Annotated in this window: 48 protein-coding genes and 1 riboswitch; of the genes, 17 read left to right on the top strand and 31 right to left on the bottom strand. The window is 72.8% G+C overall.

The annotated features are described in order from the left end of the window. Positions 1-142 precede the first annotated feature (142 nt). Positions 143-595, bottom strand: coding sequence for a DUF4442 domain-containing protein (locus AC068A_RS29990; protein ID WP_478589394.1), 453 nt, complete (start codon positions 593-595; stop codon positions 143-145). A 96-nt stretch (positions 596-691) separates the two neighbouring features. On the opposite strand from AC068A_RS29990, the gene AC068A_RS29985 reads away from it, so the two are divergent. Both AC068A_RS29985 and AC068A_RS29980 read left to right on the top strand, forming a co-directional pair. Next, entirely contained in the window at positions 692-1,723 is a 1,032-nt protein-coding gene (locus AC068A_RS29985) for a DUF8017 domain-containing protein (RefSeq protein WP_478589393.1), read from the top strand. Between the two features lie 97 nt (positions 1,724-1,820). Further along, positions 1,821-3,149 (top strand): MFS transporter, encoded by a 1,329-nt coding sequence (locus AC068A_RS29980; protein ID WP_478589392.1) that lies wholly within the window; start codon positions 1,821-1,823, stop codon positions 3,147-3,149. Positions 3,150-3,198: 49 nt separating this feature from the next. Here the strand turns inward: AC068A_RS29980 and AC068A_RS29975 are convergent, their stop codons facing one another. From AC068A_RS29975 to tuf, 3 genes are all read right to left on the bottom strand, one after another. Next, positions 3,199-4,047: a spermidine synthase gene (locus AC068A_RS29975; protein ID WP_478589391.1), complete on the bottom strand. Its 849-nt coding sequence runs from the start codon at positions 4,045-4,047 to the stop codon at positions 3,199-3,201. Between the two features lie 114 nt (positions 4,048-4,161). Then, positions 4,162-5,013 (bottom strand): patatin-like phospholipase family protein, encoded by an 852-nt coding sequence (locus tag AC068A_RS29970; RefSeq protein ID WP_478589399.1) that lies wholly within the window; start codon positions 5,011-5,013, stop codon positions 4,162-4,164. 81 nt (positions 5,014-5,094) lie between these two features. Further along, on the bottom strand, positions 5,095-6,276 hold the full coding sequence (tuf, locus tag AC068A_RS29965; RefSeq protein ID WP_478589390.1) for an elongation factor Tu: 1,182 nt from the start codon (positions 6,274-6,276) through the stop codon (positions 5,095-5,097). A 434-nt stretch (positions 6,277-6,710) separates the two neighbouring features. Between tuf and AC068A_RS29960 the strand changes: the two genes are divergently transcribed. The 5 genes from AC068A_RS29960 (at position 6,711) to lnt (ending at position 10,919) form a co-directional block, all read left to right on the top strand. Further along, complete coding sequence (locus AC068A_RS29960) at positions 6,711-7,436, top strand: TVP38/TMEM64 family protein (protein WP_478589389.1); 726 nt, start codon at positions 6,711-6,713, stop codon at positions 7,434-7,436. Between the two features lie 48 nt (positions 7,437-7,484). Beyond that, positions 7,485-8,357 (top strand): undecaprenyl-diphosphate phosphatase, encoded by an 873-nt coding sequence (locus tag AC068A_RS29955; protein WP_478589388.1) that lies wholly within the window; start codon positions 7,485-7,487, stop codon positions 8,355-8,357. Positions 8,358-8,485: 128 nt separating this feature from the next. Continuing rightward, positions 8,486-8,662: a hypothetical protein gene (locus tag AC068A_RS29950; protein ID WP_478589387.1), complete on the top strand. Its 177-nt coding sequence runs from the start codon at positions 8,486-8,488 to the stop codon at positions 8,660-8,662. 69 nt (positions 8,663-8,731) lie between these two features. After that, on the top strand, positions 8,732-9,214 hold the full coding sequence (locus AC068A_RS29945; protein WP_478589386.1) for a nuclear transport factor 2 family protein: 483 nt from the start codon (positions 8,732-8,734) through the stop codon (positions 9,212-9,214). Positions 9,215-9,257: 43 nt separating this feature from the next. Further along, positions 9,258-10,919: an apolipoprotein N-acyltransferase gene (gene lnt / locus AC068A_RS29940; protein ID WP_478589385.1), complete on the top strand. Its 1,662-nt coding sequence runs from the start codon at positions 9,258-9,260 to the stop codon at positions 10,917-10,919. Here the strand turns inward: lnt and AC068A_RS29935 are convergent. Further along, entirely contained in the window at positions 10,843-11,748 is a 906-nt protein-coding gene (locus tag AC068A_RS29935; RefSeq protein WP_478589384.1) for a Gfo/Idh/MocA family protein, read from the bottom strand. The two genes, lnt and AC068A_RS29935, sit on opposite strands and share 77 nt — an antisense overlap. Before the next feature lie 84 nt (positions 11,749-11,832). Between AC068A_RS29935 and AC068A_RS29930 the strand changes: the two genes are divergently transcribed. Continuing rightward, positions 11,833-12,357 (top strand): DinB family protein, encoded by a 525-nt coding sequence (locus AC068A_RS29930; protein WP_478589383.1) that lies wholly within the window; start codon positions 11,833-11,835, stop codon positions 12,355-12,357. A 106-nt stretch (positions 12,358-12,463) separates the two neighbouring features. Further along, a complete protein-coding gene (locus AC068A_RS29925; RefSeq protein WP_478589382.1) occupies positions 12,464-13,021 on the top strand; it encodes a hypothetical protein in 558 nt (185 codons plus the stop codon). Positions 13,022-13,165: 144 nt separating this feature from the next. On the opposite strand, the gene AC068A_RS29920 is transcribed toward AC068A_RS29925, so the two are convergent. From AC068A_RS29920 to AC068A_RS29885, 8 genes are all read right to left on the bottom strand, one after another. Further along, positions 13,166-13,762, bottom strand: a complete 597-nt coding sequence (locus tag AC068A_RS29920; RefSeq protein WP_478589398.1) for a hypothetical protein — start codon at positions 13,760-13,762, stop codon at positions 13,166-13,168. 95 nt (positions 13,763-13,857) lie between these two features. After that, the gene (locus tag AC068A_RS29915) at positions 13,858-14,526 is read right to left on the bottom strand and encodes a uracil-DNA glycosylase (protein WP_478589397.1); all 669 of its coding nucleotides are present in this window, start codon (positions 14,524-14,526) and stop codon (positions 13,858-13,860) included. A gap of 126 nt (positions 14,527-14,652) precedes the next feature. Continuing rightward, positions 14,653-16,242, bottom strand: coding sequence for an ABC transporter substrate-binding protein (locus AC068A_RS29910; RefSeq protein ID WP_478589381.1), 1,590 nt, complete (start codon positions 16,240-16,242; stop codon positions 14,653-14,655). A 146-nt stretch (positions 16,243-16,388) separates the two neighbouring features. Then, the gene (locus tag AC068A_RS29905) at positions 16,389-17,150 is read right to left on the bottom strand and encodes an SDR family oxidoreductase (RefSeq protein ID WP_478589380.1); all 762 of its coding nucleotides are present in this window, start codon (positions 17,148-17,150) and stop codon (positions 16,389-16,391) included. A gap of 19 nt (positions 17,151-17,169) precedes the next feature. Then, positions 17,170-17,931 carry a 3-oxoacyl-ACP reductase FabG gene (fabG, locus tag AC068A_RS29900; protein WP_478589379.1) on the bottom strand — a complete coding sequence of 254 codons (762 nt, stop codon included), beginning with the start codon at positions 17,929-17,931 and terminating at the stop codon, positions 17,170-17,172. A 141-nt stretch (positions 17,932-18,072) separates the two neighbouring features. Beyond that, complete coding sequence (locus AC068A_RS29895) at positions 18,073-18,456, bottom strand: DUF3037 domain-containing protein (RefSeq protein ID WP_478589378.1); 384 nt, start codon at positions 18,454-18,456, stop codon at positions 18,073-18,075. Beyond that, positions 18,453-19,304 (bottom strand): HipA family kinase, encoded by an 852-nt coding sequence (locus AC068A_RS29890; RefSeq protein ID WP_478589377.1) that lies wholly within the window; start codon positions 19,302-19,304, stop codon positions 18,453-18,455. Before AC068A_RS29890 ends, AC068A_RS29895 begins: the two co-directional genes overlap by 4 nt. Then, positions 19,289-19,972: a cysteine hydrolase family protein gene (locus tag AC068A_RS29885; RefSeq protein WP_478589376.1), complete on the bottom strand. Its 684-nt coding sequence runs from the start codon at positions 19,970-19,972 to the stop codon at positions 19,289-19,291. The genes AC068A_RS29890 and AC068A_RS29885 overlap by 16 nt, the downstream gene beginning before the upstream one ends. Before the next feature lie 80 nt (positions 19,973-20,052). On the opposite strand from AC068A_RS29885, the gene AC068A_RS29880 reads away from it, so the two are divergent. After that, positions 20,053-20,529, top strand: a complete 477-nt coding sequence (locus AC068A_RS29880; protein ID WP_478589396.1) for a pyridoxamine 5'-phosphate oxidase family protein — start codon at positions 20,053-20,055, stop codon at positions 20,527-20,529. Between the two features lie 46 nt (positions 20,530-20,575). Here the strand turns inward: AC068A_RS29880 and AC068A_RS29875 are convergent, their stop codons facing one another. Then, entirely contained in the window at positions 20,576-21,475 is a 900-nt protein-coding gene (locus AC068A_RS29875) for a LysR substrate-binding domain-containing protein (protein ID WP_478589375.1), read from the bottom strand. 74 nt (positions 21,476-21,549) lie between these two features. On the opposite strand from AC068A_RS29875, the gene AC068A_RS29870 reads away from it, so the two are divergent. Then, positions 21,550-22,521: a DMT family transporter gene (locus AC068A_RS29870; protein WP_478589374.1), complete on the top strand. Its 972-nt coding sequence runs from the start codon at positions 21,550-21,552 to the stop codon at positions 22,519-22,521. A gap of 19 nt (positions 22,522-22,540) precedes the next feature. Here the strand turns inward: AC068A_RS29870 and AC068A_RS29865 are convergent, their stop codons facing one another. Beyond that, positions 22,541-23,872 carry an aminotransferase class I/II-fold pyridoxal phosphate-dependent enzyme gene (locus tag AC068A_RS29865; protein ID WP_478589373.1) on the bottom strand — a complete coding sequence of 444 codons (1,332 nt, stop codon included), beginning with the start codon at positions 23,870-23,872 and terminating at the stop codon, positions 22,541-22,543. Between the two features lie 35 nt (positions 23,873-23,907). Between AC068A_RS29865 and AC068A_RS29860 the strand changes: the two genes are divergently transcribed. Then, positions 23,908-24,636 carry a pyridoxamine 5'-phosphate oxidase family protein gene (locus AC068A_RS29860; protein ID WP_478589372.1) on the top strand — a complete coding sequence of 243 codons (729 nt, stop codon included), beginning with the start codon at positions 23,908-23,910 and terminating at the stop codon, positions 24,634-24,636. On the opposite strand, the gene AC068A_RS29855 is transcribed toward AC068A_RS29860, so the two are convergent. After that, positions 24,618-25,595, bottom strand: coding sequence for a DMT family transporter (locus tag AC068A_RS29855; protein ID WP_478589371.1), 978 nt, complete (start codon positions 25,593-25,595; stop codon positions 24,618-24,620). The genes AC068A_RS29860 and AC068A_RS29855 overlap by 19 nt on opposite strands. Before the next feature lie 165 nt (positions 25,596-25,760). Continuing rightward, positions 25,761-26,732: an EamA family transporter gene (locus AC068A_RS29850; protein WP_478589370.1), complete on the bottom strand. Its 972-nt coding sequence runs from the start codon at positions 26,730-26,732 to the stop codon at positions 25,761-25,763. A gap of 169 nt (positions 26,733-26,901) precedes the next feature. Between AC068A_RS29850 and AC068A_RS29845 the strand changes: the two genes are divergently transcribed. Further along, positions 26,902-27,330, top strand: coding sequence for a type II toxin-antitoxin system Rv0910 family toxin (locus tag AC068A_RS29845; protein ID WP_478589369.1), 429 nt, complete (start codon positions 26,902-26,904; stop codon positions 27,328-27,330). A 137-nt stretch (positions 27,331-27,467) separates the two neighbouring features. Here the strand turns inward: AC068A_RS29845 and AC068A_RS29840 are convergent, their stop codons facing one another. Then, the gene (locus AC068A_RS29840; RefSeq protein ID WP_478589368.1) at positions 27,468-28,082 is read right to left on the bottom strand and encodes a PadR family transcriptional regulator; all 615 of its coding nucleotides are present in this window, start codon (positions 28,080-28,082) and stop codon (positions 27,468-27,470) included. Between the two features lie 189 nt (positions 28,083-28,271). On the opposite strand from AC068A_RS29840, the gene AC068A_RS29835 reads away from it, so the two are divergent. After that, positions 28,272-29,090, top strand: coding sequence for a PhzF family phenazine biosynthesis protein (locus tag AC068A_RS29835; RefSeq protein ID WP_478589367.1), 819 nt, complete (start codon positions 28,272-28,274; stop codon positions 29,088-29,090). A 33-nt stretch (positions 29,091-29,123) separates the two neighbouring features. Here AC068A_RS29835 and AC068A_RS29830 read toward each other — a convergent pair whose 3' ends face one another. Together AC068A_RS29830 and AC068A_RS29825 are read right to left on the bottom strand one after the other, a co-directional pair. Beyond that, complete coding sequence (locus tag AC068A_RS29830; RefSeq protein WP_478589366.1) at positions 29,124-29,948, bottom strand: CPBP family intramembrane glutamic endopeptidase; 825 nt, start codon at positions 29,946-29,948, stop codon at positions 29,124-29,126. A 76-nt stretch (positions 29,949-30,024) separates the two neighbouring features. Further along, positions 30,025-31,563, bottom strand: coding sequence for a glutamate-cysteine ligase family protein (locus AC068A_RS29825; protein ID WP_478589365.1), 1,539 nt, complete (start codon positions 31,561-31,563; stop codon positions 30,025-30,027). Between the two features lie 494 nt (positions 31,564-32,057). Between AC068A_RS29825 and AC068A_RS29820 the strand changes: the two genes are divergently transcribed. Together AC068A_RS29820 and AC068A_RS29815 are read left to right on the top strand one after the other, a co-directional pair. Further along, positions 32,058-32,675: a hypothetical protein gene (locus tag AC068A_RS29820; RefSeq protein ID WP_478589364.1), complete on the top strand. Its 618-nt coding sequence runs from the start codon at positions 32,058-32,060 to the stop codon at positions 32,673-32,675. 264 nt (positions 32,676-32,939) lie between these two features. Beyond that, complete coding sequence (locus AC068A_RS29815) at positions 32,940-33,137, top strand: DUF5999 family protein (protein WP_385682596.1); 198 nt, start codon at positions 32,940-32,942, stop codon at positions 33,135-33,137. A 140-nt stretch (positions 33,138-33,277) separates the two neighbouring features. Here the strand turns inward: AC068A_RS29815 and gcvP are convergent, their stop codons facing one another. Further along, positions 33,278-36,172 (bottom strand): aminomethyl-transferring glycine dehydrogenase, encoded by a 2,895-nt coding sequence (gene gcvP, locus AC068A_RS29810; protein WP_478589363.1) that lies wholly within the window; start codon positions 36,170-36,172, stop codon positions 33,278-33,280. 197 nt (positions 36,173-36,369) lie between these two features. Continuing rightward, positions 36,370-36,467, bottom strand: a riboswitch (glycine riboswitch). 114 nt (positions 36,468-36,581) lie between these two features. On the opposite strand from gcvP, the gene AC068A_RS29805 reads away from it, so the two are divergent. Next, positions 36,582-36,962 (top strand): PRC-barrel domain-containing protein, encoded by a 381-nt coding sequence (locus AC068A_RS29805; RefSeq protein WP_478589362.1) that lies wholly within the window; start codon positions 36,582-36,584, stop codon positions 36,960-36,962. A gap of 23 nt (positions 36,963-36,985) precedes the next feature. Here the strand turns inward: AC068A_RS29805 and AC068A_RS29800 are convergent, their stop codons facing one another. The 10 genes from AC068A_RS29800 to clsA all read right to left on the bottom strand — a co-directional run bounded on the left by AC068A_RS29800 (position 36,986) and on the right by clsA (position 47,192). Continuing rightward, positions 36,986-38,431: a DNA polymerase IV gene (locus AC068A_RS29800; RefSeq protein ID WP_478589361.1), complete on the bottom strand. Its 1,446-nt coding sequence runs from the start codon at positions 38,429-38,431 to the stop codon at positions 36,986-36,988. Between the two features lie 92 nt (positions 38,432-38,523). Then, positions 38,524-39,162, bottom strand: a complete 639-nt coding sequence (locus AC068A_RS29795) for a MerR family transcriptional regulator (protein WP_478589360.1) — start codon at positions 39,160-39,162, stop codon at positions 38,524-38,526. A gap of 189 nt (positions 39,163-39,351) precedes the next feature. Then, on the bottom strand, positions 39,352-39,825 hold the full coding sequence (locus tag AC068A_RS29790; RefSeq protein WP_360637280.1) for a bifunctional nuclease family protein: 474 nt from the start codon (positions 39,823-39,825) through the stop codon (positions 39,352-39,354). 52 nt (positions 39,826-39,877) lie between these two features. Next, positions 39,878-40,639, bottom strand: a complete 762-nt coding sequence (ftsR, locus tag AC068A_RS29785; RefSeq protein WP_478589359.1) for a transcriptional regulator FtsR — start codon at positions 40,637-40,639, stop codon at positions 39,878-39,880. Between the two features lie 42 nt (positions 40,640-40,681). After that, complete coding sequence (locus tag AC068A_RS29780) at positions 40,682-41,626, bottom strand: FHA domain-containing protein (RefSeq protein ID WP_478589395.1); 945 nt, start codon at positions 41,624-41,626, stop codon at positions 40,682-40,684. 82 nt (positions 41,627-41,708) lie between these two features. Then, positions 41,709-42,665, bottom strand: a complete 957-nt coding sequence (locus AC068A_RS29775) for a DUF881 domain-containing protein (protein ID WP_478589358.1) — start codon at positions 42,663-42,665, stop codon at positions 41,709-41,711. Positions 42,666-42,670: 5 nt separating this feature from the next. Next, positions 42,671-43,003 (bottom strand): small basic family protein, encoded by a 333-nt coding sequence (locus AC068A_RS29770; protein WP_030158423.1) that lies wholly within the window; start codon positions 43,001-43,003, stop codon positions 42,671-42,673. Continuing rightward, on the bottom strand, positions 43,000-43,908 hold the full coding sequence (locus tag AC068A_RS29765; protein WP_478589357.1) for a DUF881 domain-containing protein: 909 nt from the start codon (positions 43,906-43,908) through the stop codon (positions 43,000-43,002). Before AC068A_RS29765 ends, AC068A_RS29770 begins: the two co-directional genes overlap by 4 nt. 97 nt (positions 43,909-44,005) lie before the next feature. After that, positions 44,006-46,501, bottom strand: coding sequence for a sugar phosphate nucleotidyltransferase (locus tag AC068A_RS29760; RefSeq protein WP_478589356.1), 2,496 nt, complete (start codon positions 46,499-46,501; stop codon positions 44,006-44,008). A gap of 100 nt (positions 46,502-46,601) precedes the next feature. Beyond that, the gene (clsA, locus tag AC068A_RS29755) at positions 46,602-47,192 is read right to left on the bottom strand and encodes a cardiolipin synthase ClsA (protein WP_478589355.1); all 591 of its coding nucleotides are present in this window, start codon (positions 47,190-47,192) and stop codon (positions 46,602-46,604) included. Between the last annotated feature and the right edge of the window lie 187 nt (positions 47,193-47,379).

Below are 47,379 nucleotides of genomic sequence, written 5' to 3'. Positions count from 1 at the left end.
TGGTGTAGGGGAGTGGTGGTGGGGGGGGGTGGGTCTGGCCCGGGCGTCCGTTGGGTTCGTGTGGGGGGGGGGGGGGCCGGGGGGGGGGGGCGGCCCCCCCCCCCCCCCCCCCCCCCCCACGCTTCCCCCGGGGAACGTGTGGTCATGCGTTGGGGCGCAGGGTCCACACGACGGTCATCTCCCCGGTCACGGCCTCGTCGTCGCGCTGGATGGCGATGGTGACCGGGAACTCGGGGCGGCCGCCCGCGTCGAGCTCGGCGACGACCTCGGCGGCCGGGCGGCCGAGGGTGGCGGTGGCCGTCACGACGCCCTTGGCGAGCTTCTTGTAGGCGATCTCGGCCTTCACCGCGAGCGGCACGGCGCGCGAGAGCTGGTCGCCGAAGGCGGCCAGGACGATGGCACCGCTGGCGGACTCGGCGAGGGTGAACATGGCGCCGGCGTGCGGACCGCCCACGTGGTTGTGGTAGTCCGGCTGGTCGGGCAGGCGGACGACCGCGCGCTCGGAAGTGGTCTCCAGGAACTCGAGGTTCAGGGTCCGGGCCATCGGCACGGTCGCGGCGAGCAGTTCGCCCACATTCATCTGGTCTGCGCTCATGGGACGCGATGTTACCCACGAGTAGATGCGCTTGGCCAGACCTGTCCGGGGGGCGGCCGTGGCCCCTGTCGGCCGCTCCCACTATCGTTACCGGCCATGTGGCCAGGACAGCAGCAGCCGCCCGGGGGACAGCAGAACCCTCAGGACGCGCAACACAATCCGTACCAGCAGCAGCCGCCGGGGCAGCCGGGACAGCCGAACCCGTACCAGCAGCAGCCCGGTTACGGGTACCCGCAGGCGGGCTACCAGGCGCCGGCCCAGCCGTGGACCCAACCCCAGCAGGCCGTTCCGGCACCGCCGAGCGGCGGCGGTGGCGGTGGCGGCGGGCTCTCCACCAAGACGGTGGCCATCGTCGCCGCGTCCGCGGTCGTCGTCGCGGCCGCCGCGACGGGCGCGTTCGTCCTGACCCGGGACGACAAGACGAACGACGTGGCCGACAACAACCCCCCGGCCTCGTCCGCCGCGCCGCAGTCGCCCGCAGCGTCCTCGCCGGGCGACAACCCGCGCGCCGGCGGGGACGTCAAGCCCGTGATCCCGGGCTGGAAGGTCGTCGTCAACCCGAAGTACGGCACCGCCTTCGACATCCCGCCGGAGTGGAACGTCGCCAGCCCCGGCGTCATCGCCAGCTTCACGGACGAGGTCAAGAACGACGGCAAGCCGCTCATCAGCTTCTCCGCGCCGGCCTTCCTCAAGGAGGACTGGTGCACGATCGACTCCGACAAGGACGGGCGCGAGGAGAAGACCGAGCTGGCCGGCAGCGGCACCAAGGGCGGCCAGGGCGCCAAGGACACCGCCGAGGCCGTGAAGAACGAGGCCGGCAACTGGGCGTTCGCCGCGTTCGCGCAGAAGGCACCGAAGGGAACCGTCAAGGTCTCCGAGCCGAAGGAGTACACCACCTCCTCCGGCCTCAAGGGCCACATGGCGACCGCCACCGCGATCGGCGTGCCCAAGGAGAACAAGTGCTCGCGCGACGGCAAGTCCATCGCGTTCAGCTTCAAGACCGCCAACGGCGACTTCTCCAGCTGGATCCTGTTCAGCGCCGTCGGGGTCCCGGGTGAGGTCCCGCAGGAGACCATGGACAAGGTGCTCGGCTCGGTGCGCCTGCACGGCACCGGCACCAGCGGCTGATCCGGAAGGACGCACCCGCACCCGCACCCGCACACCCCTACGCCCCGGTCCGGTAATCGGTTTGGATTACCGCACCGGGGCGTGGATAGTCCGAGGGGTGAGTCCTCCCCCCACCACGCCGTCCCGCACGTACGCCCGCCGCCGGCCCGACTGGGCCGGCCGCAACTACACGCTGCTCACGGCCGCCGCCGTCATCACCAACCTCGGCAGCCACGGAGCGCTCATCGCCTCGGCCTTCGCCGTCCTGGAGGCCGGCGGATCCGCCGGCGACGTCGGCCTGGTCGCGGCGGCCCGCACGCTGCCGCTGGTCCTCTTCCTGCTGATCGGCGGCGCGGTCGCCGACCGGCTGCCGCGCCACCGCGTGATGGTCGCGGCCAACACCCTCAACTGCGTCTCGCAGGCCGCCTTCGCCGTCCTCGTCCTCGCCGGGGACCCGCAGCTGTGGCAGATGATGCTGCTCACCGCGCTCTGCGGCACCGGTACGGCCTTCTTCAACCCGGCCGCCGAGGGCATGCTGTTCGCCAGCGTCTCCGCCGAGCAGGCGAACCGCGCCTTCGCCCTCTTCCGGATGGCCGTGAACGGCGCCGGCATCGGCGGAGCGGCCCTCGGCGGAGCGCTGATCGCCGCCTTCGGGCCCGGCTGGGTGCTGGCCGTGGACGCGGCCGCCTTCGCCCTGGCCGGAGCCCTGCGCGCCGCCCTGGACGTGAGCCGGGTCGCGGACCGGGCGCCCGGCGGCGGCCTGCTGGCCGATCTGCGCGAGGGCTGGGTGGAGTTCCGGACCCGCCCCTGGCTGTGGGGGATCGTCCTCCAGTTCTCCGTGGTCGTCGCCGTCGTCGGTACGGCGGACGCCGTGTACGGGCCGCTCGTGGCCCGCGACGAGCTGGGCGGGCCCGCTCCCTGGGGCCTGGCGCTGGCCCTCTTCGGCGTGGGCACCATCGCCGGCGCCGTCCTGATGATGGTGTGGAAGCCGCGCCGGCTGCTGCTCGTGGGCACCCTGTGCGTGTTCCCGCTCGCGCTGCCGTCGGCGGGCCTGGCCGTGCCGCTGCCCGTGTGGGCCCTGTGCGCGGTGATGTTCGTGAGCGGCACGGCCATCGAGGTGTTCGGCGTGAACTGGATGACGGCCCTGCACCAGGAGATACCGGAGGAGAAGTTCTCCCGGGTCTCGGCCTACGACTGGTTCGGCTCGGTGTCGCTGCTGCCGCTGGCCACGGCCGTGGCCGGGCCCGTGGAATCGGCCTTCGGCCGCAGCGCCGCGCTGTGGGGCTGCGCCACGCTGGTCGTGGCCGTCAGCGCCGCAGTCCTCGCCGTCCCGGACGTGCGCCGGCTCACCCGCAGGCCGGGGCGGACGAAGGCCGGATCGTCCGCAGTCCCGACGGCCGCCCAGGCAACTGCCCCGGCAGCCGGCGCCCGCGCCGCCGCAGACTGAGCCCGCGCCGCCGCGGCGCGGGCATCGGCGGGCCCGCGCGCAGGCGGGCTCAGCCGATGCCGAACGCCCCGTCGGGCGGCTCCGGGGAGCCGGCGGCGTCCGCGTCGGCCACCGGCGCGGCCCCCCGAACGAACCGGTCCAGCTCGGGGCCGGCCACCACCCGCGCCGGGAAGGCGTCCGCCGCGCACCGCCGGGCCACGGCGTCCACCGGCAGCTCCCGGTCCGAGGCGAGCAGCACGGCGTTGCCGAACCGGCGCCCGCGCAGCACGCCCGGCTCCGCGACGAGCGCGACCTGCCCGAACACCGCGCGGAAGGTGGCCAGCTGGCCCCGCAGGAAGTCGAACGGCGCCCCGTCGGCCAGGTTCGCCGCGTACACCCCGCCCGGCCGCAGGACCCGCGCCGCCTCCCGGGCGTACTCCAGGGAGGTCAGCTGGGCCGGCACCCGCGAGCCGCCGAACACGTCGGCCACGATCACGTCCGCGCCCGCGGGGGCCGCGCCCTCCAGCCAGGCCCGCGCGTCCGCGGTGTGCACCGTGATCCGGGACCCGGCCGGCCATGGCAGGTGCTCCTCGACCAGTTCCACCAGCGCCGCGTCGAACTCCACGACGGTCTGCCGGGAGCCCGGCCGGGTCGCCGCCGCGTACCGGGGAAGGGTCAGCGCGCCGCCGCCGAGGTGCAGCAGGTCCAGGGCCGCGCCGGGCTCCGCGGCGCAGTCCAGGACGTGCGCGAGGCGGCGTGCGTACTCGAACTCCAGGTGCTCCGGATCGTCGAGGTCCACGTACGACTGCGGGGCGCCGTCGACGGTCAGCAGCCAGGCCCGGTCCCGGTCCACGTCCGGCATCAGCTTGGCGGTGCCCTGGCCCACGGCCCGGACCACCGGGATCTGTTCCTCGCTCATCGCACCATTGTCCGGCAGCCGGACCGCAGGCCCGTACGCCGGCCGGCCTGCCCGAAGGCCCGTACGCCCCGGGCCCGTACGCCCCGGGCCCGTACGCCCCGGGCCCGGACGCCGTCAGCCCGCCCAGACCGCGGCCGCCTCGGCGGCGTGCCGTGCGGCCTGGGCGAATCCGGCCCGCGCCGCCGGGGCCCGCCGCGCCGGGTCCAGGACGTTGCGCCCGAAGGCCTTGCGGGCCTCGGCGGACGGCGTGATCAGCAGCACCCGGGCACCCGCCTCCCGCAGCCGGGCCGCCTGGGCGGTCGGCGCGGGGACGTGCCCGGAGCCGAGGGTCATCGGCGCGAGGACCACCACCCGGTCGCAGTCGGCGGCCAGGTCCGCGTTGGCCGCGGAGCGGATCCCGCCGTCGATGTAACGGCGCTCCCGCACCGTCACCGGCGGCCACACCCCGGGCACCGCGCAGCTCGCCGCGACGGCGTCGACCAGCCCGGCGCCGCTCTCCCGGTCGAAGGCGGCGAGTTCCCCGCTGAGGGCGTCGACGGCGGTGACCACGAGCCGGCGCCGGGCGGGCCACTCGTGCGAGACCAGCCGGGCCGCGATCACCCGGCGCCGCTCCGCCTCCTCGCCGGTGTCGGCGGCCAGCGCCATCCCCCCGACGCGCCTGCGGTAGCCCGCCCCGTCGCGCGAGCGCAGCATCGCCAGCGCGTACCGGGCGACGAGCCCGCCCCCGAACCGGGCCACGGGCTCGCCCGCGGGGTCCACGAGCTGGCGCTCGTACAGCTCGCGCGGGGTGAGCAAGCCCGAGGCCAGCTGGGCGCCGACGAGCGAGCCCGCGGAGGTGCCGACGACGAGGTCGGCGCCGAAGAGGTCCACGCCCGCCTGCGCGAGCCCGTACAGCATCCCGGACTCCCAGCCGATGCCGGTCAGCCCTCCGCCGCCGAGCACCAGTGCCGTCCTGCCGCCGCCCATGCCGCCCGCCCCTCGTCGTGCCACGCCCTGTGGTGACGGCAGTCTGGCGTACCGGGACCGCCGCCACCACGCCGGGGCGCCTCAGCCGAGGACCGTCGTCACCGTCCCCGCGCCGACCGTGCGCCCGCCCTCGCGGATCGCGAAGCCGAGCCCGGCCTCCAGCGGCACGTCCCGGCCGAGCTCGACGGTCATCGTGACCGTCTCCCCCGGCCGGGCCACCGCGGCCGCGCCCAGGTCCACGTCCCCGACCACGTCGGCGGTGCGGATGTAGAACTGCGGCCGGTACCCGGTCGACAGCGGGGTGGTGCGCCCGCCCTCCCGCGCGGACAGCACGTACACCTGTGCCGTGAAGCGCCGCCGCGGCTCCACGCTGCCGGGAGCGGCGACCACCTGCCCGCGGCGCACCCCGTCGCGCGGCACCCCGCGCAGCAGCAGCGCCACGTTGTCCCCGGCCTCGGCGGACTCCATCGGCTTGCCGAAGGTCTCCAGGCCGGTCACCACGGTCTCCACCGGCTCGCCGTCGCCGCCGAGGAGGCTCACCCGGTCCCCCGGGCGCACCCGCCCGCGCTCGACAGAGCCGGTGACGACGGTCCCGCGCCCGGTGATGGTCAGCACGTTCTCCACCGGCATCAGGAACGGCGCGTCCGTGTACCGCACCGGCATCGGGACGTACGTGTCCACCGCGTCCAGCAGCGCCTCGATCGCCCCGGTCCACCGGGGGTCGCCCTCGAGCGCCCCGAGCCCGGAGACCCGTACGACCGGTGCGCCGTCCCCGCCGTAGCCGTGGGCGGTGAGCAGCTCGCGGACCTCCAGCTCGACCAGGTCGGTCAGCTCGGGGTCCCCGGCGTCGGCCTTGTTCAGGGCGACGACGATGTGGTCGACGCCGACCTGCCGGGCGAGGAGCACGTGCTCGGCGGTTTGCGGCATGACCCCGTCGAGCGCGGAGACGACGAGGATCGCCCCGTCGAGCTGGGCGGCGCCGGTGACCATGTTCTTGACGTAGTCGGCGTGCCCGGGCATGTCGACATGGGCGTAGTGCCGGGTGTCGGTCTCGTACTCGACGTGCGCGAGGTTGATGGTGATGCCGCGCCGGGCCTCCTCCGGGGCCCGGTCGATGCGGTCGAACGGCACGAAGGAGGCGCCGCCGCGCTCGGCGAGGACCTTGGTGATGGCGGCGGTGAGGGTGGTCTTGCCGTGGTCGACGTGACCCATGGTGCCGATGTTGAGGTGCGGCTTGGTGCGAACGAAGGCCGTCTTGGCCATGATGTCCCTTCCCGTGTACATGCGCTGCTGCGACCGGCCGAAGCCGGAACGGGACCCCTGAGGCCGAGCCGACCCTCCCCCTGTGGGGTCCGCCGGACTGTCCGGGAAGGGTCAGCGTCGTGCGCCGTCGAACGCGGCGAAGGCGAGTGCCTCGAAGAGCAGGACGGCAGCCTTCGGCGCGTCCGCGATGGCGGACGGCGCTGCGGGGAAGGCGTGCCGGGACATGCGGCCGATCGTGCCGGACCGGCGCCCCCTGCGTCGAATGAATTTCCTTCGAATGAACTTCCGTTGAATTCCGGTACGGCCCCGGGCTCGTGCGGGAGGGCGGCCCCGCGCGCGGCGCGCTGCGCGGGGATCGCGGCGGACGCCGGTCGTTCCTCCGCATGAGGCCTGGATTACGGCGGGCCGCCGCATACGTCGGATAGTCTCCCCGGATGTCCCTCCTCCTGGCGCCGCGGACCCGGCTGTCGCTGCTGGTCGTGCTGCTGCTCGCGTCCGGCGTGTGCGTGCTGCTGTTCGAGCCCCAGCGCATCCTGTCGGAGGGGTGGCCCCCGGGGCTGCCGGTGGGCGTGGCGGCGCTGCTGTTCGCAGGCGCGTACGGTCTGGGCACGGCGGCCCTCGTGCCGCGGCCGCTGCTGAACCTGGCCGCGGGGGCGATGTTCGGCATCCCGTTCGGCCTGGCCGCCGCGGTGGCCGGCTCGGTCCTGGGCGCCGGCATCTCCTTCGGCCTGGGCCGCGCCATGGGCCGGGACGCGCTGCGCCCGCTGCTGCGCGGGCGCTGGCTGCTGGCGGCCGACGACCAGCTGGCCCGGCACGGCTTCCGCTCGATGCTGGCGGTGCGGATCTTCCCCGGGATGCCGTTCGCAGCCGCCAACTACTGTGCCGCGGTGTCCCGCTGCGGCTGGCTGCCGTTCCTGGCCGCCACCGCCATCGGCATCGTGCCGAACACCGCGGCGTACGTCGTCGCCGGGGCCAGCGCCTCCTCGCCGGGCTCCCCCGCCTTCCTCGTCTCGTTCGGCTTCATCGCCGCGTCGCTGCTGGCGGCCGCCGTCGTCGGATGGCGCAAGCGGCACCGGCTGGCGCGCCCGGCGCGGCCGGCGGCCCCGGGGGCCCTGCACGAGCACCCCCCTGTGGTCGGAGCGGCTTCCCACGGGCCCTAGCATCGGACCCGAACTGCCCGACGATCACAAGGACGAACGCACCCCGACATGAGCTGGTTCGAATCCCTAATCCTCGGTCTCGTCCAGGGGCTTACGGAGTTCCTCCCGATCTCCTCCAGCGCCCATCTCCGGCTGACCGCGGCATTCGCCGGCTGGGAGGACCCGGGCGCGGCCTTTACGGCGATCACCCAGATCGGTACCGAGGCCGCCGTGCTGATCTACTTCCGCAAGGACATCGCGAAGATCGTCTCCACCTGGTTCCGCTCGCTCTACACGAAGTCGCTGCGGGCGGAGCAGGATGCCAAGATGGGCTGGCTGGTGATCGTCGGCTCCATCCCCATCGGCGTGTTGGGCCTGCTGTTCAAGGACCAGATCGAGGGTCCCTTCCGCGACCTGCGGCTGACCGCCACGACCCTGATCGTCATGGGCGTCGTCCTCGGTTTCGCCGACCGGCTGGCGGCCCGGGACGAGGAAGGCGGCCGGCACCGCGCCGTGCGCGAGCGCAAGACGCTGCGGGAGCTGGGCGTCAGGGACGGCCTGATCTTCGGTCTGTGCCAGGCGATGGCGCTGGTCCCGGGTGTCTCCCGGTCCGGTGCGACGATCTCCGGCGGTCTGCTGATGGGCTTCACCCGCGAGGCCGCCGCCCGCTACTCCTTCCTCCTCGCCATCCCGGCCGTCCTGGCCTCCGGCGGGCTGGAGCTGAAGCACATCGGCGAGGGGCCCGTCTCCTGGGGTCAGACGATCTTCGCGACGGTGATCGCCTTCGCCGTCGGCTACGCCGTCATCGCCTGGTTCATGAAGTTCATCACCACCAAGAGCTTCATGCCCTTCGTGATCTACCGGATCCTGCTGGGCATCCTGCTGTTCGCCCTCGTCGGCATGGGCGTGCTGAGCCCGCACGCAGCCGAGTCGGCGGGCTAGCCGGTACGCCGTCCCGCTCACCGTTTCGCGTGAACCGCCGGGCCGCTCGGGAACGTTCCCGAGCGGCCTTCGCGTCGTTGTGCGTGGAGAGTGTCGGAGTCCCGAAGCCGAGCAGCAGGGGGTGCCCCATGGGACGAGTGGTGCTGGAGCGGTTCCCGGCGGGGAGCCCGAGGGGTAGCTGGCCCGCCGAGGAGTACGCCGCCCAGCGGATGCGCGAGGGCGTGCCCGCGGAGGTGGTGATGGACCTGGCCAGCGACGCGTTCCTGGTCGTGGTCCGGCAGCGGGAGCCGTGTTCCGGCCACTGACCGCGAGCCGGCCGGACTGGCCGGCGCACGCCCCTTGGCCTCGCCGCCCGGCGCGCCCACACTGACCCGATGACGCAGCGTGTGGATCTCGCCTCGGTCATGGACCGGCTGGCGATCGACGAGGTGGTCACCGGGTACGCGATGGCCGTGGACGACGGCGACTGGGCGGCGTACCGCGCACTCTTCGCACCCGGCGGGCGCGCCGACTACAGCTCGGCGGGCGGGATCGAGGGCCCGGCCGAGGAGGTGGCCGACTGGCTCGCCGAGGCCCTGCAGCTGTTCCCGGTACGCCAGCACCTGATCGTCAACCGGCTGGTCCGGCTGGCCGACGGCGGCGGCTGGGCCGCCGACCGGGCCGAGGTCCGGGCCGAGGTCCGGGCCGACTTCGTCAACCCGATGCGACTCGACGGAGGCGGCGCCGGCGGGCCGGCGGCCGCCCCGGACTTCACCGCCGGCGGCCGCTACACCTTCGCCCTGGTCCGCACCGCCCGCGACGGCTGGCGGCTGACCCGGGTCACCGTGCACGAGAAGTGGCGCCACCTCTCCGCCTGAGCGGCCGATACGGCCCTGTCCCACACTGGAAGCGGAGGCGCTCATGGTCCCGGTCCCGAGGGCGGTCACGATCCCGAGGCGCACCCGGCGCCGGCGTGCGGCCGCCGCGGCCGCCGCCGGGGCACTGCCGTGCCTCGCCCTCCCCGCGCCCGCCCTGTGGTGGTGGGCGTACGTCGCCCTCGTGCCCTGGATGCTGCTGCTGAGGTCGGCGCCGACCGGGCGGCGGGCGGCCTGGGAGGGCTGGCTGGGCGGCGCCGGGTTCATCGTGGCCGTGCACCACTGGCTGCTGCCCAGCCTGCACGTGTTCCTGCTGCCCCTCGCCGCCCTGCTCGGCCTGCTCTGGATCCCCTGGGCGCTGCTGGTGCGCGAACTCCTCGGCGGGACCCCGGGACCGGGGCGGGCGGCCGCCGCGCTGGTGCTCGTCCCCGCGGGCTGGCTGCTGTCGGAGCTGGCCCGGTCCTGGCAGGGGCTGGGCGGGCCGTGGGGGCTGCTGGGGGCGAGCCAGTGGCAGGTGCCGCCGGTGCTGCGGCTCGCCTCGGTGGGCGGGGTGTGGCTGGTGAGTCTGCTGGTGGTGGCGGTGAACTGCGCGGTGGTGCTGCTGATCGCGGTGCCCCGGGCCCGGGTCCCGGCGGTGGCCGGGATGGCGGGGTGCGCGGTGCTGACCGGGGCGGTGTGGCTGTGGCTGCCGCGCCCGCAGGAGTCGGGCCTGCTGCGGGTGGCCGTCGTCCAGGCGGGCCTGGTGGCGGACGGCCCCGACAGCGCGGAGCGGCGCCTCGCCGCCGGGGAGCGGCTGACGCGGACGCTGGCCGGCCGGCCGGTGGACCTGGTGGTGTGGGGGGAGAGCAGCGTCGGCGCGGACCTGGCGGCCCGCCCGGACCTGTCCCGGCGGCTGGCCGCGCTGTCCGCGGAGGTGGGGGCTCCACTGCTGGTGAACGTCGACGCCCGGCAGCCGGCGGCTCCCCGCCCGGCGGCCGCGGCCGCGGCCGCGCAGGAGCACCCGGCAGGGGGCGGGGGCGGCGGGGAGGGCATCTTCAAGAGCTCCGTGCTCGTCGGCCCGCGCGGCCCGACCGGCGACCGGTACGACAAGATGCGCCTGGTCCCCTTCGGCGAGTACGTCCCGGCCCGGTCCCTGCTCGGCTGGGCCACCTCGGTCGGCAGGGCGGCGGGCGAGGACCGGCGCCGCGGCACGGCCCCGGTGCTGATGGACCTGCCGGGCGGGCCGGACGGACTGCGGATCGGGCCGCTGGTCTGCTTCGAGTCGGCCTTCCCCGACATGGGCCGCCGCCTCGTCCGCGACGGGGCCGGCCTGCTCGTCGCCCAGTCGGCCACCTCCACCTTCCAGGACAGCTGGGCCCCGGCGCAGCACGCCTCGCTCGGCGCGCTGCGCGCCGCGGAGACCGGCCGCCCGGTGGTGCACGCCACCCTCACCGGCATCAGCTCCGTGTACGGCCCGGACGGCGGGCGGATCGGCCCGCCGCTGCCCGTCTCGGCGAGCACGGCGCAGGTGTACGAGGTCCCGCTCGCCCACGGCACGACGCCCTACGTCCGCTTCGGCGACTGGCCGGTCGGTGCCTCCCTCGCGCTGCTCGCCGTGTACTGCACCGTGGAGGGGATCCGCACGCTGCGGATCAGGAAGCCTGCTCCAGAGCGGCCAGCACCACCCGCTCGCACAGCTCGTGGGTCAGCAGGGCGTCCCGGGCGCTGACCGCCTTCCCGGCCGCGACGGCCTCCAGGAAGGCGTCGACGGCCTGTTCGATGCCGCGCTGGCGGGCGACCGGCACCCAGTCCCCGCGGCGGCGCACGGTCGGCTGGCCGCGGTGGTCGACGACCTCGGCGAGGTTGACGACCTGCCGCTTGGTGTCCTGCCCGGACACCTCGAGGATCTCCTCGGGCGACCCGGACCGCCGGTTCATGATCCCGAGCGCGGTGAAGCCGGGCCCGGACATCTGGAGCACGACCTGGTCCATCAGCCCGCCGTGCACCCGGGCGCGGACGTCGATGTGGTCGGCCTCGCCGGGCAGCAGGAAGCGCAGGGTGTCCACGACGTGGATGAAGTCGTCGAGGACGAGGGTCCGCGGGTCCTCGGGCAGCCCCACCCGGTTCTTCTGGAGGACGATCAGATCCCGCGGGTGCTCGGCGCACTGGGCGTACCCGGGCGCGTGGCGGCGGTTGAAGCCGACGGCGAGGGGGACCCCGCGCTCCTCGGCGAGCTCCACCAGGCGCCGCGAGTCGGCGAGCTCGTAGGCCAGCGGCTTGTCCACGTACGTCGGCACCCCGGCCTCGAGCAGCCGGGTGACGATCTCGGGGTGGACGGCGGTCGGGGCGTGCACGAACGCCGCGCCGAGGCCTTGGGCCAGCAGGGCGTCGACGCCGGTGTGGCGGCGCTCCGCCGGGATGTGGTGGGACTCCCCGATCCGCTCCAGGGTGGCGGGCGTGCGGGTCTGGAGGTGCAGCTCCAGACCGGGGCGGGCCGTGAGGACGGGCAGGTACGCCTTCTGGGCGATGTCGCCCAGTCCGATGACGCCGACCTTCACCGCGGACCTCCAGGTGGTTCCTTGTGGGACCCCCGCAGCTTAATCCCTGGTGGAGACCGGCCGGTTGGCCCGAGGATGGCGGCCATGACGATGACTTCCGGATCCCACCGCACCGAGCCGTCCACCTCCGCCGACGAGCGGGGGATGCTGGAGGGCTGGCTGGAGTACCACCGCGCCACCCTCGCCTGGAAGTGCGCGGGCCTCGGGGAGGAGGAACTGCGCCGCATGCCGCTGCCGCCCTCCGAGCTGAGCCTGCTGGGCCTCGTACGGCACATGGCGGAGGTGGAGCGGTACTGGTTCCGGGAGATCATGCTGGGTGAGGACCTGCCCGATCTGTACAGCACGCGGGAGGACCGGGACGGCGACTTCCACTTCACCGCGCAGGACACCTTCGCCGAGGCGGAGCAGGTGTGGCGGACCGAGGTGGAGCGGGCCCGGGAAGCCGCGGCGGGCCGATCGCTGGACCTGATGTCGAAGCCGGAGAGCCACCACCGGGGCGAGGCGTTCAGCCTGCGCTGGGTCTACACCCACATGATCGAGGAGTATGCCCGCCACAACGGCCACGCGGACCTGCTGCGCGAGCAGATCGACGGCGCCGCGGGCGTCTGACGCCGGTCCGGGCGAGGCGTGTTCGGAGGACGCGGCGTCACCCGTGCGGAGTGAATATCGGCTCCGGGTTTCCGCAACGGGGTCCTCGCACAGCAGAGTTGCGCGAGTGCACCCAACCCGAACCACGACGAAGCTGCTGCTCTCCCTCGCCTGCGCCGTCTCGGCGGTGTCCGGCTGTGTGACTGTGAGCCCCGCCCCGATGCAGCCGGCGGGCGCGCCCGGAACCGCGGGCGCCCTGCCGCAGCACGAGCCGCGCGGTGGCCCGGGAGCGGCTCCGGTGGAGGTCCAGGCGCCCGCCCTGGAGGCCCTCAAGGCGCTGCCGCTGCAGTCCGGGCTGCCCACGGCCTCGGCCCCCGCGGGCCGCAGCCCGGCACCGGGCGCCTCGGCGGGCACGGCGGCAGCGGTGGAAGCGGCCGCCGGGGAGGCCCCGAAGGGCGTGCCGCCGGTCCCGGACATCCCCGAGCCCCGCGGGGTCGCGAAGCCGGCCCCGGGGAGCAAGGCGAACCGCCCCGATCCGCTGGATCCGAAGGCCGGGGTGCGGCGGGGGCTGGCGGAGAAGCTGCCCGTGCGGCCCGCCGACGTGTGCGCGATGGGCCACAAGCACGGCCGCTGGGCCCCGGACAGCCCGGAGGCCCGGATCTGCGAGGGCGTCCACGGCGGCTGACGCTCCCGCCTGCCCGCGGGGTCCGGGCGGTTCGGGCCGGCCCGGTAGGCCCGGAAGACCCGGGAGGCCCGGGAGGCCCGGGAGCCGGGAGGCCCGGTGGGCTCGGCGCAGGCCCTCGAGGCGTCGCAGGGCCCTCGCCGGGTGTCAGGGGTGCTGCTCCGGGAACGGCCGGGGTCCCCCGCCCGGTTCTCCGGCCAGCAGCCGCTCCAGGCGCGCCAGGGCGGCCCGTACGCCGTCGCCGTACCCGTACCCGTCGTCCGGGAGCACGCCGGCGGCGGCCCAGGCGCGGGCCAGGTGGACCCGCGCCTCCTCGGGCCGCCGGAGCTTGAGGTAGTCGGCGGCCAGGCTCAGGTGCAGGGAGGGGTAGAGCACCCGCACCGCCGGTTCCGGCTCGTCCGGCGGACGCTGCCGGTCCCCGGGCGGCCCGGCAGCCCCGGCCCCTGCCTCCGGCCCTTCGCCCGGCCCGTCCCCCGGCTCCGCCTGCGGCCCGTCCCGCGGCCCCCAGGCGGCGGTCAGGGCGCGCAGGTCCCAGGCCAGCTCGTCGGCGGGGTCGTCCTGGGCGTCGGCCATGTAGTGCGCGAGCGTGCACCGGTGCAGGCTCGCGCCGTCCTCGCCGAGCTCGGTCCACAGGTCGCGGAGCCGGTTGCGGGCCTCCTCGCGGTCCCCGGCGTGCAGCAGGATGACCGCCTGGCCGATCCGGGTCATGACGGCGTCCTCCGACGCCTCCTGCTGCTCGGTCACCGCGGCCTCCGGCTGGGTCTGCCAGACCTGCTCCGGTCTGATCGTCACGACGCTAGCCGGAGGTGCGGCCCGCGGAACCGAGGCGCGGTCGGCGCTCAGCCCAGGTCCGGGATCCGCCAGTCGATCGGCTCATGCCCCTGCGCGGCGACGGCCTCGTTGATCTGCGTGAAGGGCCGGGAGCCGAAGAACTTCTTGGCCGACAGCGGGGACGGGTGCGCGCCCTTGACGACCACGTGCCGCTCCTCGTCGATCAGCGGGAGCTTCTTCTGCGCGTACGCGCCCCACAGCACGAAGACGGCCGGGTCCGTGCGGTCGGCCACGGCGCGGATCACCGCGTCGGTGAACTTCTCCCAGCCCTTGCCCTTGTGCGAGTTGGGCTCGGCCTCGCGGACGGTGAGCACCGCGTTGAGCAGCAGGACGCCCTGCTCGGCCCACGGCATCAGGTAGCCGTTGTCCGGGATGGGGGTGCCGAGCTCCTCGTGCATCTCCTTGTAGATGTTGCGCAGCGAGGGCGGCGTCTTGACGCCCGGCCGGACGGAGAAGCACAGGCCGTGGCCCTGGCCGGCGCCGTGGTAGGGGTCCTGGCCGAGGACCAGGACCTTCACCTTCTCGAAGGGGGTGGCCTCCAGGGCCGCGAAGACCTGCTCGTGGGGCGGGTAGACCGGCCCGTTCGCCCGCTCCTTCTCGACGAACTCGGCGAGCTCCTTGAAGTAGGGCTGGTCCAGCTCCCCGCCGAGGACGGGGAGCCAGGACTCGGGCAGCATCTGGGTCACGGCGACAACCTCCGGTAGTACAAGTCTGCGCAACTGCGTGGTGCGACAGCTCAAGAACCTACCGGTGCCCACTGACAGCGCTTCACCCGCCGGGGTCCGAAGACCCCGGCGCAGCGGCTACCAGCTGGTCTTGCGGTACAGCTCCCACATCTGGAAGACGGTCTGCGGGTCCAGCGCCCGCTCGGCGCCCGCGATGTCCTCGCGTGCGGCGACGTACAGCTTGCCCTGCCAGAGCGGCAGCAGCCGGACGTCTTCCGCGAAGATCCGCTGTGCCTGCTCGAACTGCTGGACGCCGGCGGCGCGGTCGCTCTCGCGGCGGGACTTGGGCAGCAGGTCGGTGAGGATCTCGGCGGACTCGTACGGGGTGCCGACCGCGTTCTCCTTGCCGACGAACGGCGCGATGAAGTTGTCCGGGTCCGGGAAGTCGGGGAACCAGCCTCGGCCGAAGACCGGGTACTGGCCGTTCTTGTAGCCCTCCTGGAAGGTCTTCCAGGGCTGGCTGCGCAGGGTGACCTTGAACAGGAGGCTCTCGTCCAGCTGGCGCTTGATCTCGGTGAACTCGTCGGCCGTGGAGGCGCCGTAGCGGTCGGTGGTGTACCACAAGGTCAGCTCGACCGGCTGGTTGATCCCCCCGTCCTTGAGGATCTTCTTGGCCTTGGCGACGTCGGCCTGGCCGTACTTGTCGTAGAAGGGCGTCTTGTGGCCCACGACACCCTTGGGGACCATCGAGTACAGCGGCTCGGCGGTGCCCTGGTAGACCTTGGAGACGATCGCCCCGCGGTCGATGATCTGGGCGATCGCCTGGCGCACCGGGAGCTTGTTGACGTTGGGGTCCTGGGGGTTGAACACCAGGTAGCGGATCTCGGCGCCGACGTTCTCGACGACCTGGACGCCCAGCGTGTGGGCGGCGGGCGACTGCAGTTCCTTGATCTGCGGGGCCGACAGGCCTCGGTAGGTGGCGTCGATCTCCTTGTTCTTCAGCGCGGCGACCATCTGGGAGGCGTCGGCGAAGTAGCGGATGGTGACCCCGTCGTTGCGGCGGTTGGCGAAGCCGGTGTAGCCGGCGTTCTTGCCGAGGACGGCCTCGCTGCCGTCCTTGTAGGACTCGAGCAGGTACGGGCCGGAGCCGGTGACCTTGCCGTCCTCGCGGACCTTGTCGGCCGGGTAGTCCTTGGGCGCGACCAGCGAGGCGGCGGGCGAGCCGAGGACGAAGGGGAAGGTCGCGTCGGGCGTCTTCAGGTGGAAGACGACGGTCTGCGCGTCGGGGGTCTCGATCTTGTCGAGGCTGCCGAAGAGGTCCTTGGGGCCGACCTTGGAGCCGATGGTCCGGATCCGGTCGAGGGAGTGCTTGACGGCCTTGGCGTCGAGCGCCTCGCCGTTGGAGAACTTCAGGCCCTTGCGCAGGGTGCAGCGGTACGACTCGTTCGCGGAGTCGGTGAACTCGCAGTTCTGGGCGGCGTCCGGCTGGGGCTTGGAGGAGCCCGTGGGGAACGCCAGGAGGGTCTGGTAGACGTTGCGGTACAGCTCCCAGGAGCCGTCCCATGCGGCGGCGGGATCGAGGGTGCTCGGGGCGCTCGTCGTGCCGACGACGATTCTCTTCTCGGCGTCTTTGCTGTCGTCGGAAAGCATGCCGCATCCGGCGAGCAGGGATATGGACGCAAGGGCCGCAGTGATCTGCAGGCTTCTGGTCCGGTTGGACACGTGCACGCTCCTCGATCTGCCAGGGGTGCGGCAAACCCTAGCGCAGTACGTCACAAATCCAATGGGTAGGTTTGGTGTGACACTTGACCGATTTCGCGCCCGTTCGGTACGTATTTGCCTCCCGTCGGGAGGCAAATACGTCCGATTATCGATCAGTGAACTCCGGCATTGAGGAACATTCCTCCGTCAACGACCAGAGTTTGACCGGTGATCCATTCCGCTTGTGCAGATGTAAGAAATGCCGCAGCTCCGCCGATGTCCGCCGGAACCCCCAGGCGCCCGAGCGGGTAGGCCGCGGCGGCCTCCGCCTCCCGGCCCTCGTAGAGCGCCTGCGCGAACTTGGTCTTGACCACGGCGGGCGCGATCGCGTTGACCCGCACGCCCGGCGCCATCTCGTGCGCGAGCTGAAGGGTGAGGTTGACCATGGCAGCCTTGCTCATCCCGTAGGCGCCGATGAAGGGCGAGGCGGAGACGCCGGCGATCGAGGCGATGTTCACGATCGCGCCGCCGTTGTCCTTCTGCCAGGCGTGCCAGGTGCGCTGGGCGAATCCGAGCGCGGAGATCACGTTGGTCTCGAAGACCTTGCGGGCCACGTTCAGGTCCAGGTCCGCGATCGGGCCGAAGACCGGATTGGTGCCCGCGTTGTTGATCAGGAAGTCGATCCGCCCGAAGGCCTCCATCGTGCGCTCGACGGCGGCGGCCTGGTGGCCCTCGTCGTGCGCCTTGCCGGCGACGCCGATCACCCGGTCCGCGCCGAGCTTCTCGACGGCCTCCTTGAGCGCCTCCTCGTTGCGGCCGGTGATGCACACCCGGTCGCCCCGGGCCACCAGCGCCTCCGCGATGCCGTAGCCGATGCCCCGGCTGGCGCCGGTGATCAGCGCGACCTTGCCGCTGTCCGTTCCTTCGTACGCCATGGCTGTGGCCTGCCTCTCGTCAGTTGAGCGGGCCGCCGGCCACGTACAGGACCTGGCCGGACACGAAGCCGGCGGCCTCGCCCGTGAAGAACGCGATCGCGTTGGCGATGTCGTCCGGGTTACCGACGCGCTGGACGGGGATCTGGGTGGCCGCTGCCGCCTGGAAGTCCTCGAAGCCCATGCCGACGCGGGCCGCCGTCTGGGCGGTCATCTCCGTGGCGATGAAGCCGGGGGCGACGGCGTTGGCGGTGACGCCGAACTTCCCGAGCTCGATGGCCAGGGTCTTGGTGAAGCCCTGCAACCCGGCCTTGGCGGCGGAGTAGTTGAGCTGGCCGCGGTTGCCGAGGGCCGAGCTGCTCGAGAGGTTGACGATGCGGCCGAACTTGGCGTCCACCATGTACTTCTGACAGGCCCTCGCCATCAGGAACGCGCCGCGCAGGTGGACGTTCATGACGGTGTCCCAGTCGCTGTCGCTCATCTTGAACAGCAGGTTGTCGCGCAGCACACCGGCGTTGTTGACCAGGATGGTCGGGGCGCCCAGCTCACTCGCGACGCGCTCGACCGCCGCCTCCACCTGCGCGGCGTCCGAGACGTCGCAGCCGACCGCCAGGGCCTTGCCGCCGGCGCGCGTGACGGCCTCGACGGTGTCCTTGCAGGCCGCCTCGTCGAGGTCGAGTACGGCGACCGCCCGGCCCTCGGCGGCCAGGCGCACGGCGGTGGCCGCGCCGATGCCCCGGGCCGCCCCGGTCACGACGGCGACGCGCTGCTCGGTGGTGGACATACTGGATCTCCTCGCCCTTGGAATCCTCTTGGCGGCCGCCCAGGGGTGAGCAACCGCTTAGTAGCTTCAGCTGAGGAGACGCTAGGAGCCCCGGCACCCGGTGTCAACGGCGCCGGGCCCGGGGCTCCGAGGTCGAACGGATCAGCGCACCAACAGGTCGAGCAGCCGTTCCACTTCGGCTTCCGGGTCGGCCGTCAGCCCGGTGTGCACCGGTCCGGGCTGCACCACGGTGCTGCGCGGCGCGATCAGCCAGCGGAACCGGCGGCCCGGGTCGTCGCCCGCCGCCTGGCCGGCCCGCTCTCCGCCGCTGCACACGCCCTCGACCCCGCGCAGGGCGGCCCGTACGCCGGTCACGTCGGCCTCCGGGTCCAGCGCGAGGAGCTTCGCCTCGTCGAGGTGGGTGCGCGCGGCGACGTACGAGCGCGCCCGGCAGTAGACGATCACTCCGGCGTTGAAGCACTCGCCGCGCTCCACCCGGGGCACCACGCGCACCAGCGCGTACTCGAACACGTCCCGCTTGGTCACTCGTTGCCGCTCTTCTGCTTGTCCTTGGTCTTGTGGGGCCACTCGGTGAGGTGGTCGGTCAGCCAGCCCGGCGGCTGCTGCGGGGCCTTCACCTCGGGCTCCATGGAGATCCTCTCGTGGATCGCGGCCGCGCGCGGCAGCAGGGCCGCCACGTAGGCGCGCCGCACCGCGTCGGGCGAGTCGAAGCCGGGCTCGTCGACCAGCCACTCGTCGGGGACGTCGGCGGCCACCTCGGTCAGCAGCTCCTCGGTGACCAGGGGTGCGAGCTCGGCGGCGGCCGCCGCGAAGTCCGGGCCGACGGGTGCCAGGGCGTGGTCGGAGGCGTTGTAGGGCTTGGCCGCGGCGCTCTGCGCGGTGGGCCAGTTGTGGTGCCAGATCATGGTGGCGCCGTGGTCGATGAGCCACAGCTTCCCGTGCCAGACCAGCATGTTCGGGTTGCGCCAGGACCGGTCCACGTTGTTGACGAGCGCGTCGAACCAGACCACGCGGCCCGCCTCGACCGGGTCCACCTGGTAGGCGAGCGGATCGAAGCCGATCGACCCGGGCAGGTAGTCCATCCCGAGGTTGAGGCCGCCGCTGGCCTTGAGCAGCTCCTGCACCTCCTGGTCGGGCTCGGCGAGCCCGATGACGGGATCGAGCTGCATCTGCACCAGGCGCGGCACCCGCAGGCCCAGCCGCTGGGCCAGACGGCCGCAGACGACCTCGGCGACCAGGGTCTTGCGGCCCTGGCCGGCGCCGGTGAACTTCATGACGTAGGTACCGAGGTCGTCGGCCTCGACGATTCCCGGGAGCGAGCCGCCCTCACGCAGGGGCGTGACGTAGCGGGTCGCGATCACTTCGGACAGCATCCGCCCAGGTTACGGCGGTCGGCGCGGAGGGCCCAGGCATTTGTCAGCGCGGCGGTGGTGGTCAGCTCGGCGACCAGGGAGAGGGAGTTGCGGACCACCTCCGCGGTGTAGGCGGCGGGCACGCCGGCGATGGCGTCGGCGGGGACCACGACCCGGTAGCCGAGGTTGACGGCGTCGAAGACGGTGTTCGGGATCGCGATGTTGGAGGAGACGCCGGCGACGACGAGGGTGCGGACGCCGAGATTGCGCAGCAGGGCGTCCACCTCGGTTCCGGCCATCGGCGAGAGGCCGTGCAGGCGGCGTACCACCAGGTCCTCCTCGGCGACCCGGATGGGCGGCGCGATCCGGACCGCCGGGCTCCCGGACAGCTGGCGCACCGGGAGCCGGCCCGCGGCCCGGAACAGCCGGGCGTTGGCACTGGCCCCGCGCCCGTCGGGGCGCCGCTCGGCGACGGCGTGCAGCACCTGTACACCCGCCGTGTGCGCGGCGTCGACCAGCGCCGCCACCCGCTCCAGCATCCCGGAGCCCCGGGCCTCCTCGGCCAGTTCGGGCAGGGCGCTCTCCTCGCCGACGACGCCGTTCTGGCACTCGACGGTGAGCAGCGCGGTGGTGGCGGGATCGGCTCCGGTGGCGGGACCGGCTCCCCCGGCGGGATCGGATCGGGTCATGGCTCCCCCTGGCGTGGCGGCCGACGAGCCCGCATGATTCCTGACACACAGTCAGATGTGAAGGGGTGGGTGCGGTACGGATGGAGCGGACGGGCAGCACAGGCGCGACCCAGCGGCGGGGCCGCCGCATCATGATGACGGACGAGGAGGTCGACGCCTTCCTGCGCGAGCAGCGCACCTGCCGGGTGGCGACCGTCTCGCCGGACGGCCGCCCGCACGTGGGCGCCCTGTGGTTCGCCTGGGACGGCACCTCCCTGTGGCTGTACTCGATCACGCGCAGCCGCCGCTGGTCCGACCTGCGCCGGGACCCGCGGATCTCGGTGGTCGTGGACGCGGGTGAGGCGTACGGGGAACTGCGCGGGGTCGAGCTGTCGGGCCGCGCCTCCTTCGTCGGCGGGGCCCCGCGCACGGGTGAGCCGTGCCCGGAACTGGCGGAGGTGGAGCGGATCTTCGCGGCCAAGAACTTCGGCGTCGCCGAGATGCCGCACGACGGGCGCCACGCCTGGATCCGCCTCGCCCCGGACGCGGTCGTCTCCTGGGACTTCCGCAAGCTCTGAGGGCGTACGCCGGCGTCGCCCGGCGCACGCCGGGGCCGTACGCGCCTCAGAGCCCCGCGGCGACCTCGCGGAGGGCGTCGACCGCGGCCCTGATCGAGGGGCGCCGGTCGGCGTCGGCCCGCCAGACCACGTAGACGTGCCGGCGGACGGCGTCGGACACGGGCAGCAGGCGGACGCCGGGCGGCACCGGGCCACGTCCGAGCCGCGGGGTCACGCACACCCCGAGCCCGGCCTCCACGAAGGCGAGCTGGGTGTGGTGCTCCTCGGCGATGTGCCGGATGCGGGGCTCCACCCCGAGGCCGCGCAGGGTGTAGACGAGCCATTCGTGGCAGAACTGGCCCTCGTTCCAGGAGATCCACTCGTCGGCGGCGAACTCCCCGAGGGAGATGCGCGCCCGGTCGGCCAGCGGGTGGCCGACGGGCACCGCGATGTCGCAGGCGTCGTCGAGGAGGTGGGCCCGGGCGAGCTCGGCCGGGACCGGCATCCGCTTGTTGTGCCAGTCGATGGCCAGGGCCAGGTCGAGGTCGCCGCGCACGACCGCCGCCATGCTCTCCTCGGGCTCCTGCTCGCGCACCAGGGGCCGCAGTCCGGGGTGGGCGGCGGCCAGCGCGGTCAGCGTCCCGGGCAGCAGCCCGCGCATCGCGGTGGGGAACGCCCCGATCCGCAGCTCGCCGACGGCGCGGCCGCGCTGGGCCTCGACGTCGGCCTGGGCCAGCTCCACCTGGGAGAGGATGCGGGCCGCGTGGTCGGCGAGGAGCCGCCCGGCGTCCGTGAGGCGGACCCCGCGCCCGTTCTTGGCCAGCAGCGGCTGGCCGACCTCGCGCTCCAGCTTGGCCATCTGCTGGGACACCGCGGAGGTGGTGACGTGCAGGCCGTCGGCCGCGCCGCTGACCGAGCCGTGGCGGGCGAGGGCGTCGAGGGTGCGCAGGCGCTCCAGGTTCAACATGTAAGCGATGCTACGCCGTCACTCCAAAAGAATCTCGCTTGTCCTACGTAGTTGAGCGGAGCAGAGTACTCCTCATGAGCGCACCCGCCACACCCCGACCCGCGCCGTCGCCGGCCGCCGTCCCCACGCCCCCGCCCGTCCGGTCCATCCGGTCCATCCGGTCCATCCGGTCCGTCCTGGTGGACTGGCGCCTCCGCTTCGCGCTCCTCTCGGTGGTCTGGGGCTTCAGCTTCCTGCTGATCAAGGTGGGCACCCAGGGGTACGCCCCGTTCCACGTCGCGCTCGGCCGGGTGTTCTTCGGGGCGCTGGCCCTGCTGGCGGTGCTCCTGGTCCGGCGCGAGCCGCTCCCCCGGGGCCGGCGCACCTGGGCCCACCTCACCGTGGCCGCACTGCTGCTCAACACCCTGCCGTTCTCGCTCTTCTCGTACGCGGAGCTGACGATCCCGTCCGGCCTGGCGGGCATCTGCAACGCCACCTCCCCGCTGTGGGGGATGGTCCTGTCGCTGGTGGCACTGTCCGAGGACCGCCCGACCCGGCGCCGCGTCGCCGGGCTCGGCCTGGGCTTCCTCGGGGTGCTGACGGTCCTCGGCGCCTGGCAGGGCTTCTCCGGCGTCGACGCCAAGGGCACCGCGTTCGCCCTGCTGGCCTCGCTCTGCTACCCCGTCGGCTGGATCTACGTCCGCCGCACCCTGGCCTCGGTGCCGGGCTCCCCGGTGGCGCTGACCGGCGGGCAGCTGATGATCTCCACGCTCCAGCTGCTGCTGATCAGCTCCCTGGCCACGACGGCGCCGGCGGGACTGCCGCTGTGGCCGACGCTGGCCGTGGTCGCCCTGGGCGCGCTCGGCACGGGCATGGCCCTTCAGATGCAGTACGGCCTGGTGGCCGAGGTCGGCCCGACCACGGCCCAGATGGTCACCTACTTCATCCCGGTCATCGCCACCACGGCGGGCGTCCTGCTGCTGGGCGAGCAGCTCCACTGGAACACCCCGGTCGGCGCGGCGATCATCCTGGCCGGCGCCGCCCTCACCCAGACCCGCCGCCGCTGAGCCCCGCCCGACCGGCCGGTCAGTCGAAGCGGCCGGTCGGGGCGGGGCGTACCGCCGTCGCGAGGGCCTCGGCGAGGGGGGCCACGTCGGCGGCGTCCAGCCCGGACACCGTCACCCGCACGCCCGGCCCCGACTGCACCCGGAACCGGCTGCCCGGCGCCACCGCCCACCCGGCCGCCAGCATCCGCGTCACCACGCCCGTTTCGTCGGCGACGGGCACCCACACGTTCATCCCGCTACGCCCGTGCGCCCGCACCCCGCGCTCCGCCAGGGCCGCGACCAGGGCGTCCCGCCGCTCCCCGTACGAGCGCGCCACCGCGGCCGGGTCGACCAGTCCCGAGGACCACAGGTCTGCCACCGCGTACTGGAGCACCCGGCTCACCCATCCCGGCCCGAGGCGCTGGCGCCCGCGCACCCGGTCCAGGGTCACGTCGTCACCGGTCAGCACCGCCAGGCGCAGGTCCGGCCCGTACGCCTTCGCCGTGGACCGCACCAGCGCCCAGTGCCGGGTGACCCCGCCGAGCGGGTGCAGCGGCACGTCGACGATGCCGTGCCCGTGGTCGTCGTCGATCGCCAGCACCTCGGGGTGGGCCGCCAGCACCGCCCGCAGCTCCGCCGCCCGCCGCCCGCTCACGGCCGCTCCGGTCGGGTTCTGCGCCCGGGAGGTGACCACCAGCGCCCGCGCCCCCCGCCGCAGCGCCTGCTCGACGCCCGCGGCCGACGGCCCCTCGTCGTCCACGGCCACCGGCTCCACCCGCAGGCCCAGCGCCGCCGCCAGGTCCAGCACGCTCCCCCAGCCCGGGTCCTCGACGGCGACCGCGTCCCCGGGGCGCAGGTGCGCGTTCAGCACCCGCTCGATCCCGTCCAGCGCGCCCGAGGTCACCGCCAGCGGCCCGGCAGGCACCCCGTCCGCGTCGAGCCCGGCGCGGGCCGGCCGGGCCAGCTCCGGCGCGACCGGGTCGTGGCCGTACAGGGTCGGCTCCTGCGCGTGGCGTGCCGCGGCCGCGGCCAGTGCGGCATCGAGCCCCGGCAGCAGCCGCACGTCCGGGTTGCCGGACGCCGCGTCGCGCGTGCCCGGGGGCATGGCAGGGCGCAGCTCGTCCCGGGGGGCGGTGGCCGGCCGGCCCCGCACCCGGCTGCCGCGCCGCCCGTCGGTCTCGATGACCCCGCGCTCGCGCAGCGTGCGGTAGGCGGCGGCCACGGTGTTCGGGTTCACCCCCAGCTCGCCGGCGAGCTCCCGCATCGGCGGCAGCAGCGTCCCGGGCGGGAGCGCGCCCGATCCCACACCCGTCTCGATGCTCGCCGCGATGTCCGATGCGCGGCGCCCTGCGATCCGATACTCTCCTAGCACAAAGCCTATTATGCACTAGTGCAATGGAGTGCGCCATGACCGCTACGACCGGGACCGCCGAGACCACCGGAACCTCCGGGAGCACCGAGTCGGCCGAGGCCGCCGAGGCAGTCGGTGCCTACGAGCCCTCCGACCGCACCGTCCCGAGCCGCTCCCGCGAGCGGGCGCGCTACGACCGCGCGACCGTCCACGCGATACTCGACCAGGCCTACGTCTGCCACCTCGGCTTCGTCCGCGACGGCGCGCCGGTGGTCCTGCCGACGCTGTACGCACGGGTCGGCGAGACCCTGTACGTCCACGGCTCCACCGGCTCGCGCCCGCTGCTCGCCGCGGGCCGGGCCGACCCGGGGCTGCCGGTCTGCCTGACCGTGACGCACGTGGACGGCCTGGTGCTGGCGCGGTCGGCGTTCCACCACTCGATCAACTACCGGTCCGTCGTCGTGCACGGCACCGCCCACCAGGTGACCGACGAGGACGAGCGGCGCACGGCCCTCGACGCCCTGGTCGACCACGTGGTACCGGGCCGCTCGGCCGACTGCCGGCCCGCGAACGCCCGGGAGCTCGCCGCCACCGCCGTGATCCGCCTGGACCTGGCCGAGGTGTCCGCGAAGCTGCGGACCGGCGGCCCGAAGGACGACCCCGAGGACCTGGACCTGCCCTACTGGTCGGGCGTGGTCCCGGTCGCCCCGGTGCACGGGGCCCCCGTCCCGGCCGACGGCCTGGCCCCCGGGATCGCCGCTCCGGACTACCTCGCGGCGCTCTGAAGCGGTGCGGCGGCGGGCCCGTCAGCGGCGGGCGCACCGCCCGCCGGCCGCCGCGCCTCGGCGGCGATCAGCCCGCCCACCGCGCTCAGCAGCAGTACGGTGCCGAGCACCACCGCACCGGTCAGCCGCTCCCCGAGCACGAGCACGGCGATCACCGCCGCGCCGACCGGCTCGATCAGCATGATCACCGACACCGTCGCGGCCCGCACCGCCGCCGCCCCGGTGAAGTACAGGGCGTACGCCAGCGCCGTCGGCACGGTGGCGATGTACACCAGCAGCCACACCACCCGCTCCGGCTCCGCGGTGTGCGGCAGCAGCCCCTCTGCCGCGGCCAGCGGCAGCAGGCACAGCGCGCCCACCCCGGCCGACCAGGCGGTGGTGACCAGCGGGTCGCCCGCGGCCCCGCGCCGCCCGAGCGCGCGGGCCCGCAGGGTCATGCAGGCGTACCCGGCGGCCGAGGCCAGGGCCCAGCCGACGCCGAGCGGCCGCACCTCCCCGGAGCCCCCGCCGAGCACGAGCACGGCGAGCCCGGCGAGCGCCCCGGCGACGGCGGCCACACCGCCCGCGCCGAGCCGCTCGCCCATCCGGTACCAGGCCCCGACGGCGATCAGGACCGGCCCGGCGCCGAGCGTGACCACCGTGCCGACGGCGAGGCCGGTCTCCTGTACGGCGGCGAAGTACGCGGCCTGGAAGAGCGTGAACAGCAGCCCCGTTCCGACGAGCGAGCGGACGGAGGGGCGGGGTGCGGCCGCCGCGCCGCGGGGCCGGGCCCCGCGTACGGCGAGCACGCCCAGCAGCACTGCGAGGCCGCCCGCGCAGCGCCAGAACGTCAGGGCGAGCGGGCCGAGGTCACTGGCCAGGTACAGGAGCGAGGCGGCGGCACCGGCAGTGCCCCAGGCGGCGCCGGCGACGACGAGGAAGAGGAGGCTGCGCCCGGAAGCGGGCGAGGGATTCGACACGTGGTTCTCCGCGCATGCGTGAAGGATGAATGAGACGGCTCATCGCTTCGCGGGCAGCACGGACCGTCCCGGGAGCCTCCCGGGCCGGGTCCTCGTTCACACGGCGTCGGCCGCCCGCGCTAGGCGGCGGGCGGCGGAAGCACGGTCGAATGCATGCCCGCCACCCTATGCAGTGGTCGTCTCACGGTCCACCGGGAGCGGTGCGGGCCGCTCCGCTTCCTGTGCCGGGGCCGGCGCCGACCGGGCGGTCTGGGCGATGAAGGCTCCGCCCAGCACCAGTGCGCCGCCGATGACCTGCGGCGTCGACAGGTGCTCACCGAGCAGGATCCAGGCGAAGACGGTGGCGACGACGGCCTCCAGGAAGGCCACGACGGCGGCCACCTGCGGGGAGAGGCTGCGCACGGACACGACACCCGTCAGGTACGCGAACACGGTCGCGATCAGCACGACCCAGCCGAGCAGCAGCGGCGCGGGCACCGGCGTGCCGCCCATCAGGGCCTGGCCCCCCAGCACGTGCCAGTCGATCTCCCAGGGGCGGGCGATCGCCGTCATCACGAGCGCGCCGATGAGCATGCCGTACGCGATCACGCCGACGGGGTCGGGCGCGTCGTCACCGTCGGCCCCCTGGTCGGCGAAGACGAAGTAGAAGGCCTGGCAGCAGGCGGCGCACAGGCCGAGCAGCACGCCCAGCGCGTCCAGCTTCAGCCCGGCCCAGACCTCGACCACGCACGCCAGTCCCACCACGGCCACCGCGGCGCCGGCCGCGGCCGCCCGGGTCACCGGCTTGCGCTGCACGAAGCGGATCCAGCCGAGCAGCAGTACCGGCCCCAGGTACTCCAGCAGCAGGGCCACGCCGACGGGGATCCGGGACAGGGAGGCGAAGTAGAAGGCCTGCACGCCCGCGACGGCGACGATGCCGAAGCCCGCCAGCAGCAGCGGTTTGCGGCGCAGCAGGGCCCGGTGCCGCCAGGCCAGCGGGGACAGCACCAGCGCCGCCCCGCCCACCCTGAGCCAGACCATGTGCAGCGGGTCCAGGCCCGCCTCGATCAGCGGCTTGGCCGCCACTCCCGAACCACCGAAGGCGAACGCGGAGACCAGCGCGAGGCCGAGTCCGGCGTTCTTTCCAGACGCTTGCATCGGGCCATCATGGCAGGGCTTGTCATGACCGTCACGACCGAGACACCTGTTGAGACAGATGTGATACCCGCCGTGACCAGGACCTGTTATCTGACGAGCCGTCAGTATTGAATGTTCCGCCCACCGGGGCTACGTTCCGCCGCACATACCCGACGAGAGGGGTGGCCGCATGGCAGAGGTGACCGCGGAATCGCGCATCGAGGCGTCCCCCGCACGGCTCTGGGCCCAGTTGACGGACTGGCCGGCGTACGGCCGGTGGAGCATGACGCACACGAGCTTCCCGAGGGGCGGACCCGAGACCCTCGCGGTCGGCGCGACCTTCGACGAGAACATGAAGATGATGGGCTTCCCCGCCGAGGTCGTCTGGACCGTCTCGGAACTGGAGGAGGAGCGCGTCCTCGCCATCACCGGCAAGGGCCCGATGGGGGTCGCCGTCCTCACCCGCTACACCCTGGTCCCCGACGGCGGGGCCACCGTCGTCCGCATCGACGGGGAGTTCACCGGAGCAGCCGTCTCCCTGATGGCGGGCAAGCTGAAGGACTCCGCCACCGCCGCCCTGAACGAATCGCTGCGCAGGCTCGCCGGCCTGGTCGCCTGACCCCTTCCCGGGACACCTCCCTCCCGGTACACCCGTGCACGGGACACGGCCGCCCCACCACATGCGGCCGCCCCGCCACGTGACGGCGCGCCCCGCGGGAGGTCCCGCGGGGCGCGGCGCGCCCGTCGCCGACCGGCTCAGTGCTCGTCGGCCAGGATCAGGTAGAGCTTCTTGCGGGCGTCGTTGAGGACCGCGAGGGCCTTCTCGCGCTGCTCGGGCGTACCGGTCTTGAAGACCTGCCCGAAGGCCTCCATCAGGCCGATCCCGGCCGTCCGGACCTCGTGCATCGCCTCGAAGTCGAAGCCGCGCCCGGCCTCGGCCCAGGGGGCGTCCGGCCCCGACTCGGCCTCGGTGCGCCCGGCGCCGGTGAGGGTGAAGAGCTTCTTGCCGCCCTCGCTCTCGCTCGCGATGAGCCCCTCGTCCTCCAGCAGCTGAAGGGTCGGGTAGACCGAGCCGGGGCTGGGCTTCCAGGCCCCGCCGCTGCGCTCGCCGATCTCCTGGATCATCTCGTAGCCGTGCATCGGCCGGTCCTTGAGCAGCGCCAGGATCGAGGCGCGCACATCGCCCCGCCGGGCCCGGCCGCGCATTCCGCCGCGCCCGCCGCGCCCGCCGAAGGGGCCGCCCCCGAAGGGCGGGCCGAACGGACCGAAGGCGGCGCGCCGCCCCATGAACTCCTCCCGACGATCGGGCCCGCAGTGCCCGTGGCCCCGGCCGTGCTCGTGGCCGTGACCGTGCTGTCCGCGTGAACGCATGACTGCGCTCCTTTCGCCATCCGTGCTTTCCGGTGCTTCGCGTATCGCTCGTGCGATGTCTCCACTATCGCCAATCGATCGCGATGCGTCAACGATATATCGGAAAGTCCTCGACGAACTGCCTCGCCCAGGCCAATCCTCCCGGATTGGCCTTTGTCCACGATCAAGGAACGGCCCTACTGTCGGGCCATGCGCCTCCGAATCGTCGACGCCTTCACCGACCGCCCCTTCGGCGGCAACCCCGCCGGGGTGCTGCTCCTGGACGACGGCTTCCCCCCGGACGCCTGGCTCCAGCAGGTCGCCGCCGAGGTCAACCTCTCCGAGACGGCCTTCGCCCACCCCCTGCCGCCCGGCGGCGACGCCGACTGGGCCCTGCGCTGGTTCACCCCGACCGCCGAGGTCGACATGTGCGGCCACGCCACGTTGGCCACCGCGCACGTCCTCGCCACCAGCAGCCTCGCCCGGGGCCTGATCCGGTTCACCGCCCGCTGCGGCATCCTCACCGCCGAGTCGGCCGAGGACGGCACCCTCACCCTGGACTTCCCGACCTCCGGGCTGACGCCCGTCGCGCCCGATCCCGCCGTGCGCGCGGCCCTCGGCGCCGACATCAGGTCCGTCCACGACACCTCCGCGCACATCGGCGACCTGGTCGTCGAGCTGGCGGACGAGCGGACCGTACGCGGGCTCACCCCCGACATCGCCGCCCTGCGCCGCTACGCCCGGCGCGGCGTGATCGTCACCGCGCCGGCCGAGGACCCCGCCCGCGGCTACGACTTCGTCTCCCGCGGCTTCTTCCCGGCCTTCGGGATCGACGAGGACCCGGTCACCGGCAGCGCCCACACCGCCCTCGCCCCGTTCTGGGCCGAGCGCCTGGGCCGCACGCAGCTGACCGGACTCCAGGGCGGCACCCGCACCGGCCTGGTACGGGTCACCCTCGCGGGCGACCGCACCCTCCTGACCGGGAAAGCCGTCACCGTCATCGACGGCGAGCTGCTCACCCGCCCCTGAACCCGCGCGGCGCCGACCCCCCGGAACCGGGCCCTACGAGGGGGTCGGCAGCCAGCCCACCTTGCCCGCGAGCAGCGCGTACCCGCCGAAGGCCACGAGGTCGAGCAGGGCGTGCGCGACGACCAGCGGCATCACCCGCCCCCACCGGCGGTAGGCGAGCACGAAGACCGCGCCCATCACCATGTTCCCGATGAAGCCGCCGACGCCCTGGTAGAGGTGGTACGAACCGCGCAGCACCGAGCTGGCCACCAGCGCACCCGTCGGGGACCATCCCAACTGGTCGAGCCGGCGCAGCAGGTAGGCCAACACGATGACCTCCTCCACCACGGAGTTCTGCACCGCGGAGAGGATCAGCACGGGGAACTTCCACCACACGTCCGGCAGCGCCTCGGGCACCACCGTGAGGTTGAACCCGCCCGCCCTCGCCGCCAGGTAGAACGCCAGCCCGGCACTCCCGATCCCCGCCGCCACCAGCGCCCCGTGCGCCAGGTCCCAGCCGGGCCTGGTGCGGTCGAAGCCCAGCGCCCGCAGCCCCGGCACCCCCTCACGGGTCAGCAGGTGGGCGACCAGCAGCACCGGCACCAGCGCGGTGCAGATCCCGAACAGCTGCCAGGCCAGGTCCAGCCAGGGCCGGCCGGGGGCGTACGAGCCGTTGAGCGTGGCGGCCTGGTCCTTCAGGCCGCCGGGCTTGGTCAGCGAGCCGATGAAGCTGATCAGCGACGAGACGGCGCTCGCGCCCAGGGACAGGGCGAGCACGAGCAGCGTCTCGGTGCGCAGCAGGCTCCGCCGTCCGTCCTCGTCCAACGACCCGACCACCGGCTCCGGCTGCGCCCGCACGTCCGACTCCCGTTCCGCCATCCCGTTCCGACCACCCCATACTGCCTCCTCGGCGGCGGAACGGGATCACCGGACGGCGTTCCGGCTGCGGCCGGGCTCAGGACCTCCGGACCGGTACCGGCGCCCCCCTCTCCTGGGCCGGCAGGCCGACCGGCCAGGTGTGCACGGGGTCGCCCTCGTGCATGAGCTCGCTGTAGCGGCGGGTGATCGCGGCGAGCGCCGCGTCCCGGTCCAGGCCGGCCGCGAGCGCCCGGTGGTAGGTGTCCACCTGCCAGGTCGCCCCGTTCACCCGGCGCCGGCAGCGCTCCTCGATGATGCCGAGGTAGTGGTCCCGGTCGGCCCGCTCGATGCCCCAGGCGTCCAGCCCCGCGGCGGCCATCGGCAGCAGCTCGTCCAGGACCAGCCGCACGGCGGGGACGCTGGCCAGGCCGCCGCCGCGGCCGCGGCGCGGCCACCGCAGCCGGGCGTCGATCCCGTACCGGCAGGCCGCGTCGAAGTTGGCCTCCGCCTCGGCGAACGGCAGCCGGGTCCACACCGGGCGCTGCTCATCGGCGAGGGTGCGGACGAGCCCGTAGTAGAAGGCGGCGTTCGCGACGACGTCGGCGACCGTCGGCCCGGCCGGCAGCACGCGGTTCTCCACCCGCAGGTGCGGCACCCCGTCGGCGACCCCGTACACCGGCCGGTTCCACCGGTAGATGGTGCCGTTGTGCAGGACCAGCTCCTGGAGGGTCGGCACCCCGCCCTCGGCGAGCACCCGCAGCGGCTCCTCCTCGTCGCAGATGGGCAGCAGGGCGGGGAAGAAGCGGACGTTCTCGGCGAAGAGCTCGTACACCGACTCCACCCACCGCTCCCCGAACCAGGTTCGCGGCCGCACCCCCTGTGCCTGGAGCTCGGGCGGCCGGGTGTCGGTGGCCTGTGTGAACAGCGGCGGACGCGACTCCCGCCACAGCTCGTGCCCGAACAGGAAAGGCGAGTTGGCGCCGACGGCTATCTGGACGGCGGTCACCGCCTGGGCCGCGTTCCACACATCGGCGAACCGGGCCGGCGTCACCTGGAGGTGCAGTTGTACGGAGGTACAGGCGGCCTCCGGAACGATCGACCCGGTGCTCCAGGTCAGCCGCTCCACCCCGTCGATGTCGAGGAGGAAGTCCTCGCCCCGAAGCATCAGGATCTGCTCGTTCAGCAGCGAGTAGCGGTCCACCGCCGAGAGGTTGGCGGTGACCAGGTCGGAGCGGGTGATCGTCGGCAGGATGCCGATCATCACCACTCCCGCGTCGATCGCCGCGGCCTGCCGGTGCGCATAGCCGAGGCCCGCGCTCAGCTCTTCGGCGAGCTGGTCGAAAACCCGGCCGCCGAGCCGGTGCGGCAGTACGTTCACCTCCAGGTTGAACATTCCGAGTTCGGTCTGGAAATCCTGGCTCGCAATGCGCTCCAGAACCTGGGCATTCACCATTCTCGGCATCCCGTCGGCCCCCGCCAGATTCAGCTCGATCTCCAGCCCCATCATGTTCTTGGGGCGGTCGAACCGCTTCTCCGCCAGAAGCCGCTCCAGTCCCTCCAGGCACTCGTGGAGCTTCCTCCGATACCGCTGGCGATCGGACAGGTCGAATCCGCCCGCCACGACCTTCTCCCCCATCGAAGCGTCCCTCCTCGAGTGGGCATCGCCCGGGCACCCGGACGCGCGTGTACGGTCGATGATGCCCCGGAGGCGAGATCGATAACGCGGCGGGGAGGGGCGGGACGGGGAGCGTGCGCCGGTTTGGCCGAAGGGCGCCATGGCACATTCACCTGGCAAGCATCTGTATGCACATTCCGCATCGGTTTTGCCGGTTCCGGAAAATCGACGCTTTCCAGCCGAGCCCCCGTCAGGTAACCTCCGAGGTCAGCGCGACGTGTTCGCGTGTATCCGGCATGGATGCCATGTCAGCGGGACCGGTAAGGGCCTTGCCTGCAATAGGCGGGGCGGCTAGCCGAAACACTGCGTGAACACATGTCGTATAAACTCCGCAAACGAGGCAGAGAGTTGGCGCGCGGCCATTGCCCCTCAGCCCCCCTCTGACCCCAGAATGCGACAGCGCCGTCCGCATTGCCCCCCGATCCACAGGTCTCCCAAGTGAGAGGCGACCCACCATGCCGCTGCATGTCCCCCCGGCTCCCGCGCCTGCCCTGCGCAGCGTCCTCGCGGCACTCGGTTCCCCCGCAGCCGTCGCGGCGGGCACCCCCGCCCTGCGCGCCGTGCAGGGTCCGCTGACCGCCGAGCTGCCCTTGCCGGTCCACGTCCTCGACCGGCTCGGCATGCCCCAGCCGACCGCCCCGGCCCGCCCGCCCCGCACCCGGCTGACCGGCTGGCGGTTCCTGATCCGCAGCGGCGACCGGCACGTCGCCGCCGCGGACACCCGGCTGACCGCGGACGGGTGGGCCTTCTCCCACTTCTTCGAGGGCCCCTACGTCGCCGCCACCGAGCGGGCGCTGCGCCAGGCGGAGGCACTCGGCAAGGACTACCAGCCGCGGCTGCTGTCCGTACCGGAGCTGTACATGCTGACGCTCTGGCTGCACGGGGCGGTCGGAGCCGATGCCTCCGCCGGGCTGCCGGCGGCCGCGGACCTGCTGGTCCCGCTGGCCCCGGCCCCGCCCGGCATCGCCCCGTACCGACCGCATCCGGTGTCGGAGCTGCTGCCCGTGATGACCCACCGGCTCACCCCGCCGGCCCCGCCGATGAGGCCGCCGCTGGCCGCTCCGGCCGCCTGAGCAGGCTCCCCCCGGACGGCCCATCCGGCGTAGTCCTGCCGGGCCACCCGTGAACCACCCAAAATGACAGGGGAGTTGGGCTGAACCGCCCGCACGGGTGATGCGTCATCAATCTGTGAGGACAGCTGCCGGAAATCCCTGCGGACCGAGGTCCGGAGGGCAACACTGGGACTGACCGCATCAAGTCGTCGACCACGGGGGGCGGCCATGAACAAGGCATCGAGCCGCAGCACACAGACCACACCGCAGCGAAAGAATCCATCCATGTGCCAGCACCAGCCAGCGTGCCCGTCAGCCGACTCCGCCGACCGGGAGGCCGCGAAGCCCGTGGCCAACCACCCGGAACAGGGCTGGAGCCTGCTGTGCAACGGCGTCCTGCTCTTCGAGGACACCGGTGAGCTGCTGCCGGACGGCCAGATCATCGCACCGCACCGCCCGCTGGCGGCGGCGCAGGCGGCCTAGCCGGCACCGGCTCGACGGGACGCCGGAACAGCCGAAGCCGAAGGGGCCGGCCCGGGAGCGATTCTCCCGGACCGGCCCCTTCACCGTGCAGTCACCCGATGCTTTTGTGTCAGGTCGCGTGTGTCAGGTCGCCGCGCGGATCAGTTGTCGTACTCGTCCAGCGGCGGGCAGGAGCAGACCAGGTTCCGGTCGCCGAAGGCTCCGTCGATGCGGCGCACCGGCGGCCAGTACTTCTCCGTCGCCAGGACGCCGCCGGGGAAGACGGCCTCGTCCCGGGTGTACGCGTGCGTCCACTCGCCGCCGAGCATCGCCGCGGTGTGCGGGGCGTTGCGCAGCGGGTTGTCGTCCGCCGGCCACTCGCCGGACGCGACCCGCTCGATCTCGGCGCGGATGGCGATCATCGCGTCGCAGAACCGGTCGATCTCGACGAGGTCCTCGGACTCCGTCGGCTCGATCATCAGCGTGCCGGCGACCGGGAAGGACATGGTCGGGGCGTGGAAGCCGTAGTCGATCAGGCGCTTGGCGATGTCGTCCACGCTGACGCCCGTCTCCTTGGACAGCGGGCGCAGGTCGATGATGCACTCGTGCGCGACCAGGTCGCCCGGGCCGGTGTAGAGCACCGGGTAGTGCGGCTCCAGGCGCTTGGCGATGTAGTTGGCGCCGAGCACGGCCACCTGGGTGGCGCGCTTGAGGCCCTCGCCGCCCATGAGGCGCACGTACGACCACGAGATCGGCAGGATGCCGGCCGAGCCCCACGGCGCGGCCGAGATCGGGCCGACGCCCGTCTCCGGGCCGGCGGTCGGCTGGAGCGGGTGGTTCGGCAGGTACGGGGCCAGGTGGGCCCGGACACCGACCGGGCCGACGCCCGGACCGCCGCCGCCGTGCGGGATGCAGAAGGTCTTGTGCAGGTTCAGGTGCGAGACGTCGCCGCCGAAGTGGCCCGGCTTGGCGAGGCCGACCAGGGCGTTCAGGTTGGCGCCGTCGACGTAGACCTGGCCGCCGGCCTCGTGGACCCGGGCGCAGATGTCGGCGACGTGCTCCTCGAACACACCGTGCGTGGACGGGTAGGTGATCATCAGCACGGCGAGCTCGTCGCGGTACTGCTCGATCTTGGCACGCAGGTCGTCCGCGTCCACCTCGCCGTCGTCCGCGGTCTTGACGACGACGACCTTCATGCCGGCCATCACGGCGCTGGCGGCGTTGGTGCCGTGCGCGGAGGACGGGATGAGGCAGACGGTGCGCTGCTCGTCGCCGTTCGCGCGGTGGTAGGCGCGGACGGCGAGCAGGCCGGCGAGCTCGCCCTGGGAGCCGGCGTTCGGCTGGATGGAGACCTTGTCGTAGCCGGTGACCTCGCAGAGACGTTCCTCCAGCTCGCTGATGAGCGTGAGGTACCCCTCGGCCTGCTCGACCGGGGCGAACGGGTGCAGCTGGCCGAACTCCGGCCAGGTCACCGGCTCCATCTCGGTGGTCGCGTTGAGCTTCATCGTGCAGGAGCCCAGCGGGATCATGCCGCGGTCCAGCGCGTAGTCCTTGTCGGCGAGCTTGCGCAGGTAGCGCAGCATCGCGGTCTCGGAGCGGTGCTGGTGGAAGACCGGGTGGGTGAGGTACGCGTCCGAGCGCAGCAGGCCCTCGGGCAGCGCGTCGGCCGTGGTCTCGTCGAGCGCCTCGATGTCTGCGGCGTCCCCGTCGACACCGAAGGCGGCCCAGACGGCCTCGATGTGGGCGCGCAGCGTCGTCTCGTCCACGGAGACCGAGACGTGGTCGGCGTCGACCTGGAACAGGTTGACCCCGCCCTCACGGGCCGCGGCGACGACCTCGGCGGCCTTGCCGGGCACCCGGGCGGTCAGGGTGTCGAAGTACGAGCCGTGCACGAGCTCGACCCCGCCGGCCGTGAGACCGGCGGCGAGCAGCGCCGTGTAGCGGTGCGTGCGGCGGGCGATCGTCTTCAGGCCCTCGGGGCCGTGGTAGACGGCGTACATGCCGGCCATGACGGCGAGCAGCACCTGCGCGGTGCAGATGTTGCTGGTGGCCTTCTCACGGCGGATGTGCTGCTCGCGGGTCTGGAGGGCCAGGCGGTACGCCTTGTTGCCGTCCGCGTCCACGGAGACGCCGACGAGGCGGCCGGGCAGCGAGCGGGCGTGCTTGTCCTGGACGGCCATGTAGCCGGCGTGCGGGCCGCCGAAGCCCATCGGGACGCCGAAGCGCTGGGTGGTGCCGACGGCGATGTCCGCGCCCAGGGCGCCCGGGGAGGTCAGCAGGGTCAGCGCGAGCAGGTCGGCTGCGACGGCGACGATCGCGCCGAGCTCGTGGGCCTGGTCGATGACCGGCTTGATGTCCCGGACGGCACCGGAGGCGCCCGGGTACTGGACGAGGACGCCGAACACGCCGCGCTCGGCGATCTCGGCCGGGATGCCGGCGGACAGATCGGCGACGACGACCTCGATACCGATCGGCTCGGCGCGGGTCTCGATCACGGCGATGGTCTGCGGCAGGGCGTCGGCGTCGACGAGGAACACGTTGCCCTTGGCCTTGCCCACGCGGCGGGCCAGGGTCATGGCCTCGGCGGCGGCGGTGCCCTCGTCGAGGAGGGAGGCGCCCGAGGTCGGCAGGCCGGTCAGGTCGGCGACGACGGTCTGGAAGTTCAGCAGCGCCTCGAGGCGGCCCTGGGAAATCTCGGGCTGGTACGGCGTGTACGCGGTGTACCAGGCCGGGTTCTCCATCACGTTGCGCAGGATCACCGGCGGCGTGAAGGTCCCGTAGTAGCCGAGACCGATCATCGAGGTCATGACCTGGTTGCGGTCGGCCAGGCGGCGCAGCTCGGCCAGCACCTCGGCCTCGGTCCGCGCCTCGGGCAGGTTCAGCGCCTCGGCGGTCTTGATGACGTCCGGCACCGCGGCGGCGGTCAGTTCGTCGAGCGAGCCGTAGCCCACCTGGGCGAGCATCTTGGCCTGCGCCTCGGCGTCCGGGCCGATGTGGCGCTGCTCGAAGGGGATGCCTCGCTCCAGCTGGGAGAGCGGAATGCGGTTGGCGGTCATGTACGGAGGCCTCCTGGGTCGTACGACCTGCGAGGGGCGCCACGACGCGGGCGCCCGGACGGCCTCCCCCTCTGTCATCTCAACCTGAGAGCTTCACCGGATCCTGCGGAGGTCGTCCGCGGGGTCCGGCTTTCACCGTCGGTGAGGGGTGGAACCGGCACTGCGGGCCCGGCACCGCCCCTGCTTTCCAGAGTGGCCTCGTCCGTGCGGTACGTATGCCTGAGAGATTCCGGGGAGGAGTTGCTCCTTCGGCGCCTCCGTCGAGCTCGGTGGAGGACTCTCCCGCACAGGGTCAGCAGCCACCACCCAGCCTACCAGCGAGGTTCCCGGGCCTCCCTCGAGTGGCCCCCTCCGGGGAAATGGCCTTTCGTAGTCATTACGGAGGAGTTGCGACCCACGTGGAGGGACCGTGCAGACAGATATCGATCCCCGCAGCCTGATCGGCCGCAAGGCGTTCGACCGCAACGGCACCAAGATCGGAACCGTCGACGAGGTCTACCTCGACGACGCCACCGGCGTACCGGAGTGGGCCGCCGTCCGGACCGGCCTGTTCAGCCGGGACGCCTTCGTCCCCCTGGAGCCGAGCGAGCTGGTCGGGGACACCCTGCGCGTCCCCTTCGAGCGCTCCCTGATCAAGGACGCCCCGGACTTCGGTGTGGGCCGCCACCTGTCCCCCGAGCAGGAGCTGCAGCTCTACCACCACTACGGGCTGGACGTCTCCCTCCCGTCCGACTTCACGTTCAAGGGTGATTTCGGCCACCTGGCGAACGGCGAGCAGGCCGAGGAGTAGCGCCGGCCGCCCCGGTCAGCCGGTCAGCCGGTCCGCCCCACCAGCGGCAGCGGATCGGACGGCTCCAGCTCGGGGTCGTCCACCAGGAAGGTACGGACCCGGCCCGGGGCCGATCCGGGCTGCTCGAACCGCACGGTCACCCGGCCCAGCCCGCTGCCCTGCACCCACCCCGGGCCGTGGACGGCGTGCCGGACGTCGCTCCCGGCCGCCCAGTGCCGCTCACGCGCCCGCTCCGGGCCGTCGGCCGCCCCGTCCTCCGCAGCCGCCTCAGGAGCCGTTTCCCGGGCCCCCTCCGAACCCTCGCCCCCGCCGGCAACTTCCGGAAGCGCCTCGGACCCACCCGGCGCGGAGGACGCGTCCAGGGCGCCGCCCTCCGCCCGCTCGGCGGCCGCGGCGGCCTGGGACTGCGCGAACAGGTCCTCCTGCGTGTAGTCCGCGAGCCCGGTCACGCCCACGCCCAGCAGCCGCACCCCGCCGGTGGTGTCCACCACCTCCAGCAGCCGGGCCGCGGCCTCCCGCACCACCGCCGGATCGTCCGTCGGCCCCCGCAGCGTCTCGGAGCGGGTCAGCGTGGAGAAGTCGTACCGCCGCACCTTCAGCACGATCGTGCGCCCGGAGTGCCCGGAGGCCCGCAGCCGCCGCACGCACCGGTCGGCGAGCCGCTGCACCTCGGTCCGGATCCGCACCCGGTCGTGCAGGTCCACGTCGAAGGTGTCCTCCACGGACACCGACTTCGCGTCGCGCTCGGCGACCACCGGCCGGTCGTCCAGGCCCAGCGCCATCCGGTACAGCCCGACCCCGTGCGACCGCCCGATCAGCCGGACCAGCTCGTCCTCCCCGGCCTCGGCGAGCTCCCCGACCGTGGTGATCCCGGCCCGCCGCAGGTGTTCCCCGGTGGCCGGCCCCACCCCGGGCAGGGTGCGTACGGACATCGGCGCGAGCAGCTCCCGCTCGGTGCCCGGCTCGATCAGCAGCAACCCGTCCGGCTTGGCCTCCTCGGAGGCCACCTTCGCGAGCATCTTCGACCCGGCCAGACCCACCGACCCGGTCAGGCCCGTCGCGGCCAGGATGTCCGCCCGCAGCCGCTCGCCGGTCTCCCGCGCGGACCGGGAGTCCCAGACGCCGCCGCCCGCCTCCAGGTCCACGAAGGCCTCGTCCAGGCTCAGCGGCTCCACGAGCGGGGAGAGCTCCCGCAGCAGGCCCATCACGACGTCGCTGACCGACCGGTACAGCTCGAAGCGGGGGTACAGGTAGGCGCCGTTCGGGCAGAGCCGCCTGGCCTGGGCCGTCGGCATCGCCGAGTGCACGCCGAAGCGCCTGGCCTCGTAGGAGGCGGTGGCGACCACCCCGCGCGGCCCGAGCCCGCCGACGATCACGGCCTTCCCGCGCAGGCTCGGCTTCGACGCCTGCTCCACCGAGGCGTAGAAGGCGTCCATGTCGAGATGGAGGATGGTCGACGCGGCTCTCACAGCACCGATGCTGCCTCACGCCACTGACAATGCCGAGGCCGGCGCCGGGGACGGCGCCGGGCGGCTCTCGCCGGGGGACGGCGGCGGGCGGCTCAGCCGGCCCGGTTGCGCCGGGCCGCCAGCTCGTCGGCCGGGTTGTGCCCGATCACCGTCTCGCCGGTGTCGACCCGCTCGCCGTGCAGCTGCGACAGGGCCTTCTCCACGTCACGCCAGACCACGCCCACGGCGATGCCGAAGATCCCCTGGCCGCCCTGGAGGAGCCGCACCACCTGCTCCGGCGAGGTGCACTCGTACACGGTGGCGCCGTCGCTCATCAGCGTCATGCGCTCCAGGTCCGAGAAACCGCGCTCCCGCAGGTGCTGGACGGCGTTGCGGATGTTCTGGAGCGCGACACCGGTGTCCAGGAAACGCTTCACGATCTTGAGGACGACCACGTCCCGGAAGCTGTACAGGCGCTGGGTCCCGGAGCCGTACGCGGGGCGCACCGTGGGCTCCACCAGCCCCGTGCGCGCCCAGTAGTCGAGCTGCCGGTACGTGATGCCGGCCGCCGCGCACGCGGTCGGCCCGCGGTAGCCCACCTGCTCGGCCGCCGGGGAGCCGGCCGCCGAAGCCGCCGGCGAGGTCTCCGGCTGACGGCGCGCGGAGCCCGCCGCACTCCCGAGGAGCGGGTACGGCCCACCGTCACTCCGTGCGGGGATGCCCCCGGTCGTACCGTCGCCCGTGACTCTCACGCCGACCCTCCGTCCTTGACCTGCCCCCTCGAAGGTAGGCAGTCACCAGGGGTGCGTCAACGATCGCCACACTCGGCACGCCGAGTGATAATCACCCTGAGAGTGGTTTCCCGTGCCCCTTGAAGGGGCAAGGCTAACCGAATGGGGCGACGGTCTCATCGGCTTTGACAAGACCGCTGTCTCGCTGTCTCACTGCGGCCCGGTACCGAAGTCTTCCGGCGAAATCTGGTCGAGGAACTCGCGGAACTTCTCCACCTCGTCCTCCTGCTCGTCCGGAATGGCGATTCCGGCGTCGTCCAGCACGCCGTCGCTGCCGTAGATCGGCGTTCCCGTCCGCAGGGCCAGTGCTATGGCGTCGGACGGCCGCGCGCTCACCTCGACCCCGCTGGAGAAGACCAGCTCCGCGTAGAAGACGCCCTCCCGCAGATCCGTGATCCGGACCTCGGTGAGCTCCTCACCGAGCGCCTCCAGCACGTCCTTGAACAGGTCGTGGGTCAGCGGACGGGCGGGGGCCATGCCCTGCTGCGCGAAGGCGATCGCGGTCGCCTCCCCGGGTCCGATCCAGATGGGGAGGTACCGGTCGCCTCCCACTTCACGCAGGAGCACGATCGGCTGGTTCGAGGGCATTTCCACCCGGACACCCACAACGTCGAGCTCGTTCACACAGCAACCCTAGGACCTGCCCGGCAGGTTTGGGTAGTCGGGACCCCGCCGGTCAGTGCAGCCGCACCCCGAGGGCGGCCTGGACAAGGGCCTCGTGGAGCCGCACGGACAGCCCCACGAGCTCCTTCACGGTGGCCTCCGCACGGGCCCTGGTCTGGGGGTTGCGGTGCCGCCGCAGCGGGGCCACGACCTGCTCCACCAGACCCGCCTCCCGCTCCGCGGCCGCCTTCATGGCCCGCAGGTGCCGGGGCTCCAGCCCGAACCGGCCCAGATCGGCCACCAGCCGGGCCACGACCAGCGCGTCCGCGTCGTACCCGCCGCCCGGAGCCTCCGCGAGCAGCCCGTACGACTCCCATTCGGCCAGCTGGGCCTCGTCCGCCTCGGCCGCGGCGATCAGCTCGGCCCGCCCGACGCGGGCGCCGGCCGGCAGCTCCCGTTCCGGCCCGCCCGGAAGGGCCGCGGGCGCGGCGGGCTCGGCGCCGTCCCCGTGCGCCGTGGGCGCCGGGATCCGCACCTGCTCACCGCGGTCCAGTGCGTCCAGCTGCTCGCGGATGACCTTCAGCGGCAGGTAGTGGTCGCGCTGGAGGCGCAGGATGCGGCTCAGCCGCTCGACGTCCTCGGTGCTGAACTTGCGATATCCGGAAGGTGTGCGTCTGGGCTCGACGAGCCCCTCCGCCTCCAGGAACCTGATCTTCGAAATGGTGACCTCGGGGAACTCTTCGCGCAGCATCGTGAGCACCGTGCCGATGCTCACCAGCCGCCCGGCCGAGGCGGCGGTGCCGTTCCCGGCACCGCCTGTCGGAGTACGCAGCACAGGACCTCCCTGGGGTTCCCCCCGGACGGAGCCCGGGAAGGGTCAGACGCCCCGCAGGCTCGCGTAGAAGACCAGCCGGTACTTGCCGATCTGCACCTCGTCGCCGTTGTGCAGCGGGACCGAGTCGATCGGCTCACGGTTGACGTACGTGCCGTTCAGGCTGCCGACATCGGCGACGGTGAAGCCGCCGTCCTGGCTCCTGCGGAATTCGACATGCCGCCGGGAGACGGTGACGTCGTCCAGGAAGATGTCGCTCTGCGGGTGCCGGCCCGCCGTGGTCAGCTCACCGTCCAGCAGGAAGCGGCTGCCGGAGTTGGGGCCGCGCCGCACGATCAGCAGGGCGGAACCCGCAGGCAGTGCCTCCACCGCGGCCTGGGCCTCGGGGGACAGCGCCGACGACACGTGCTGTTGTCCCGACACCTCGGCCTCGTAGGCCTCCAGGCCCGAGATCGAGATGGTGGACGTGGTCTCCGAGGCACGCTCCGGCGTCAGACCCGCCCGCAGCGGCGCCCCGCAGTTGGAGCAGAACCGGCTGGCCGCATCGCTGCGGTGTCCGCACCTGCTGCAAACCTGCTCGGCCGACATGGACGGCTCCTCGTGCCGCGGGTACCCCGCGGAGGCGTCGGTGGCATACGGGTCGGGAGCAAACCCTCCACCCGTACTCGAGGTTGATGAGTCACCGAAACCTATGCGTCCGGTACCGGCAGGGTCAACAGCCGACGCGCCCGGCGCGCCCGGAACATCACCCGCACCCGCCACCTCGTCCCGGAAGAGCGGCCGGTCCCCCCGGCTCTGCGTCTCCCCCTGCCCCGCACGGTGCTCTGCCGCGCCGTCTTCCTCGCGGTTCTTCTTGCCGAACAACTTCTCAAACAACTTCACGGGCGATTCCCCTTGAACGAAACAGACCCGCCCGTGGGGCAGGACGAACTCCGAATGCACACACCTGCCGACCCGGACATCCTCACAACGTCCGCAACCACCAGACAGTTTCCACCACGCACCGCGACTTCAGTGCGCCGACCCCCCGCAGGCACCAGCCCGCGCAGGACCCTCCGCTCTCCGTCCCGCATCACGACGATGACGACCGAGCGTAGTCAGGCTGCTTCGCAGCCCGCAAGGCATCCACAACGATCTTCGCCGACCGTGTGACGCCAACGGTGGCCTGTTCCTTCTCCAGTGTCTGCACCACACCGCCTGGGATGTTCAGCGCCGGCTCCAGATCCTGCGGCTTGCCGATCACCTTGAACTCGTAGGGCTGTGTGATCTTCTTACCATCGATGCCGATCTGGCCCCCCTCGTCCGAGAAGTACGAGCCCGCGACCACACGCATCCCGTTGATCTGGATCGCCTCGGCCCCGGCCGCCCGCAGCTCCTGGAGCGCGTCCAGCAACTGGTCGGACTCCACCTGGCTCTTCGGATCCGTGATCTTGAGTGTGATGCCGGGCCCCTGCGCCGCCACCGTACCGGCCAGGATCCCGAGTTGGCGCTCCTTTTCGACCGTCTGCCGGCGCGCCTCCTCGGCCTGGTTGGAGCTGCTCTCCAACTCCTTGCGCTGGTCGTCCAACTGCTGCTTCTCGTCCTCCAGGCGCTTGGTCCGGCTGTCCAGCTCGTCGAGGATCCGCACGAGGTCCTCCTGGCGGGCGCCGCGCAGCGCGCTGGAGTCGCTGTTCGACCGCACCTGGATGGCCAGGCCCAGGCCCAGCACGAACAGCAGGAGCGCCACGATCAGTTGGGCCCGGCTCACCCGCGGCGGCCACAGCCCGGCCGCGAGCCGCTGCCGCCCGGTCATCCCGGGCCCGGCCGGCCCGTCGGGCTCGGCAGGCGCTTCGGGCTCGGCAGGCACGTCGGGTTCGGCGCGCTTGGCGCGTTCGGCGGGTTCGGCAGGCGCGGCGGGTTCGGCGCGCTCGGGCGCCGGCTCCCCGGGCCGGTGCACGGGCTGCTCCCCGGGCTGCGCACCCGGCCGGGTCTCGCGCGGGGGCTGCTCCGGGACCTTCGGCTCCTCGGGCGGGGTGTCGTTCGTACTCATCGGCCTCACGCCCGGAACACGTGCCGGCGGATGGCCGCGGCGTTGGAGAAGATGCGGATGCCGAGCACGACCACGACGCCCGTGGACAGCTGGGAGCCGACGCCCAGCTTGTCGCCGAGGAAGACGATCAGCGCGGCCACGACGACGTTCGACAGGAACGACACCACGAAGACCTTGTCCACGAAGATGCCGTCCAGCATCGCGCGCAGACCGCCGAAGACCGCGTCCAGCGCGGCCACCACGGCGATCGGCAGATACGGCTCGACGACGGCCGGCACTTCGGGCCGGACCAGAAGTCCGACCACCACTCCGGCCACGAGGCCCAGTACCGCGATCACGATGCACCCTTCTTCGGCTCTTCTGCTGTGGCTGTCCGTACGGTCAGGCTGGACGCGGCGGGCAGCCGCACCTCGTCCGCCGGGGACAGGGAGTACCGGATCCCGTAGCTCTCCTGGAGGACGTGCAGGTACTGGCCGTCCACGGAGTCCTGGAACAGGGTGCCGAGCCGCTTCTTGTCCCCCACCGCCAGTACCTCGTACGGCGGTACCAGCGGCCTGTTGTCGACCAGTATGGCGTCACCCGCGGCCCTGATCGCGGACAGTGCCGTCAGCCGCTGTCCGTTGATGGAGACCGCCTCGGCCCCGGCCTGCCAGAGTCCGTTGACGATCCGCTGGAGGTCCCGGTCCCTGAGCCGCCCGGTGTCGGAGAACCCGGTGTTCTCCCGCGGCTTGCCGCCGCCGGCCGCGGAGGAGCCCTTGGCATCGTCCACGACCAGCTTGAGTCCCGGACCGCGCACCTCCGAGGCTCCGGACAGCAGCGTCACCAGCTGCCCCTGGTCCCCGCCGTGCTGCTTGAGCGCCTGGCGCTGGCGGCGCGCGACGTCCGCCCGCAGCCGCTCGATGTCCCGCTCCAGGCCGTCCGCGCGCTCGTCGGCCACCTGTACCCGGTCGATCAGCTCCTGGCGTTCCTTGGCGAGCACCGGAGCGGCGACCCGCGTCTGGGCCGCGCCGAGCGTGACGACCATGGCGGCCAGGACGAGTCCGGCGGCCAGCGCCAGCTTCGACTTGAGGGTCCGCGGGAGTCCCGCCGTGCCCTCGGCCTCGCGCCGGGCCGACGCTTCCGCATAGCCCTCGTCGAGACTGTGGTCCATCACGTGCGTCAGCAGCGACATGGACGCGTCCGGGCGCGCCGACGGCGTCGGCGCCGAGCTCCGGTTGTGGGGCGGCTGCGACATGCTCCTCATCGTCGCACGTCGGCGCCGCCCGCACCGAATGCGCCCGAACGGTGGACCGGGGACGACGCTGCCCACCCGGTCCACCGCGGTCCCGCCTGCCGCGGGGTCAGTGCCCGGCGCCGTCCACCACGCCGGCCCACTCCTCCAGCAGGGCCTGCGCGGACACGTCGTCGGGGCCCTCCGCCCACAGGTGGGTGACCGCCTCCGCCGGGTCCGGCAGGACCAGCGCCCACCGCCCGTCGGCCTCGACCACCCGCACCCCGTCGGTGGTGTCCACCTGCCGGTCGCCTGCGGCCTCCACGACCCGCCGCATCACGAGCCCCTTGACCGCCCACGGGGTGGGCACGTCCCGCTTGAGCACGTGCGCACGTGGTATCCGCGCATCGATCTGGCTCAGCGTGAGCTGGGTGCGCGCCACCAGCCCGATCAGCTGCACGAAGGCCGCCGACCCGTCGAAGACGCTGCCGAACTCCGGGACGATGTACCCGCCCCGCCCGTCCCCGCCGAAGATCGTGTTCTCGGCGCGCCCCACCCGGGTCAGGTCGTCGGGCGAGGTCGTGGTCCACTCCACCTGCGTCCCGTGGTACGCCGCCACCTGCTCGGCGATGCGGGTCGTGGTGACGGGCAGCGCCACCTTGCCGCTGCGCTTCTCGGCGGCCACCAGGTCCAGGAGCACCAGCAGCGCCCGGTCGTCCTCGATGATCCGGCCGCGCTCGTCGACCAGCGAGATCCGCTCGCCGACGGGGTCGAACCGCACCCCGAACGCGGCCCGGGCCGAGGCCACGATCTCGCCGAGCCGGACCAGCCCGGCCCGCCGGGACTCGGTGGTCTCCGTCGGCCGGGACTCGTCGAGCCCGGGGTTGATCGTCAGGGCGTCCACCTCGAGCCGGCCCAGGAGGCTGGGCAGGACGAGTCCGGCACTGCCGTTGGAGGCGTCCACGACCACCTTCAGCCCGGATTCGGCGATGCCGGTGGTGTCGACCCGCCGCAGCAGCGAACCGGTGTAGGAGTCGAAGATGCTGGACGGGAACTGGAGGTCGCCGATCTCGCCGGGGAATGCGCGCCGGTACTCCTGACGTGCGAAGACGCGGTCCAGCTTGCGCTGCTGTGCCTGGGAGAGGTCGGCCCCGCGCTCGTCGAGGAACATGATGTCCACGGAGTCCGGGACGCCGGGCGAGGTCCGCAGCATGATCCCGCCGGCGCTGCCGCGCGCGGTCTGCTGTCTCGCGACGGGCAGCGGCACGTTCTCCAGATCCCGTACGTCGATCGCGCTGGCCTGGAGCGCCGAGATGACCGCGCGTTTGAGCGCGCGGGCGCCGCGGGAGTGGTCGCGGGCGGTGGTGACGATCGCGCCCTTCTTGAGGGTGGTCGCGTACGCGCCGGCCAGCCGCACCACCAGTTCGGGGGTGATCTCCACGTTGAGGATGCCGCTGACGCCGCGGGTTCCGAACAGGTGTGCCTGGCCGCGGGACTCCCAGATGACCGAGGTGTTGACGAAGGCGCCGGCCTCGATCGTCTTGAAGGGGTAGACGCGCACGTTCCCCTGGACGATCGACTCCTCGCCGACGAGGCACTCGTCACCGATGACGGCGCCGTCCTCGATCCGGGCGGCCCGCATGATGTCGGTGTTCTTGCCGATGACGCAGCCGCGCAGGTTGCTGTGGGGGCCGATGTAGACGTTGTCGTGGACGACGGTCTTGTGCAGGAAGGCACCGCTCTTGACGACCACGTTGGAGCCGACGACCGTGTGCTCGCGGATCTCGGCGCCGGCCTCGACCTTGGCGTAGTCCCCGACGTACAGCGGCCCGCGCAGGACCGCGTCGGGGCTCACCTCGGCGCCTTCGGCGATCCACACGCCGGGCGAGATTTCGAAGCCGTCCATCTCGATCTGGACCTTGCCCTCGAGCACGTCGGCCTGGGCCTTGACGTAGCTCTCGTGCGTGCCGACGTCCTCCCAGTAGCCCTCGGCGATGTAGCCGTAGATCGGCCGGCCTTCCTTCATGAGCTGTGGGAAGACATCGCCGGACCAGTCCACCGGAACATCCGGCTCCACGTAATTGAAGACCTCGGGCTCCATGACGTAGATGCCGGTGTTCACGGTGTCGGAGAACACCTGGCCCCAGGTCGGCTTCTCGAGGAAACGCTCGACCTTTCCTTCTTCGTCGACGATGGTGATGCCGAATTCCAGGGGATTGGGCACCCGGGTGAGGCACACCGTGACGAGTGCGCCTTTCTGCTTGTGGAAGCGGATGAGGTCGGTGAGGTCGAAGTCGGTGAGCGCATCGCCGGAGATGACGAGGAATGCGTCGTCCTTCAGGGCCTCCTCGGCGTTCTTCACGCTGCCGGCAGTGCCGAGTGGCTTCTCCTCGTTGGCATAGGTGAGCTCCATTCCGAGCTCTTCGCCGTCACCGAAATAGTTCTTGACGAGTGATGCCAGGAACTGCACGGTGACCACGGTTTCACTGAGCCCATGCCGCTTGAGCAGCCTGAGCACGTGCTCCATGATCGGCCGGTTGGCGACCGGCAGGAGCGGCTTGGGCATGCTCGAGGTCATGGGGCGAAGGCGAGTGCCTTCGCCACCGGCCATCACGACGGCCTTCATGTCGGAAGAGTCCTCCTCGGGAGACGACGTTCCAGCCGACCTCACCCGGCCCGGGCGGTGACTCCGCAGCTCTTCCGTGTCGGACCGGCACCGAGCGGGCTCAATCGGCCGCGGCATCCGCCTTCAGGAGACGGCGGACCTGCACCACGTAAAGGATTCCTGCCCACCAGTAGAGCGTTGTACCCCATCCGGCGAACGCCCATCCGAAAACTGCCCCCATCCAGGCCAACCAACCCGTACCGTCACTGAGCAACAGCAGCGGGAAGGCGTACATCAGGTTGAAGGTTGCGGCCTTGCCGAGGAAGTTGACCTGCGGCGGCGGATAGCCGTGGCGACGCAGGATCCAGACCATCACCAGCAGCATCAGATCGCGTGCCAGCAGGGCCCCGGTGAGCCACAGCGGCAGAATGTCTCGATAGGTCAGGCCGAAGAGCGTGGAGAGGATGTACAGCCGGTCGGCGGCGGGATCCAGCAGCCGTCCGAGGCTGCTGATCTGATTCCAGCGCCGTGCCAGCTTGCCGTCCAGGTAGTCGCTGACCCCGCTGAGCATGAGAACGGCGAGCGCCCACCCGTCGTACTCCTCCAGAATCAGCCAGAGGAACAGGGGCACGCCGGCGAGCCGGGCCATGCTCAGGATGTTCGGAATGGTGAAAATTCGGTCCGTCTGAACCCGAGTCTCCTGGACCTCCACCCGGGGGCCTCCACTGTTGGACGTGCGAACGATGCAACTCGACCCTAGCAGGAAGGCGTGTGCCCGCTGAACGCAGAAAAGCCCCGCACCAGAACCCCCGAGGGGGTTGGTGCGGGGCTTCCCGCAATGATTGTTCGGCGGCGTCCTACTCTCCCACAGGGTCCCCCCTGCAGTACCATCGGCGCTG

The organism is Streptomyces sp. NPDC043854, from assembly GCF_056436005.1.
The sequence above is the reverse complement of the archived record's forward strand: the minus strand, read 5'-3'. Positions and strand labels throughout refer to the sequence as shown.

What these genes read in the sequence shown, in the direction of transcription:
- AC068A_RS29830 (WP_478589366.1), bottom strand. Translation starts at nt 29,948, where the DNA reads ATGGCGGAACGGGAGTCGGACGTGCGGGCGCAGCCGGAGCCGGTGGTC.
- AC068A_RS29970 (WP_478589399.1), bottom strand. Translation starts at nt 5,013, where the DNA reads ATGGGCGGCGGCAGGACGGCACTGGTGCTCGGCGGCGGAGGGCTGACC.
- AC068A_RS29825 (WP_478589365.1), bottom strand. Translation starts at nt 31,563, where the DNA reads ATGGGGGAGAAGGTCGTGGCGGGCGGATTCGACCTGTCCGATCGCCAG.
- AC068A_RS29880 (WP_478589396.1), top strand. Translation starts at nt 20,053, where the DNA reads ATGGAGCGGACGGGCAGCACAGGCGCGACCCAGCGGCGGGGCCGCCGC.
- AC068A_RS29985 (WP_478589393.1), top strand. Translation starts at nt 692, where the DNA reads ATGTGGCCAGGACAGCAGCAGCCGCCCGGGGGACAGCAGAACCCTCAG.
- AC068A_RS29840 (WP_478589368.1), bottom strand. Translation starts at nt 28,082, where the DNA reads ATGCGTTCACGCGGACAGCACGGTCACGGCCACGAGCACGGCCGGGGC.
- AC068A_RS29915 (WP_478589397.1), bottom strand. Translation starts at nt 14,526, where the DNA reads ATGCTGCCCGAGTCCTGGCTCCCCGTCCTCGGCGGGGAGCTGGACCAG.
- AC068A_RS29820 (WP_478589364.1), top strand. Translation starts at nt 32,058, where the DNA reads ATGCCGCTGCATGTCCCCCCGGCTCCCGCGCCTGCCCTGCGCAGCGTC.
- AC068A_RS29775 (WP_478589358.1), bottom strand. Translation starts at nt 42,665, where the DNA reads ATGAGTACGAACGACACCCCGCCCGAGGAGCCGAAGGTCCCGGAGCAG.
- AC068A_RS29835 (WP_478589367.1), top strand. Translation starts at nt 28,272, where the DNA reads ATGCGCCTCCGAATCGTCGACGCCTTCACCGACCGCCCCTTCGGCGGC.
- gcvP (WP_478589363.1), bottom strand. Translation starts at nt 36,172, where the DNA reads ATGACCGCCAACCGCATTCCGCTCTCCCAGCTGGAGCGAGGCATCCCC.
- AC068A_RS29990 (WP_478589394.1), bottom strand. Translation starts at nt 595, where the DNA reads ATGAGCGCAGACCAGATGAATGTGGGCGAACTGCTCGCCGCGACCGTG.
- AC068A_RS29765 (WP_478589357.1), bottom strand. Translation starts at nt 43,908, where the DNA reads ATGAGGAGCATGTCGCAGCCGCCCCACAACCGGAGCTCGGCGCCGACG.
- AC068A_RS29975 (WP_478589391.1), bottom strand. Translation starts at nt 4,047, where the DNA reads ATGAGCGAGGAACAGATCCCGGTGGTCCGGGCCGTGGGCCAGGGCACC.
- AC068A_RS29870 (WP_478589374.1), top strand. Translation starts at nt 21,550, where the DNA reads ATGAGCGCACCCGCCACACCCCGACCCGCGCCGTCGCCGGCCGCCGTC.
- AC068A_RS29875 (WP_478589375.1), bottom strand. Translation starts at nt 21,475, where the DNA reads ATGTTGAACCTGGAGCGCCTGCGCACCCTCGACGCCCTCGCCCGCCAC.
- tuf (WP_478589390.1), bottom strand. Translation starts at nt 6,276, where the DNA reads ATGGCCAAGACGGCCTTCGTTCGCACCAAGCCGCACCTCAACATCGGC.
- AC068A_RS29960 (WP_478589389.1), top strand. Translation starts at nt 6,711, where the DNA reads ATGTCCCTCCTCCTGGCGCCGCGGACCCGGCTGTCGCTGCTGGTCGTG.
- AC068A_RS29890 (WP_478589377.1), bottom strand. Translation starts at nt 19,304, where the DNA reads ATGCTGTCCGAAGTGATCGCGACCCGCTACGTCACGCCCCTGCGTGAG.
- fabG (WP_478589379.1), bottom strand. Translation starts at nt 17,931, where the DNA reads ATGTCCACCACCGAGCAGCGCGTCGCCGTCGTGACCGGGGCGGCCCGG.
- AC068A_RS29850 (WP_478589370.1), bottom strand. Translation starts at nt 26,732, where the DNA reads ATGCAAGCGTCTGGAAAGAACGCCGGACTCGGCCTCGCGCTGGTCTCC.
- AC068A_RS29815 (WP_385682596.1), top strand. Translation starts at nt 32,940, where the DNA reads ATGTGCCAGCACCAGCCAGCGTGCCCGTCAGCCGACTCCGCCGACCGG.
- AC068A_RS29945 (WP_478589386.1), top strand. Translation starts at nt 8,732, where the DNA reads ATGACGCAGCGTGTGGATCTCGCCTCGGTCATGGACCGGCTGGCGATC.
- AC068A_RS29860 (WP_478589372.1), top strand. Translation starts at nt 23,908, where the DNA reads ATGACCGCTACGACCGGGACCGCCGAGACCACCGGAACCTCCGGGAGC.
- AC068A_RS29845 (WP_478589369.1), top strand. Translation starts at nt 26,902, where the DNA reads ATGGCAGAGGTGACCGCGGAATCGCGCATCGAGGCGTCCCCCGCACGG.
- AC068A_RS29885 (WP_478589376.1), bottom strand. Translation starts at nt 19,972, where the DNA reads ATGACCCGATCCGATCCCGCCGGGGGAGCCGGTCCCGCCACCGGAGCC.
- AC068A_RS29950 (WP_478589387.1), top strand. Translation starts at nt 8,486, where the DNA reads ATGGGACGAGTGGTGCTGGAGCGGTTCCCGGCGGGGAGCCCGAGGGGT.
- AC068A_RS29760 (WP_478589356.1), bottom strand. Translation starts at nt 46,501, where the DNA reads ATGAAGGCCGTCGTGATGGCCGGTGGCGAAGGCACTCGCCTTCGCCCC.
- AC068A_RS29930 (WP_478589383.1), top strand. Translation starts at nt 11,833, where the DNA reads ATGACGATGACTTCCGGATCCCACCGCACCGAGCCGTCCACCTCCGCC.
- AC068A_RS29955 (WP_478589388.1), top strand. Translation starts at nt 7,485, where the DNA reads ATGAGCTGGTTCGAATCCCTAATCCTCGGTCTCGTCCAGGGGCTTACG.
- AC068A_RS29905 (WP_478589380.1), bottom strand. Translation starts at nt 17,150, where the DNA reads ATGGCGTACGAAGGAACGGACAGCGGCAAGGTCGCGCTGATCACCGGC.
- lnt (WP_478589385.1), top strand. Translation starts at nt 9,258, where the DNA reads ATGGTCCCGGTCCCGAGGGCGGTCACGATCCCGAGGCGCACCCGGCGC.